This window comes from Cupriavidus phytohabitans, from assembly GCF_017815025.1.
In the GTDB taxonomy this organism is placed as follows: Bacteria; Pseudomonadota; Gammaproteobacteria; order Burkholderiales; family Burkholderiaceae; genus Cupriavidus.
Map to the genome: position 1 here is coordinate 1 of NZ_JAGIQB010000048.1, position 56,218 is coordinate 56,218.

Consider the following 56,218-nt stretch of genomic DNA (forward strand, 5'->3'; position numbering starts at 1 on the left):
CACCGAGGTAGCTCCCCTCTCCCGCTCGCGGGAGAGGGGAGCAAACACGCGCTATTCAGCGGACGCCATCGCCTGGTTTTCCACCGACGCCGACGCCTTGCGCCGCTCCCCCCGCGTAGCAAACAACCGCAGCGCCACATAGAACACCGGAGTCAGGAACAGCCCGAAGAAAGTCACGCCGAGCATGCCCGCGAACACCGCCACGCCCATCGCATGGCGCATTTCCGAGCCGGCACCGCTGGACACCACCAGCGGCACCACGCCCATGATGAAAGCGAACGACGTCATCAGGATCGGGCGCAGGCGCAGGCGGCTGGCTTCGATCGCGGCCTGCACGACGGTGCGGCCGTGATGCTCCAGTTCGCGCGCGAACTCCACGATCAGGATCGCGTTCTTCGCGGATAGCCCCACCAGCACGATGAAACCGATCTGCGTGAAGATGTTGTTGTCGCCTTGCGTCAGCCACACCCCCGTCATCGCCGCCAGCAGGCTCATCGGCACGATCAGGATCACCGCCAGCGGCAGCGTCAGGCTTTCATACTGGGCAGCCAGCACCAGGAACACCAGCAGCACGCACAGCGGGAAGATCCACACCCCCGCATTGCCGGCAAGGATGTCCTGGTAGGTCAGCTCGGTCCATTCGAACTTGATGCCCTTCGGCAGCGTTTCGGCGGCGATGCGCTCGGCGGCGGCCTGCGCCTGGCCCGACGAAAACCCGGCCGCGGGCCCGCCGTTCATGTCGGCAGCCGTGAAGCCGTTGTAGCGCACCACGCTGTCCGGGCCAAAGCCCTGCTTCACCTGCACCAGCGACGACAGCGGCACCATGTCGCCGGCGGCGTTGCGCGTCTTCAGCTGCAGGATGTCCTCGGCATGGGCGCGGAACGGCGCATCCGCCTGCACCTTGACCTGGTAGGTCCGGCCGAACTTGTTGAAGTCGTTGACGTAGGCCGAGCCCAGGTAGGTCTGCAGCGTGTCGAACACTTCCGTCACGGGCACGCCAAGCTGCTTGGCCTTGACGCGGTCCAGCTTGACGTCGAGCTGCGGCACGTTCACCTGGTAGTTGCTGAAGATGCCGGTCAGCTCGGGCGTGGCGCGCGCCTTGCTGGCGAACGCATTGGTCGCCTCGAACAACGCGTCATAGCCCAGCGCCGCACGGTCCTCGATCATCAGCTTGAAGCCGCCGATGGTGCCGAGGCCCTGCACGGGCGGCGGCGGAAACACCGCGATAAAGGCATCCTGGATCGCCGCGTACTTCTTGTTCAGGTCCGCCGCAATATTCGCACCCGACAGTTCGGCGCTCTTGCGCTCCTCGAACGGCTTGAGCGTGGCGAACACGATGCCGGCGCTCGGGCTGTTGGTAAAGCCGTTGATCGACAGGCCCGGGAAGGCCACTGCCGATTCCACGCCCGGATGCTTCAGCGCGATCTCGCTCATCTTGCGGATCACGTCCTCGGTGCGGTCCAGCGTGGCGCCGTCCGGCAACTTGGCGAAGCTGACCAGGTACTGCTTGTCCTGCGCCGGCACAAAACCCTTGGGCACCAGCTGGAACACGCCCCAGGTCAGCGCCAGCATCACCGCGTAGACGCCGAACACCGAACCCTTGCGGCGGATCACACCCTTCACCCCGCGGCCATAGCTTTCCGCGCTGCGGCCGAAGAAATTGTTGAAGCGCTTGAAGAAGCCGCCGAACACGCGGTCCATGCCGCGCGACAGCCAGTCCTTGGGCGCGTCATGGCTCTTCAGCAGCAGGGCCGACAGCGCCGGCGACAGCGTCAGCGAGTTGAACGCGGAGATGATGGTCGAGATCGAGATCGTCAGCGCAAACTGCTTGTAGAACTGCCCGGTCAGGCCGGTCATGAAGGCCAGCGGCACGAACACGGCGATCAGTGTCAGCGCGATGGCGATGATGGGGCCGCTGACCTCGCGCATGGCCTTGTAGGTGGCCTCCTTCGGCGTCAGCCCTTCCTCGATATTGCGCTCGACGTTCTCCACCACCACGATCGCATCGTCAACCACGATACCGATCGCCAGCACCAGCCCGAACAGCGACAGCGCGTTGATCGAGAAGCCGAACGCATGCATCAGCCCGAAGGTACCGACGATCGACACCGGCACCGCCAGCAGCGGAATGATCGATGCGCGCCAGGTCTGCAGGAACAGGATCACCACCAGCACCACCAGCGCGATGGCCTCGAACAGCGTATGCGTCACCGCCTCGATCGAGTGGCGCACGAACTGCGTGGGGTCGTAGGCGATGCTGTAGTCGATGCCGTCCGGGAAGTTCTGCTTCAGCTCTTCCATGGTCTTGCGCACGTCATCCGAGATCTGGATGGCGTTGGAGCCCGGCGCCTGGAAGATGGGGATCGCCACTGCCGGCTTGTTGTCCAGCAGCGAACGCAGCGCGTACTCGGATGCGCCCAGCTCGATGCGGGCAACATCCTTCAGGTAGGTCACGGCGCCGTCCGCCGAGGTGCGCACGACGATATCGCCGAATTCCTCCACCGTACCCAGGCGGCCCTGGGCATTGACCGACAACTGCAGGTCGGCACCCGGCAGCGACGGCGACTGGCCGATCACGCCGGCCGCCACCTGCACGTTCTGCTCGCGGATGGCCTTGATCACGTCGCTGGTGGCGAGCTGGCGCTCGGCCATCTTCTCGGGATTGAGCCATACGCGCATGGCGTAATCGCCCGAGCCGAACAGCTGCACCTGGCCCACGCCCTGGATCCGCGCCAGGCGGTCCTTGACGTTGATCACCGCGTAGTTGCGCAGGTACGTCATGTCATAGCGGTCGTTGGGCGAGACCAGGTGGACCACCATGGTCAGGTCCGGCGAGCTCTTGACCGTGGTGATGCCCAGCCGGCGCACGTCTTCCGGCAGGCGCGGCTCGGCCTGCGACACGCGGTTCTGCACCAGCTGCTGCGCCTTGTCCGGGTCGGTGCCCAGCTTGAAGGTCACGGTCAGAGTGAGCAGGCCGTCGCTGTTGGACTGCGACGACATGTAGAGCATGTCCTCGACGCCGTTGATTTGTTCTTCCAGCGGCGAAGCCACGGTTTCGGCAATCACCTTGGGGTTGGCGCCCGGATACTGCGCGCGCACCACCACCGACGGCGGCACCACTTCCGGGTACTCCGAGATCGGCAACTTGAACATCGAGATGGCGCCAATCAGGAAGATCAGCACCGACAGCACCCCCGCGAAGATGGGGCGGTCGATAAAGAATTTAGAGAGATTCATGTTGGTCTCTGCCTGCATTGGCCTGCGTTGGCGTAGCACGCCCCCTGGCGGCCCGCCGCGGCGGGCGCCATCTACATCTACGGGGAAGTGCTAGCGTTTTTCTGCTGTCGGTGGGCGGATCAGCTCACCGGCTTGCCGTCGTTGCCGTCGTTGCCGTCGCCCTTGCCGCTCGCAGCCTGCTTGCGGTCAGGCGCTGCCTGGCGCGGCTCCAGCTCGCTGCGATAGGCCATGGCCACCGCCTTGGGCTGCACCGTATCGCCCGGCCGCACGCGCTGCAGCCCGTTGACGACGATGTTCTCGCCCGGCTGCAGGCCCTTGCGGATCACGCGCAGCCCTTCGTAGTTCGGCCCCAGCTCCACCTCGCGGTAGACCAGCTTGTTGGCCTTGTCGACCACCAGCACGAACTTCTTGCCCTGGTCGGTGCCCACCGCACGGTCGTTGACCAGCACCGCCGCATGCGGCGCGCCGCCGCCCATCTTGACCTTGGCGTACAGGCCCGGCAGCAGGCGGCCATCGTCGTTGTCGAACACGGCGCGCACGCGGATCGTGCCGCTGCGCGGATCGAGGCGGTTGTCGACCGACTGCACCTTGCCTTCATGCGGATGGCCGTCCTCGTTGGCCAGGCCCAGGTACACCGGCAGCCCGTTCTTGCCACCGCCGGCGCCCGGCGCGGTATAGCGCAGGTAGCTCTGTTCGTCGATCTCGAAGCTGGCGTAGACCGGCGACACCGACACCACCGTGGTCAGCGGCGGCGCCGACGCGCCGGGTGCCACCAGGTTGCCCACGGTGATCTCGGCGCGCGACACGCGGCCGGCCACTGGCGCGGTGATGCGGGTATAGGTCAGGTTCAGGCGCGCGGCTTCGAGCTGCGCCTGCGCGCCACGCACGTTAGCGCTGGTCTCGCGCGCGGCGTGGATGCGCTCGTCGAACTCGCGGCGCGAGATCGCGTTGTCATCCAGCAACCGCTGTGCGCGTTCGCCCTCGCTCTTGGCGTGCGCAGCGCGAACCTGCGCGGCGGCCAGCGCGGCTTCGGCGCGTGCCACTTCCGCGGCATAGGGGCGCGGGTCGATGGTGAAGAGCGGATCGCCCTTCTTCACCAGCGCGCCTTCGCGGAAATGGACCGCATCGATGTTGCCGCCCACGCGAGGACGTATCTCCACGCGCTCGACCGCTTCCAGGCGCCCGGAGAACTCGTCCCACTCGGTGATGGTCTGTCCCACCACGGCGGCGACTTCGATCGGCGGCGCGGGAGGCGGGGTATTGGCATGGGCCTCGCCGCTGTGCCACGGGCGCAGGACCGAACCGGCCACGCCGGCACCGAGCACCACGACGATGGCAAGGGCAATCAGGGTACGTCGCTTATGCTGCTGCATTTCTCAAACTCCTGTTCGGGTTTTCTTCAACCGGAAAAGCAAATGGCCGAACGCCGCCTGCCGGTCCGCGCGGGCGGACCGGAATCGAGTCAGATTGGATAGTCGGACTTAGGGCCGCCCATGCAAACCGGCGGACCTGGCTCTGGCCGATACAGAGCCGGCTGGCGATTGGCTGGAGCGGCTCAGCCGGCGGGCTTGGCTCCAGGCCGGCTGGCGCTTGCATTTGCAAATGCGCCAGCCTGGCGTTCGGTCAGGGGTGAGGTATCGTCGGCCGCAGCCAGACATCGCTGCAGGAACCGCGCACCTTCGTCGACCCATGCCTGACACGCGTCATGGGCCTCTTCCACGCCGTCGCCACAGGCGCCGGGCATGATCATGGCCTGGGCCGGCACACCGGCCCTGCCCAGCCGCTGCGCGAAGGCTTCGCCTTCCGCTCGCAGCGTATCCTGTTCCGCGACCTGGACCAGCGTGGGCGGCAGCCCGGCCAGGCGCGAAGCCATCGCCGGCGCGGCATAGGGATGCACGCTGTCCGCCGGCGTCGGCAGGTAATCACGATAGTTGCAGGCCATGCGCCGCAACGTTTCCATCAGCACCTGCCCGCTGCCGAAGCCCGCGCATGACGCGTGCTGCAGGCACGGGTCGGTCACCGGCCGGATCAGCCACTGGCCACGCGGCTGCGCGGTGCCGCGGTCGCGCAGCATCTGCGCCAGCGCGATCGCCAGGTTGCCGCCGGCTTCCTCGCCCACCAGTGCGAAACGTGTCTTGTCCAGCTTCAGGCGCCGGGCATTGCGCAGCACCCATTGCACCGTGCTGTGCGCGTCTTCGGGCGCGGCCGGAAACGGGTTTTCGGGCGCCAGCGAATAGGCCGGCGTCACCACCACGGCCGGCACTGCCCTGGCCAGGTCCTGCACCAGCTTGCGCGCCCGCTCCAGGCCGCCATCGACAAAGCCGCCGGCATGCAGGTACACCAGCCAGGGCAGCCAGCTGGCGGCCTCGGCGCCCGGCGCGGGATAGCCCGGCGGGTAGCACACGCACACCGCGATCTCGCGGCCGTCGCTCGTTACCGTATGCTCGGCCACGCGCGGCTCGCCCTGGCCGGTGGCGGCGGGAGCGGCATTCTGGCGTTGGCCTGGCTTGTCTGGCATGGCGTCCGGCGCACGGGGAAAAACAATGCGCTTGAGTGTTGCGATGCAACGGATTATGGTGATTGACGAGGATGGGATAAAGCGAGAGATCGCTAATGCACTGTTCCGGGATTGGAATAATCGGGAGCATTGCCACGGATGCATTGGAATGATCGAAACCCCACGCGTGACAGGGTCATCGGAAATGTGATTCACTCCAGCTCCTGGCACGCATGGCGATCCGCAACCCTGTCTTTCATTCGTTGCGGGCGCTGCACGCCCTGACAAACCCACGCCGGACCCGCGCCCCCGCGCACCCCGGCGCCAGCCAGCCGGCAGCACTCCCCCAATCACAACAACAAGCCACGCCGTGCGCGTCACGAGCGCGCGCGGCACGCCGTTCGGATCTATCGTCGGAACCTCATCATGGACCGTCTCGTATCAATGCAGGCATTCACACGGGTCGTGGACGTCGGCAGCTTTGCGCGCGCCGCCGAATCGCTGGACCTGCCCAAGGCCACGCTGACCCGCCTGATCCAGAACCTGGAGACGCACCTCGGCGTCAAGCTGCTGCACCGGACCACACGCCGCATCAGCGTGACCAACGACGGCGCGGCCTATTACGAACGCTGCGTGCGCATCCTGGCGGACGTGGAAGAAGCCGAGCAGTCGCTCACGCGGCAGAACAATTCGCCGCGCGGCACATTGTCGGTCGACACCACCGCGCCGCTTGCCAACCTGGTCCTCGTGCCCGCATTGGATGACTTCCTGCAGGCCTACCCCGACCTGAAGCTCGAACTGACCATCAACGGCAAGCCCATCGACCTGCTGCAGGAAGGCGTCGACGTGGTGTTGCGCGTGGGGATCCCGCTGGACGAATCGATGGTGGCCCGCCGCATCGGCCACGTAAAGCTGGCGTTCTACGCTTCGCCGATCTACCTGAACCGCGCCGGCACGCCGCGCGACCTCGCCGAGCTGGCGCAGCACAAGGCGGTGAACTACCTGTCCAACCGCAACGGGCGCGAAATGCCGTGGCCGATGGCGCGCGGCATGGAGCGCAGCGAGGTGCTGCTGCCCTCCGCGATCTCGACCAACGATGCCGAGGTCTACGTGGGCTGCACGCTGGAGGGCCATGGCATCGCCCGCATCTCGCGCGCGATGGCGGAGCCGTATGTGGCCAGCGGCCGGCTGGTCGAAATCCTGTCGGACTGGCAAACCGACGAGCTGCCGATCTCGGCGATGTATCCGCAGAACCGGCACCTGTCGGCCAAGGTGCGGGTGTTCGTCAACTGGGCGGCGGACCTGTTCTCGCGCCACCCGCATTTTGGTGCGGGACAGCAGCGCCTCGCCGTGGCGGCCTGACCTGCTTTCTGGCGCAAGCTGCAAGCGCCGGGCATCCGAAACGTGCCGAATAGGACAAAACCGGAAGCCGCGAGCGCGTTGCCCGACCTATACTGTTTCATCCGAAATCACGACGAGAAGAGGATTCCGATGAAACCAGTGCTTATCCCCCTGGCCGCCTGCGTTGCCGCGACCGTGGTGCTGGCCGGCTGCGCCGGTTCCGGCAAAAGCGCCTCGGCCTCATCCAGCGCCACGGGCGCCACCGCGGCCGCCGCGGCCTCGGCCGGCACGAGCGGGGCCCGCGCCGCAGCGCAACTACAGCCCAAGAGCGGCACCAATACCGCCGGCACCGTGACCTTCCAGCAGCAGCCCGGCGGGGTACTGATGACCGCCTCGATCACGGGCCTGCCGCCCAATACCGTCCATGGCTTTCACGTCCACGAAAAGGGCGACTGCTCGGCGCCCGACGCGATGAGCGCCGGCGGCCATTTCAACCCGGGCGGCAAGCCGCACGGCCAGATGACCATGCCCGAGCACCATGCCGGCGACATGAACAACATCACCGCCGACGCCAACGGCAACGTGCGCGTCAGCATGCTGCTGCCGTCATTATCGGTCGGCACCGGCGCCAACAGCGTGATCGGGCGCGCAGTGGTGGTGCACAAGGATCCGGACGACTACAAGACGCAGCCGACGGGCAACGCAGGGGGGCGTATTGCTTGTGGGGTAGTGGCAGCATCGTAAGCCGCAAGCGTTTCGAACCCTGTCGGTGTTCTCCCTCTCCTGCTCGCGGGAGAGTGGCGGGGTCGGGCCGGTGTGTCAAAGAAGTTCGCGCGCCGGCATAGCGATTGCCGGAAGCCAGACACCGCGCCGGCATGGCAACATGGCGGACATTGCCGCCACGCGCGGCCCCGCTCGCGGGACGCGCCGACCATCGCCATGCCATTGCCGACAGACGCTGCGTTCGTGCCCCACCACCGCCTGCACGCCAGTTCGCTGCTGCTGTGCTGCGCCACCCTGCTGGGTGGCTGCGCGCTGCCGCCACTGGACCACCGCACCGAATCCACCGCCATCACGCCGGCCGAGGCCGCGGCCACTCCGCTGGGCCGCGCGGTCGCGGCCGCGCTGGCCGGCCATTCCGGGCTCAGCGGCATCCACCCGCTGAACAACGCCTACGCAGCCTTCGCCGCGCGCGTGCACCTGGCACGCACGGCGCAGCGCACGCTCGATGTGCAGTACTACATCTGGCGCAACGACCTGACCGGCACGCTGCTGCTGGAGGCGCTGCACGAGGCCGCCGGCCGCGGCGTGCGCGTGCGGCTGCTGCTCGATGACAACGGGCTGTCCGGCATGGACGAGCTGCTCGCGGCCATGGACGCGCATCCGCAGGTCGAAGTGCGGATATTCAACCCGTTCGTGCTGCGCCAGCCCAAGGCGCTCAATTTCCTGACCGATTTCCGGCGCCTGAACCGGCGCATGCACAACAAGTCGTTCACCGCCGACGGCGTCGCCACGATCATCGGCGGGCGCAATGTCGGCGACGAATATTTCGGTGCCACCGATGGCGTGCTGTTCGCCGACCTGGATGTGATTGCGATCGGCCCCGCCGCCGCCGACGTGGCGCAAGACTTCGACCGCTACTGGGCCAGCGCCTCGGCCTACCCGGTGGACCGGCTGGTGCCGCCGGTCAGCATGGAGCGCCTGCACGAGCTGGCCGGCAGCGCCCGCGCGGTCGAGCAGAACCCGGCCGCCGGCGCCTACCTTGCCGCGCTGCGCGAGGTGCCCGACGTGCAGCATATGCTCGACGGCACGCTGGAATTCGAGTGGGCCGCGACACGCATCGTCAGCGACGATCCGGCCAAGGCCCTCGGCGAGGCTTCGCGCAACACGCTGGTCGCGCACCAGTTGCGCGAGATCCTGGGCGAGCCCCAGCGCGAGCTGGACCTGGTCTCGCCCTACTTCGTCCCGTCCACCGCCGGCACCGCCTACTTCTCGCAGCTGGCCGAAAAAGGCGTTGCCGTGCGCGTGCTGACCAACGCGCTGGAGGCAACTGACGTCGCCGCGGTCCATTCGGGCTATGCCAAGCGCCGCAAGGCGCTGCTGGAGGCAGGCGTGGACCTGTACGAGCTGCGGCGGTCGGCGGCACCGGCCAAGGGCCGCGCCGGGCCGTTCGGCAGTTCCGGCTCCAGCCTCCATGCCAAGACCTTTGGCGTCGATGCCAGCCGCGTGTTCGTGGGCTCGTTCAATTTCGACCCGCGCTCGGCCAACCTCAATACCGAGCTGGGCTTCGTGATCGACAGCCCGGCGCTGGCCGGCCGAATCGAATCGACCTTCGCCACGGTGGTGCCGGAAGCGGCCTACCAGGTCAAGCTCGACGAGCAAGGCAAGCTGTATTGGCTGGAGCGGCGCGGCGACGAGGTGGTGCGCTACGACACCGAACCCAACACCAGCTGGTGGCGCCGGCTCGGCATCTGGTTCCTGTCGATCCTGCCGATCGAGTCGATGCTGTAGCCGCGCCGTTGTTCAGATCTGGTCGATCAGGCTGCGCACGATGTCGGCCAGCCGGCCCGCGCGCTGGCGGCCGTTGGCGTCCAGGTCCATGCCACTGCCGCTGGCGAGCGCCTTGAGGCCGAACAGGGCGTCGCCGACATCGCGCCAGCCCGGGTAATCGGCATGGATCTTCTCCAGCGCGGCGGCGCCTGCCGCGACTTGCGCGGCAGCCGGCACATTGCCGGCCGCCAGGTCTTCCAATGCCGAGGCGGCATCGAGCAGGCCTTTGCGGTTCATGCTGCGGTCTCCCCACTATGTCTTTGTCATGGCCGCCACTGGTGGCGGCCATGACACTGTAGCAGGATGCCGGAGCCAGTGGCCGTGCGCGCGCGCGGGGCGTGGTGTCCTGAACGCATGCGAAGCGCCGCTTCGGCGCAGCCGGGTGCCATCCGCGGCACGCCGGTGCGGGGACTCAGTTACGCCTGCTCAGTGACGTCCAATATCCTCCAGGATCCGCGTCATCAGGTACAGCCGTGGCACGATCGAATCCAGCTCGATGTACTCGTCGCGCGCGTGGTAGCCGAAGCCCGCCAGGCCGAAGCTCTCCACCACAGCCGGCTTGCCCGAGCGCGCGGCATAGCTGGCGTCGGTGGCGCCGCCGGTGCCTTCGGCCAGCGCCAGGGTGCGGCCATCCAGCTCGGTGTAGATCTCCTGCGCGCGCCTGGCCAGCGCGCGGCCGCGGGCGTCGGCCACGAACGGCGGGCGCCCTTCTTCCATCGTCACCGTGGTCTGGGTGTCAGGCACCATCTGGCCCGACTTGACCTTGTCCTGCAAGGCGACTTTCAGCTTCTCGGCAGCGCCGTTGGCAGTGGTGCGCACGTCGCCGTAGGCCACCGCGCTTTCGGGAATCTGGTTGCGCACGGTGCCAGCCTGCGCCTGGGTCCAGTTCAGCTGCGAGCCGGGCACATGCGTGGCGACGTCGCGGGTCTGCTGCAGCTGGTAGACCAGCTCGACCAGAGCATTGCGGCCGCGCTCGGGCGCGGCGCCGGCATGCGCGGCGCGGCCCTTGACCTGCATGGTGGCAGTGGCGGTGCCGGACGCCCCCAGCAGCAGCGACTCGGCCTTGACCACGTCCTTGGCGGCGGTGGGCTCGCACGACAGCACCACGTCATGCTGCGCGGCCAGCGCGGCAATGGTCTCGCCGGAGCCGACCGAACCCACTTCCTCGTCCGGGTTGAACAGCACGGTGATCTGCGCGTAGTCGCGCCAGCCCTTGTTCTTCAGGATCTCCAGCGAATGCAGGATGACCGCGATGCCGCCCTTGTCGTCGGCAATGCCGGGGCCGTAGAGCCGGTTGCCCTCCTCGCGGATCGGCTGCGTCGCCAGCGTGTTTTCCGGGTAGACGGTGTCCATGTGGGCGATCAGCATGATGCGGCGCTTGCCGTTGCCGATCAGCGTGCCCTTGACCATGGTGCCCGGACCCTTGGTGACCGGCACGCGCTCCACCTGGGCACCCAGTGCCTGCAGCCGCTTCTCGGTGTAGCTGGCCATCCGGGCCAGGCCCTGCGCGTTGGCGCTGCCGGATTCGATCGACACCATCTCCTTGAGCGACTGCACCACCGCCGGCTGGGCGGTGCGGGCGGCGGCCAGCAGCGCGGCATCGGGCTGGGCGGCAGCGGCCAGGTGGCCGGCGCCAGCAAGTGCCAGGGCGGCTGCGACTGCAACGTGTCGAACGGAAAACGGCATGGAAGCTCCTCGGATTGGTCTTGTTGGGGCCATGCCGTGACGCAGCGGCAACGCCGGCGTCCACGGCACAACGGCAAGATGCTAGCCCTTGCCAGCGGGCATGGGGAGGATCAATATCGCCAATCATAATGCCGATCCCGCCACGCAGTCCCGGGATCAACCATGCACCAACTCCCCTGAAATGCGCGTCCCCACCGATCCACTGGTTCCCGACACCCCCACCGCGTCCGCAACACCGCTACATGTCCGCCTGCTATGGCTGCCCCATGCGATGCCCGGCACTCTCTTCACCACGCTCGACGTGCTGCGCACCGTCGCCGGCGTGGCGAGCCTGCAGCGGCCCGATGCCGCGCCGACGCTGAGCTGGCAGCTGTGCGGCGCCAACGGGCGCATACTCTCGGCCGACCTGCCGGGCCTGGAAGCGTCCACGCGCCGCATCCGGGCGGCGGGCAGCCGCTCGCTGCTGGTGATCCCGGCTTTGCTGGCCAGCAATGCACACCAGCTCGGCGACATCGTGCGCCGCGATACCGCCGCGCTGCGCATGGTCGAGCGCCATGTGGCTGCGGGCGGGTGGCTTGCCGCCTGCTCGTCGGGGATGATGATGCCGCTGCAGCTCGGCCTGCTGGATGGCGCCCGCACCGGCGCGCCCTGGATGTACCAGAGCTGGATGACGCACCAGTTCCCGCGCGCGGACCTGGGCGCAGACCAGGCCATGAGCGTGCACGGGCAAGTGTTCTCATGCGTGGCACCCGCGCTGCAGGTGGAGTTCATGCTGCGTGTGCTGGGCCACCTGCATGACCCCGACCTGGCGCAGGCCGCCGCGCAGCTGATGCTCTACCAGCTCGAGCGCCAGCGCAGCGTACCGGCGCTGGTCTCGCAGCGCTGGCTCAGCCGCACCGCGGACAGCCCCGTGTACCGGGCTGTGCAGTGGCTGCAGGAACATGTGGCCGAGCCCTACCAGCTGGCCGCGGTAGCGCAGGCCGCGGCGGTCAGCGAGCGGACCCTGCTGCGGCATTTCCGGCAGGTCACCGGCATGACGCCGCTGGACTACCTGCACACGCTGCGCGTGGAGCGCGCGCGCATGCTGCTGGAGGTGACGCTGCACGGCACGCAGGCGATCGCCGAAGCCTGCGGCTACAGCGACGCGGCCGCGTTCCGGCGGCTGTTCCAGCGCATCACGGCGATGTCGATGTCGGACTATCGCGCCCGCTTCGCGCTGCGGGCGCGGCGGCGCTACTGGCGCATGGAGGGTGCGGCGGCCCGGCGCGGCATGCCGGGCTAGGCCGCTGCAAGCTCAGGCGCGCAGCGAGATGTGGTTGACCACGTCCTCCACGCCTTGCACGTACCACGCATCGCGCTCGACCTGCCGGCGCGTGTTCTCGCTGGCGACGCAGCCTTCCAGCGTGACGACGCGGTTTTCGGTATGCACGCTGACCTGGGCCGCGTCGACGAAGGGATCGGTCTCCAGCACCAGCATCAGCGCCTCGGTGATCTCGTCGTCGCGGTCGGCTTCGGCGGGCGCCACCACCAGTTCGTTGACCACGCAGCGGCAGCCGCGCGACCACCAGGCCAGCACGCCGGCCAGGCGCATGTGCGACAGGCTGATCACCTGGCCCCACAGCGTCACCACGCCGTCGTGCGCCTCGACCTCGATCCAGCCGCTGCGTTCGCCAACGGGCTCGCGCACGGTCTCGTGCTGGCCCTTGACGCGCGCGCAGATCCTGCAATTACGGAACTCGATGGCATTGAGCAGGCGCTCGCATACCGCGTCGCGCAGTTCGCCGTCACCGACGGTGACCGCGCCGTTTGTCACGCGCAGGTGGTCGATCACGCTGGTCACGCCGTCCACGCGCCGCAGCGCGGTGGCCGCGCGGGTCTTGTCGACGATATCGGCTACCTCGCCTTCCAGGATCAGCGCGCCGTCCGACAGCCGCAACTGGATGGTGGGATGGAGTACATGCCCCTGATAAGGCACATGCGCCAAGGCTGCGCGCGCCTGCGTCAGCACCGCTTCGCTAGTCTGCATTTTGATCGCCTCGCCCGAATGGTCTGGAGATGAAAAGACGTGCGCCCGGCCTGCGGGCGCGCCTGGCGCGGCGCCGCAGCCTCCATCACCGCCGGGGACCTGGCAACCGCTTCCTCATTATAGGAAGCGGCCAGGGCCGTCCGGGATCAAGCCGAGGCCGCCTCGCGGGCGCGCGCGACCTCCTGGTTGCGCAGGATGAAGCGCTGGACCTTGCCGCTGGGGGTCTTGGGCAGCTCGGCGACGAATTCGATCTCGCGCGGATAGGCGTGGGCGGCCAGGCGCTTGCGCACATGCTGGCGCAGCGCCTCGGCCAGTTGGGGCGTGGCCGCATGCTGCCGGTCGAGCACGACGAAGGCCTTGATCAGCTCGGTGCGCTCCGGGTCCGGCTTGCCGATCACCGCGGCCTCGACCACGGCCGGATGCTCGATCAGCGCGCTTTCCACGTCGAACGGGCCGACGCGGTATCCGGAGGTGGTAATGACATCGTCGGCGCGGCCGATAAAGCTGATGCTGCCGTCGTCATTGAGTTCGGCGGAGTCGCCGGTCAGGTAATAGTGGCCCGCGAATGCGCTGGTGGGCGTGCCGTGGTAGCCGCCGAACCAGCACATCGGCGAGCGCTCCAGGTCCAGCGCCAGCGTGCCAGGCTGCCCGGGGGGCAGTTCGCGCTGCTCGTCGTCGACCACGACCACGCGGTGGCCCGGGCTGGCAAAGCCAGCGGCGCCCATGCGAACGGGGTGCGACAGCGCATGATGGTTGCACAGCACCATGCCCAGTTCGGTCTGGCCATAGTGGTCATGGATGGGCGCTTCCAGCTCGCTGGCGAACCAGCGGATCACTTCGGGGTTGAGCGGCTCTCCCGCGCTGCTGACCGCGCGCAACTGCCCGCGCAACTGCTCCGATACGGCCTGCCCGCCGGCGATCAGCAGCCGGTAGGCGGTGGGCGATCCCGCCAGGTTGGTGATGCCGTACTTGCGAATCACGCGGCAGGTGCTTTCCACGGTGAACGGGCCATCGTAGAAGGTGGTGGCATGCCCCAGCGACAGCGGCCCCGTCACCGCGTAGTAGAGGCCGTAGGCCCAGCCCGGGTCGGCCAGGTTCCAGAACGCGTCTTCGTCGCGCAGGTCGACGGCGTCGCGCATGTAGCCGGCAAACGCGGCAATGGCCTTCAGCGGCACCAGCAGCGGCTTGGCCGGCCCGGTGGTGCCCGACGTAAACATCATCAGGAAGGGATCGTCGCCGCTGCGCATGACCGGCTCGAAGCTGGCCGGCTGGCGCGCCAGCTCGGCCCAGAAGCTGACATCGCCGGAGCTTACGTCCCCCGGCGCCTCACTGGTGCCCGCCACGGTGACGACCGGCGGCGCGCCCTCCACTTCATCGAGCTTGGGACGGTTGACGGTATCCGTGACCACCACTTTCGCGCCCGAGCTGTTGAGCCGGTGCTCGATGGCCTTGGGGCCGAACGCCGTGAACAGCGGCTGGTACACCGCACCGGCGCGCCAGGTACCGAGGATGGTCACGAGCAGCTCGGCCGTGCGCGGCAGCAGCCCCGCAACGCGATCGCCCGGCTGCACGCCCTGCGCCTTCAGGAAGCCGGCAAACCGCGCCGACAGCGCCTGCAGTTCGGCAAACGTCCAGCTGCGCGCGTTGCCGTCGCGGCCTTCCCAGTACAGCGCGATGCGGCCGGGCTCGGCATGGCGGTCGCAGCATTCCACGCAGGCGTTGATCGCATCGAGGCTGCCGTGCAGTTGCCGGGCCACCGCCTCGTGATAGGAAAAGCCGTCGTAGGCCTGGGCGTAGTCGCGCATGGTGTCTCCTGTATGTCCGGCTGCCTGCCGCGGACGCCGCCCGGGCCATGGTGCCTGTTGTCGTCTGTGAGTCTGTGATCGTCGGTGCCGCGTGGCGCGGCTGCCGCAAGAGTGTGCGCCCGTGCCGGGGCGGCGGGCAATAACCGATTCCGCCAGCGCGCCTGACGGTTTTTGCCATGCCCCGGATGCAACGCGCGGTGCGCTTGACGCCATCCGGCCCGGCGCCGACGATATGGAAATCACGGCGGGAGATCACGGCGGAAAGTCGCGGCGACCATCACGCCAGGGAGGCCAGCGCATGTGCACCAACTACGCCCCGGTCCAGCGCCAGATCCTGCGCGACATCTTTGGCGTGGAACCGCCGCCGGGCCTGTTCAAGGCCGAAACCTATCCCGATTACCTGGCGCCGATCGTACGCGCCACCGACGACGGCGTGCGGCATGCCGGCCTGGCGTCATTCGGCATGGTGCCACGGCAGCGCATCCCGCCCGGCACGCGCCGCTATGACACCACCAACGCGCGCAGCGAAACCGTCGGCGAGCGCCCTGCCTTTGCCCGCTACTGGCGCCAGGGGCAGCTGTGCCTGGTCCCGGCCACCGCGTTCTACGAGTACGCCTATCCCGAGGACGCGATGCCGGGCGGCCCGCCTGGCAAGCCGGTGCGCTGGCGCATCTGGCTACCCGGCGAGCCCGCCTTCGGCATCGCAGGCCTGTGGCGCGGCTGGCCCGATGCGGCGCTGTCCTTCACCATGCTGACGGTGAACTCCACACAGCACCCTGTGATGGAGCGCTTCCACAAGCCCGGCGATGAAAAACGTTCAGTGGTAGTCATCCCGCGTGAGCAATGGGACGACTGGCTTGCCTGCCGCGATCCCGAGGTCGCCCGCACCTTCCTGAAACTGTTTCCCGCCGAGGCCGTGCAGGCGGAACCGGCGCCCAGGATCACCGGCGCGCCGATCCCGGACGCCGACTGACCCGTTGCCAAGCCGGTGCAAGCCGGTGCAAGCCGGGCATCAAGCGCCCCGTGCCCTCCCTCAAGAGGGTGTCCGGCGTTACGAATGCTGCGCATACTGCCGCGCACACGGCCACAAGAGCCGACATCCCCGGGTCAAGCCATCATGCAAAACGTCGCCGCGTTGTGCGCGTATTTTTTTGGGTTCCTTATCGCATTGCTGTTGGCCGCGCGCTGGATTCTGCGAAACCATCCGGCGCTGCGCGAGCGGCCACCCGCCGGGCCGCCCAGCGCTACCAAGGACAGTCCGCCAAGCCCTGGCTGACCGGTCTACTGGCGCGAAATGCGGGCTGCCAATTTCACAGAATCACTGCCAAGTTCCTCGAATTTCTATCAACTAGCGGGAACTCATAGCCTTCTCGTTTGCCATATCCCTGTTGCCGCCGCCATAAAAGTGGTCTAAACAGCATATCTCCGGACTATCATGCGTGCCTGCATGGCACGCCCGTGCCGCCCGGCACGGCATAACGACAAGAAAGGACACACACAGGGATGGCTCTGACTTCCAACAGGCTGCCGGCCTGGACCGTTGGCGCGCCGCTCGCTGCCGCGGCCACGTTGGCGCTCGGCTGGCTGATGCCCGGCCAGGGCTGGCTGATCGCGCTGGTGGCCGTCGCGCTGGCCGGCGCAGTATTTGCCGCCGTGCACCACGCCGAGGTGGTTGCACACAAGGTGGGCGAACCGTTCGGCACGCTGGTGCTGGCGATTGCCGTGACCGTGATCGAAGTGGCACTGATCGTCTCCGTGATGTTGTCGTCCGGGCCGGAGAAAGCCGGCCTGGCACGCGATACGGTGTTTGCCGCGGTCATGCTGATCTGCAACGGCATCGTGGGCCTGTGTCTGTTCGTCGGCGGCCTGCATCACCGCGAGCAGGCGTTCCAGGCGCCCGGCGCCAATGCCGCCATGGCGGTACTGGCGGCGCTGCTGGCGCTGACGATGGTGCTGCCCAACTACACCAGCTCGTCGCCGGGGCCGGTGCTGACGCCGGCGCAGCTGGCGTTCTCGGGCGTGATGTCGCTGGTGCTGTACGGCTCGTTCGTGTTCGTGCAGACCATCCGCCACCGCGATTACTTCCTGGCCGAAGGCAGTTCCGACGAGAACGTGCATGCACCGCCGCCGCCCGCGCGCGTGGCGCTCGCCAGCGGGGTGCTGCTGCTGACCTGCCTGGTGCTGGTGGTGGGGCTGGCCAAGCTGCTGTCGCCGTCGGTCGAGGCGGCCGTGCTGAAGGCGGGCGCGCCGGCCGCGGTGGTGGGGATCGTGATTGCCGCCATGGTGCTGCTGCCCGAGGGGCTGGCGGCACTGCGCGCAGCGCGCGCCGACCGCATCCAGACCAGCCTGAACCTGGCCCTCGGCTCGGCGCTGGCCAGCATCGGGCTGACCATCCCGACCGTGGCGGCAGTGTTCATCTGGATCGGCCAGCCGCTGGAGCTGGGGCTGGTTCCGAAGGACATGGTGTTGCTGCTGCTGACGCTGGTCGTGTCGTCGCTGACGCTGGGCATGGGTCGCACCACGATCCTGCAGGGCGTGGTGCACTTGGTGATCCTGGCAGCCTACCTCTTCTTGTCGATCGTGCCATAGCCGGCCCGCCGTCCGGAACCGCAGTGTGTTTCGGGTGGCTGCGGGGCCTTGGCCTGGCGTCTGCGGGGTCTACACTGGAACCTCCCCACCGGGAATCCGCGCATGCCTTGCCGCGCACGCACCGGAGAACGCCAATGCTGGAAGTCGCCGTCACCGCCGCCGACCATGCCGTCGGCCCCGATACCGCCAGGGTCACCGTCGTCGAATACGGCGACTTCGAATGCTCCTACTGCCGCATCGCCTACGGCGCCATGAAGATCCTGCTGGAGCACTATGGCCCGCAGGTGCGCTTTGTCTACCGGCACTACCCGATGGCCAACTGGCACCCGTCCGCCGAGCCGGCGGCCGAGTGCGCCGAGGCCGCGGCGGCGCAGGATCGATTCTGGCAGATGTACCGCATGCTCTACGAGCACCCGGAGGGGCTGAAGCCCGACGCCCTGCGCCATTACGCCGGCATGACGGGCCTGGATCTCGACCGCTACGACAGCGACATGTCCACGCACCGACACCTGCCGCACATCCGCGCCGACCAGCACGGCGGCACGCGCTGCCGGGTGCGGGGCACGCCGTCGTTCTTTGTCAACGGCACGGTGCAGGACGTGACCTTCGGCATGGAGCGGCTGCAGCGCGCCATCGATAGCGCGCTGGCAGCCTAGCCGGCCGCGTCAGAAGCGGTACGTCACGCTGCCGACCACGGTACGGCGCGCGCCGAAGTAGCAATCGCCGCGTGCCAGGCAGGTGGTCAGGAACTGCTTGTCGAACAGGTTGTTGGCGTTCAGCGCGACGCGCAGCGGACCGTGGTCGTAGGCGATCATGGCGTCGTACAGCGTCACCCCGCCGACGCGGTTCTGGTCGGTGCCGTCGTAGCTCGGGCCGACATAGCGCACGCCGCCGCCGGCCACGAAGCCCGGCAGCCCGAACAGCTTGAAGCGGTAGTTGGCCCACAGCGAAGCCATGTTCGAGGGCGTGCTGGCCAGGCGCTTGCCGACCTCGGCGGCGCTGCCTTCGATCACGCGCGCATCCAGGTACGTATAGGTCGCAATCAGGTCCAGGCGGCTGGTCAGCGAAGCCAGTGCCTCGACCTCGATGCCGCGCGTGCGGGCCTCGCCCACCTGCACCTGGTCAGGAATGCCGTTGACCACGCCAGCGGTCTTCCGGTTCTTCTCGCGCATGTCGAATGCCGCCACGGTCAGCGAAGCATTCTTGCCCGGCGGCTGGTACTTGATCCCCGCTTCCCATTGCGAACCGCGCAGCGGCTTGAAGGCCTGGTTGGAGCGGTTGAAGCCGGGCAGGCCCTGGAACGACTCGGTATAGCTGACGTACGGGTTCAGGCCGATGTCCGAGCGGTACATCAGGCCGGCGCGCTTGGTCAGTTCGTTGTCTTCGCGGCTGGCCCCGGGCGTGTTGTCCTGCGCCGCGCGCGACCAGTCATAGCGCAGGCCCAGCATCAGCAGCCACTTGTTCCAAGACAGCTGGTCCTGCAGGTACACGCCGGTCTGGATCTGCTTGCTGGGATTCAGGTCGCGCGTGCCAGGCAGCGTGAAATTACCGTAGACCGGGTTGAACACATCCAGCGGCGCAGCGGTGCCGCCCACGCCCGAGCGACCGGTGATCTCGGCATGCTGGTAGTCCATGCCGGCCAGCAGCGTATGGTCGACCGGGCCCGTGCGGAAGTTGCCTTGTGCCTGCGTGTCGACCACGAAGGCATTCAGCGTCGGCTGGTTCAGGTAGACCGTGCGGCGCATCAGCGTGCTGCTGCCGGGCACCCAGCCGTGCGTCGCGCCGGTGAAGCCGGCGGCGTAGATGCTGCGGTAGTCCACGGTGCTGTGCGAGTAGCGCAGGTTCTGGCGGACGGTCAGCGCATCGTTGACCTTGTGCTGGAACTCGTAGCCGACCGAGGTCTGCTCGGCGTTGTAGCGGTCGTAGCCCGGCTCGCTGATGAACAGGTGATCGGGAATCTGCCCGCCCGGGTTCGGATAGAGCGTGCCGCGCCACGGAAAGAAGCCGACTGACGTCCCGCTTTCGTCGCGCTGGAAATTGGTCAGCAGCGTGAACGAGGTATCGGCATTGGGCCGGTACGTCAGCGACGGCGCGATCAGGTAACGGTTGTCGGGCACGTAGTCCACCTGCGTGTCGCTGTCGCGCGCCAGCGCCACCAGCCGGTACATCCACTTGCCCTCGGCATCGAGCGGCCCGGTCAGGTCGGCCTGCACCTGCTTGCGGTTGTAGTTGCCGAACTGCACGCCGACCTCGCGCGCGGCCTCGGCCTGCGGACGCTTGCTGACCAGGTTCAGGATGCCGCCCACCGCGCCCTGCCCGAACAGCATCGACGACGGGCCGCGCAGCACGTCGATGCGCTCCAGCCCGTAAACGTCGGCGCGCACGTTGTTGTAGAAGCCGACCTGGTTGAGCAGGCCGTCGCGGTACTGCGTGAAGTCCGTGCCGCGGAACTTGCCCCAGTCGCCGCGCGCGTCATTGCCATATGGCCCGGCATAGACGCCGGCGGTATAGCCGATGGCCTGCTGCACCGACTGCGCCCCCTGCGCTTCCATCCGGTCGCGCGTGATCACCGTGATCGACTGCGGCGTCTCCATCACCGGCGTATCGGTCTTGGTCGCGGTGGCGCTGCGTCTGGCAACGAAACCGTGCACCGGCCCCGTTGCGGTTTCCTCTGCGCCAGAGGCACGCACGGTCACGGCCGGCAATTCGGCGGCCGCGCCAGAGGCAGCCGCGGGCGTGGCTGCGGACTGGGCAAACACGCCCCCGGCGTGCAGGCTCAGGGCCAGGGTGGTCAGCGAAAGGCCGCGGGGAGGCGTCAGCCGGGAACGGGCAAGGCGCGGCTTGGCCCGGGAGATCGGATCAAAGGACATCACTTCAGGAACAGTGGAAATTTATGATTACGAATACGAATAATTCGTAATTGCATTTCGATTGTAACCTGAATGTGTCAAAGGCGATACATTTTCCGGGGATACCTTACGGAATGAGCGCAGGGACTGCTTCCATCGTTCGACGGTGTCGGATCGAGCGCGGTGTCGAATCGAGCGCGGTGTCGAATCGAGCGTTTACTCGCCCTGCAACCTGCCCAGCAGCCGTCGCCCAGCCTCGATCACTGCCGGATCGCGGTGCATCTGGTAGCGCACGATCATGCCTTCAATGCACAGCATGGCTTCTTCCGCCACCTGGACTGGCTGGCGCAGTCCGAGTCGCGTGGCAATATCGGCTACGAACGCCGCCAGTTCTGCCTTGTGCGCGGCGGCCTGTGCGGCCGCGCGGGCATCGCCACCGGCCTCGGCGACGACGTTGATGAATGCGCAGCCGCGGAAGTCCGCCGCGAACCAGTCGGCCAGCGCGTCGGCAATCACGTCCAGATGCGGGCGCGCGGCCAGGCGGGCCTCGACGTCGCCGCGGAACCAGGCCATCCATTCCTCATGGCGCCGATCCAGGAAGGCCGAGATCAGGTCGTTCTTGGAGGCGAAATGCCGGTACAGCGACATCTTGGCCACGCCCGACTCCGCAATGATCCGGTCGATGCCGGTGGCGCGATACCCCTCCTGGTAGAACAGGCGGGCGGCGGTGTCGAGGATGCGGTCGCGGGCGGAGGGGTTGGCCATGGTGGCGCGGCGAAAGGCTTGTTGGGAAATCGGCAACGGGCCGGCGGCAAGGAAATGCCGCCGGCCCGCCTGCATCAATACTATGACAGACAGACCTGTCTAGCAATTACGGTCAACGATCATGCCGCAGCCTCGCCGCCGCGTCGCGCAGCGCCGTGCGCAGCCCTTCTTCCACCACCGGGTGGTAGAACGGCATGCCCAGCATCTGCTCGATGGTCAGGCCCTGCTGGTACGACCACGCCAGCAAGTGTGCGATGTTTTCCGCACGCGGCCCGATCCATTCCGCGCCCAGGAACCGACCGCTCGCCTTGTCCGCGTAGACGTGCATCAGCCCGCGGTTCTTCAGCATCACGCGGCTGCGGCCCTGGTCTTCGAAGCTGACTTCGCCGGTGACGAAGCTGCCCTCGGCCAGGTCGGCGTAGCGCTGCCCCACCATCGCGATCTGCGGGTCGGAGAACACCACCGCCAGGGGCGCGCGGCGCGCCAGCCGTTCCACCTGCGGATAGCTGGCGGCGTTCTCGCCGGCGGCCTTGCCCTCGTCCGCGGCTTCGTGCAGCAACGGCAGGATATTGTTGGCGTCGCCGGCAATAAACACCGGCGCGTTGCCGCACTGGAGCGTTTCCGGGTCGAACACCGGCACGCCACGCTGGTCCAGCGCCAGGCCGGTGTTCTCCAGGCCGAGGCCGCGCACGTTCGGCTCGCGGCCGGTGGCGGCCAGTGCGTAGTCGAAGCGCTCGGTCACGCTACGTCCTTCTCGGTCGGCATAGGTCACCACCACCTGCTCGCCGTCGCGGGCCATTTCGGTCACCCTGGCTTCCGGATCAAGGTAGAACTCATCGTTGAATGCCTTGGCGGCATAGGCGCGAATCACCGGATCGGTCAGCGGCCCGAGCGAACCGCTGACGCCGAACACGCGCACCCGCACGCCAAGGCGCGACAGCGCCTGCCCAAGCTCCAGACCGATCACGCCCGGCCCGAACACCACCACGCTGCCCGGCAGGTCTTCCCATGCGAACACATCGTCATTGACGATCAGGCGGTCGCCGAAAGCCTTGATCGGGGCCGGCAGCGCAGGCCTGGAGCCGGTGGCGATGACCACGCGGCCGGCGCGTACGGTCGTGTGGCCATCGACCTCCAGCGTGGTGTTGTCGATAAAGCGGGCGTAGCCGCGAATCCGGTCGGCTTCGGGAATATTCTCGACGCCGCGCACGACAAAGCCGACAAAGCGATCGCGCTCGCTGCGCACGCGGGCCATGACCTCGCGGCCATCGATGCGGACCTGGCCATCCACGTGCACACCGAACGGCGCCGTGTGGCGCAGTTCGTGCGCGGCCTCGGCGGCGGCGATCAGCAGCTTCGAAGGCATGCAGCCGACCCGGGCGCAGGTGGTGCCGTACGGGCCGCCTTCGATGATCACGGCGCGCTTGCCGGCGGCCACCGCTGCGCGGTAGGCGGCAAGGCCGGCGGTGCCTGCACCGATCACGGCGACATCGGTCTGGATGATAGTCATGGCGTAGGATTCCTTGGTGGTCATGGCGTGAATCAGGGGTCAATCAACGGGCTGGATGGCACCGCCTTGCCCTTTGCCAGCAATCAGCGGGCAAAACGGTGCCATCGGGTCCGGCGACTGCCGGTCCGCGCATGCGGAAGCGAAAGGATTTGAGTGGCTTGTTTGGCCACTTACCTCGCGAGGTACTGCTGCAGCGCCTCGGCGCCGCCGACCAGCTTGCCGTTGATGAAGACCTGCGGCGCGGTCATCTCGCCCGACACGGCGCCCAGCACCTTGCCGCGCACCTTGTTGTCCAGCGGCACGTCGATGTAGTCGAAACCGTTGTCGTCCAGCAGTTGCTTGGCCTTGGCGCAGAACGAGCAGCCCACCTTCGAGAACACCACCACCTGGTCAGGCTTGCGCGCGCCCGGGGCGATGTGGTTCAGCATGGTGTCGGCGTCGGAAACCTTGAACGGGTCGCCCGGCTCTTCCGGCTCGATGAACATCTTCTCGACCATGCCGTCGCGCACCAGCATCGAATAGCGCCAGCTGCGCTTGCCGAAGCCCAGGTCGGCCTTGTCCACCAGCATGCCCATGCCTTCGGTGAATTCACCGTTGCCGTCGGGGATCATGGTGATGTTTTCGGACTCCTGGTCCTTGGCCCACTCATTCATCACGAAGGTATCGTTGACCGACACGCACAGGATGTCGTCGACGCCGTGTTTGGCGAACACCGGCGCCAGCTCGTTGTAGCGTGGCAGGTGGGTGGACGAACACGTGGGCGTGAAGGCGCCCGGCAGCGAGAACACGACCACGGTCTTGCCGCCGAACAGCTCGCCGGTGGTGATGGTCTTCCACTCGTTGTCTTCACGGACGCGGAACGAAACGTTGGGAATGCGTTGGCCTTCACGGGATTGCAGCATCGGAATCACTCCTTGATCTGGATTCATTCGGTTGTTTCGGCTGCGTGTTGCAGCGAAGGCCCCATTTTGTCGATCGCGATGTGATTTGTACAATTCATCGTTTCAAATAAGACGATTGTATTTAGCTATGACGCTGACATAGGGGTCTTCTATTGGGGCCTGGGACACACCCCGCGCGGGGCATTCCGCGCCATATTTGTTCGGCAAACCCCGGCAAGTGCCCTATCATGCGGCATCCAACCTTACTTCCTGCTTCGCAATGACCCGATCTTGCCGCCCGCACCACCGGCTGACGCCACGCCGGTGGGCTGCCCTGCTTGCGCTATCGCTGCTGATCGCGCACCCGGGACAGGCGCAAACCCTGAAGAAGCCGGCGCTCGACGCGCTGGTAAGCAGCACCCGCGCCGCCGCGCCGGCCGACCTTCAGGCCTTTATGGCAGCCGCCGCCAGGGCCGAGCCGGCGGTCGCCCCGGCCGTGGCCGCGTGGCAGGCCAAGGCGCCGCTGGCTGGCGACAACCTGGTCAATATCGGACGCCTGCTGGGCGTCTACAACCGCGTCCGCAACGAGGCTGCGGTGATCGACACCATCGGCAAGATGGTGGCGCTGCGCACCGTGCGCGATGAAAAGATCGCCCAGCACGACAACCCCGCCATTGTGGAGTTCGGCAAGCTGGTGGAAGGCATGGCGCGCGACTTCGGGCTGGCCTACCGCAACGTGGACAACCGCGTGTTCGAAGTCACGCTGCCTGGCGGCGGCAAGGACACCTTCGGCATCCTGACGCACGCCGACGTGGTGCCGGCTGTAGCCGAGGAATGGGTGCTGGACGACGGCACCCGCCTCGATCCGTTCCGGCTCACGCGGATTGGCGACACGCTCTACGGGCGAGGCACCATCGACGACAAGGGCTCGATCGCCGCCGTGCTGTATGCGATGAAGACCGTCAAGGAAAGCGGCGTGCCGCTGGAGCGCACCATCCGCCTGATGATCGAGACCACCGAGGAGACCGGCGGCGACGGCATGAAGTATTACCGCCAGCACACCACGCTGCCGGAATACAACATCGTGCTCGACAGCAAGTACCCTGCCGTGGTCGCGGAGAAAGGCGCCGGCACCCTGACGGTCTCGTTCGGCATCAAGTCGGCCGACGGCAAGGCCGAACGCGGCAAGGCTGACAGCAAGGGCCCGGCCATCGTGGCCATGCGCGGTGCCGCCTCGGCCAATGCCATTCCCGAGACCGCCACCGCGCGCATTGCCGGCGGCGATGCCGCCGCCGTGGCCGCGGCACTCGAACAGGCGAAGGCGGACTTCGTGCGTCGCAACGCGCCGCGCGGCAAGTTCTCGATCGATGTGAAGCGCGAGGGCAATGAAGTCGAGGTCAAGGTCACCGGCGCCTCTGCGCACGGCTCGCGCCCGGAAGAAGGCGTCAACCCGCTGCCGCGGCTGGCGCTGTTCCTGCAGGCCAGCGGCGTGCGCTTTGCCGACAACCACTACCTGAGGGCGGTGCGCTACCTGAACGACCTGTACGGGCTGGACTACCTCGGCAACAAGATGGAGGTCGCCTATCGCGACGCCTTCATGGGGCCGCTGACGATGTCGCCCACGCTGGTGCGCGAGCGCGGCGAATACGTCGACGTGGTCACCAACGTGCGCATGCCGCGCGGGCGCACGCCCGATGAGCTGGGCGCCCGCATCACCAAGCGCATCTTCGGCTGGGCCGCGACGCACGGGCCGGTGGAGATCAAGTACGACCAGGGCAACTGGATGGCGCGCGACCCCAAGGGCGCGTGGCTGTCCACGCTGCTCAATATTTTCGGCGACACAACCGGACTGGAAGCCAAGCCGGTCGCGACCGCGGGCAGCACCACCGCCAAGCTGATGCCCAATGCGATCAACTTCGGGCCGGCGATGCCGGGCAAGAAGTACACCGCGCACAACGCGCGCGAGCACAAGGAAGTGGCCGATCTGAACCTCGACATGCAGATGTTCACGGAAATGCTGGTGCGGATCGGCAACCTGGACAAGATGCAGTAAGCGAGCGCAAAGCGGCTGCTTTTCTCCCTTCCCTCGGAGACCCCGGAACTAGGGAAGGAGGCGCTCCGTTACAACCCCAGCTCGCTCAACCCCGGATGCGCGTCCGGGCGCCGCCCCAGCGGCCAGTGGAACTTGCGGTCCGCCTCCCGGATCGGCGCATCGTTGATGCAGGCGAAGCGGCGCCGCATCAGTCCCGACTCATCGAATTCCCAGTTCTCGTTGCCATACGACCGGTACCAGTTGCCGGAATCGTCGTGCCATTCATAGGCAAAGCGCACCGCGATGCGGTTGCCGTCGTGCGCCCACAGCTCCTTGATCAGGCGGTAATCCAGTTCCTTCTGCCACTTGCGCTGCAAGAAGGCGACGATATCGGCGCGGCCGTTCACAAACTCGGCACGGTTGCGCCAGGCACTGTCAACGGTATATGCCAGCGCCACGCGCTCCGGGTTGCGGCTGTTCCAGCCGTCTTCGGCGGCGCGGACCTTGGCGACGGCGGAATCGTTGGTGAACGGCGGCAGTGGCGGGCGGATTTCGGGTTGTGCGGACATCGGGTTTCTCCTGCAAGACGAAGGGTGGTTGGTTTGGCGGCCTGTCGTCCACGAGCGTCGACAACGCCTCGAGAATGATACAGACCTGTCTCATTATTTGTAGACAGATCTGTCTTGTCAAGGCAATTTCTCGTGCAGAATTCCAAAGCAAGACCCGGAGTGCCGCGGCCGCTTGCCAGGCCTAAAGTGGGCACCATGCAAGCAAACACCGGAGAACGGCAGTGACGATCAAGCAGGCACAGCGCCCCCAGGCACGCGCGATGACGGTAGGCGGACCGCGCCGCCCCGTGCCGGCACCTCAGAAAATCGGGCGCCAGCCGCCACCACAAGCGGCCATTGGCGCGCGCGTCGATGGCATTGACTGGGCCACGCTGGAGAGCGAGCTGGATGCTTATGGCTGCGCCGCCATCCGCGGCCTGCTGGCCGAAGCGGAATGCCGGGCGCTCGCCGCGCGCTACGAGCAGGACGGGCTGTACCGTTCGCGCATCGTGATGGCGCGGCACGGCTTTGGCCAGGGCGAGTACAAGTATTTCGCCTATCCCTTGCCCGACCTCGTCGGCGCCTTGCGCACGGCCCTGTACCCGCGCCTCGTACCCGTTGCCAACCGCTGGAACGCCGCGATGGGCATCGACACGCGGTTTCCGGCCGCTCATGCGGACTACCTGGCGCGTTGCCACCAGGCCGGCCAGTCGCGTCCCACGCCGCTGCTGCTGCGCTACGGCCCCGGCGACTACAACTGCCTGCACCAGGACCTGTACGGCGAACATGTGTTTCCGCTGCAGGTGGCGGTGCTGCTGTCCGAGCCCGGACGCGATTTCACCGGCGGCGAGTTCGTAATGACCGAGCAGCGCCCGCGCATGCAGTCGCGTGCCGAAGTGGTGTCGCTGCGCCAGGGCGATGCAGTGGTGTTCGCCGTCAGCCAGCGGCCCGTGCAGGGCAGCCGGGGCAGCTACCGGGTCAACCTGCGCCATGGCGTCAGCCGGCTGCATTCGGGCCAGCGCTACACGCTCGGCATCATCTTTCACGACGCCAGCTGAGGAACGACATGCCTGCATCCATGCCAAGGCCGCGCCGCCATGCTGGCCGCGCCGGAAATGCCGACAACGCCGCCATCATCGAGAATGACCCGCGCTGGGCGCGCGTGCTGGCGCGCGATCCCGCCGCCGACGGCAGCTTCGTCTACGCGGTCAGGACCACCGGCGTCTATTGCCTGCCCAGCAGCCTGTCGCGGCTGCCGCATCCGGCCAATGTCGAGTTCTTCGACAACGCCTCGGCTGCCGAAGCCGCAGGCTACCGGCCAAGCCGCCGCGCCGCGCCGCCCGCGCTGGCCGCGCAGCACGCCGCCATGGTGGCCGACGCATGCCGCCGCATCGAGGCCGCCGACACCTTGCCCGCGCTGCCCGAGCTGGCGCGCGCCGCCGGCGTCAGCCCCTACCACTTCCACCGGCTGTTCAAGGCCGCGACCGGCCTGACACCGCGCGCCTACGCGGCCGCGCACCGCGCCAGCAAGCTGCGCACGCAACTGGGCAGCAGCGACTCGGTAACGGAGGCCATCTACGATGCCGGCTTCGGCTCCAACAGCCGCTTCTACGAGACCGCGGACGCGGTGCTCGGCATGACACCGTCGCGCTACCGCGCCGGCGGCGCCGGCACTGATATCCGCTTCGCCATCGGCCAGTCCGCGCTGGGGGCGATCCTGGTCGCGCAGAGCGACCGCGGCGTCTGTGCCATCCTGCTGGGCGACGATCCGCACGCGCTGCTGCAGGATCTGCAGGACCAGTTCCCGCGCGCCAACCTGATCGGCGGCGACGCCCGGTTCGAGCAACTGGTGGCGCAGGTAGTGGGCTTTGTCGAGGCGCCATCGACCGGTCTGGCGCTGCCGCTGGACGTGCGCGGCACCGCCTTCCAGCAGCGCGTGTGGCAGGCGCTGCAAGAGATCCCGCCGGGCAGCACCGCCAGCTATGCGGAGATCGCGGCCCGCATCGGCGCGCCGCGGGCGGTACGCGCGGTGGCGCAGGCCTGCGCGGCCAACCACCTGGCGGTGGCGATTCCGTGCCATCGCGTGGTGCGCAGCGACGGCGGGCTGTCGGGCTACCGCTGGGGCGTGGCGCGCAAGCGTGATTTGCTCGAGCGCGAAGCGAAAGGCTGAGGCCGGCGCTATCGGGCCGCCTCCAGCCGGACCTTCGCCAGGTAGTCGTGGATCTGCGCCACTACCGCGGCGCCCTCGCCTACCGCGGCCGCGACGCGCTTGGTCGAGCCCGAACGCACATCGCCGATGGCGAAGACACCCGGCACGCTGGTCTGCAGCGGATAGGGCACCGCCGCCGCGCAGCCAAGTTCGCCGCCTCCGGTGCGCACAAAGCCCTTGTCGTCGACCTCGACATGACAGGTGCGCAGCCAGTGCGCGTTGGGGTCCGCGCCGATGAACAGGAACAGGTGGCGCACGTCCATTTCCACCGGCGTAGGGCTTTCGCCCGGCGCGTCGTAGCGCACCCGCGACAGCCAGCCGTTGCCCGACAGCGCGGTGATCTGCGCATGGGTATGCAGCGTGACATTAGGCATCGAACCGATGCGGTCGATCAGATAGCGCGACATGGTCGCGGCCAGCCCGGGTCCGCGCACCAGCATATGCACATGCGCGGCATTCGACGCCAGGTAGACCGCCGCCTGCCCGGCCGAGTTGCCACCGCCGACCAGCATCGCGGGCTCGTTGCGGCACAGCTTGGCCTCCACCGGCGAGGCCCAGTAGTACACGCCGCGCCCTTCGAAGCGCTCCAGCGACTCGATGCCGGGGCGGCGGTATTGCGCGCCGGTGGCGATCACCACGGTATGGGTCGGGATCATGCGTCCGTCTACAAGCTCCAGCCGGATCGGGTCGGTGCCGCAATGCAGGGCCTTCACTTCGAGCGGAATGGCGATGTGCGCGCCGAACTTCAGCGCCTGCACGAAGGCGCGGCCGGCCAGCGCCTGCCCGGAAATGCCGGTAGGAAAGCCCAAATAGTTCTCGATCCGCGCGCTGGCGCCAGCCTGGCCGCCGGGCGAGCGGCAGTCGATCACCGCGACCGACAGCCCTTCAGACGCCGCATACACTGCCGTCGCCAGGCCTGCGGGTCCCGCGCCCACCACGATCACGTCATAGACATGATCAGGGTCGAACTCCGGCAACAACCCCAGGTACGACGCCAGCTGGCCCTCGTCCGGCGCGCGCAGCACGCGGCCGTCGGGGCAAATCACCAGCGGGAAGTCGCTCGCGGGCGCGTGGGCATACTCGAGCAGCAGCGAGCAGTCGCCATCCACGTCCATGTCGATCACGGTATGCGGGTAGCCGTTGCGCCGCAGGAATGCCTGCAGCGCCAGCAGCAGCGGCTCGGTGCCGTGGCCGACCAGCACCGGGCCGCTGCCAAACTCGATCAGGCCGACGCGGCGCAGGATCAGCGCGCGCATGATGCGCTCGCCCAGCTCGGCCTCGGCCACCAGCAGCGCGCGGAGGCGCTCGGGTGTGATCGCGTAGCCGTCGGTGTCGCTCACGGCGACGCCGTCGACCAGTGCCGGCCGGCCGCTGAGCGTGCCCACCTCGGCCAGGAAGTGGCCCGGTCCCTGTTCGGTGATCGTGTGCTCGCGGCCCAGCCCGTCGCGGCGCACGATGCGCACGCAGCCGCTGGTGACGAGGTACATGCCGCGCCCGGCCTGGCCGATCGAGAACAGTTTCTCGCCGGCGCGCCAGCGCTGCGGCGTGCCGAAGCGCTGCACCCGTGCCATGTCTTCGGCGCCAAGCTGCGGGAACATCTGATGCCAGCGCGACTCCAGCGTGGAGTACGGCGCTTCCAGGCCGCCGCCGTCAGGCGTTGCGCCCGCGCTGCCGACATCGCCATTGGTGGCACCCGTTGCCATTGCTTCCGCCTGCGGAATCGCCATGTTGCCCCCTCTGGTCGGTGCGCGCGCGGCCGGCGGCGGCGCGGCCTATCGATAGTAGACGGAGCGGCGCAGAATGCGAGGGACGAACCGGTCGCAAACAGCGGCGCCGGGGGCACTGGCATGGCATAGTTGCGCCTGGCGCTACCTTGCGCTTGAATGGCAGCGCGCTGCCAGGCGGCAGGCGCCTCCCGAGTCCAACCCAGAGTCTTGATGCAACCCGATTCCGTTTCCGACGCCAGCCAGCCTGGCGAACGCCCCGCCCGCCCCGCGCCGCGGCCCCTGTCCGCCGTGGAAGGCCGCGTGCTCGGCGTGCTGGTCGAAAAACAGCACACTGTCCCTGACACCTATCCGCTGTCGCTCAACACCCTGGCCTCCGGCTGCAACCAGAAGACCGCCCGTGCTCCGGTCATGAATGTGACCGAACCCGAGATCCTCGAGGCCATCGACGGGCTCAAGCACCTGAGCCTGGTCTTCGAGGGCAGCAGCAGCCGCGTGCCGCGCTTCGAGCACAACATGCAGCGCGGGCTCGGTGTGCCAAGCCAGTCGGTCGCGCTGCTGGCGATGCTGCTGCTGCGCGGGCCGCAGACTGCGGCGGAACTGCGCCTGAACACGGCGCGCCTGCACGCGTTTGCCGATATTTCGTCGGTGGAGGGGTTCCTGGAAGAACTGGCGGAGCGCGAACCTCCCTTCGTGGTGCGGCTGGCGCGCGCGCCAGGCGCTCGCGAACACCGGTGGATGCACCTGCTGAGTGGCGACGAGGGACTGGAAGCCGCGCAGGAGACGCCATACAGCGGCGGCCAGGGCAGTGCCGAAGCGGCTGCGGGCACTGTCGCCGAACTTGCACAACTGCGCGCGGAACACCAGGCGCTGTCGGAAAAGGTCGCCGGTCTGCAGGCGCTGGTCGAGCATATGGCGAGCCAGCTTGGGATTGCTCCCGACGAATTCCTGGAGTAATGCATCGGGGTCCTTGCTCTGGCCGCCCGGCAAGCTCTGCCGCGGCCGCGGGTACAGCCCAAGGGGTTTCTCCCGTTGCCAGCCTGGTTTGAAGCTGGTAAAAATTACTGGCGGTTAATTGCATTATTTGAGCGCGACACAAAGCGCACGATGTGCCCCGACCGGCGCTCCGGGAGCACCATCCTGCCTGGCAGGCCCGGCGTCGCCTATGCTTTGCTAGGGCCGGGACAAGCGAGCCGACATGCAAGGAGAGACGGCGCGGACGCGCCGGGCCATCACGACAGCCATGGACAAGACAGCCTTCGTATTTGCCGGCGGCGGCAGCCTCGGCGCCATCCAGGTCGGCATGCTGCGCGAGCTGGTGGCATGGGGCGTGACGCCCGACATCGTCATTGGCGCCTCGGCGGGCGCGATCAACGGGGCCTATTTCGCCTGCAATCCCGGCATTGCCGGCGCTGGCCGCCTGGACCAGCTGTGGCGCGGCATCCGCCGCGCCGACATCATGCCGTGGGGCTGGCGCAGCGTACTCGGCATGGTCGGGCGCAGCCGCGGACACCTGGTCGAGTCGTCGGGCCTGCGCGCGCTGCTGGCGCGGCATTTCGGGCCGCGCCGGCTCGAGGGGGCTGACCTGCCCCTCCACGTGGTCGCGACCGACATGAACAGCGGCGACGAGGTGCTGCTCTCGCACGGCAATATCGTCGATGCGGTGCTGGCCAGCGCCGCCATTCCCGGCGTGTTCCCGCCGGTGCAGTTCGAGGGCCGCACGCTGATCGACGGCGGCGTAGCCAACAATACCCCGGTTTCCACCGCGGTCGCCCTCGGCGCCACCCGCGTGATCGTGCTGCCTGCGGGCTTCACTTGCGCCGAGCGCCGGGCGCCGCGCGGTGCGCTGGAGCACGCCTTCAATGCGCTGTCGCTGCTGGTGGCACGCCAGTTGGTGCACGACCTGCAGCACTTTGCCGACCGGGCACATATCAGCGTGGTGCCGCCACTGTGCCCGCTCGATATTTCGCCCTACGACTACACGCGCTGCGGCGAACTGATCGACCGCGCCGCCGCCACCACCGCCCAGTGGCTGCAGGGCAAGGGGCTGGAGAGCCGCCATGTCCCGGGCGCGCTGCACGTGCACTCGCACGACGATGCGACGCCCAGCTGCAGCACCGATTTCCCTGCCGCCGCCCCACACTGACAGCCCGACCTGCGGGCAGGCTCCGGCACGTTGCTACAATGGCCGGCATGCCGTCCCAGACCGAGCGCAGTGCGAGCACCCGCCAGGCCCTGATCGAAGCCGCCGCAGCCTTGCTGATCGAGCAAGGCTATGCGGCTTTCTCGGAAGCACGCGTCAGCGAAATCGCCGGAACCAGCCGAGGCTCGTTGCGCCACCATTTCCCCGATGGCCGCTACGACCTGCTGCCCGCCATGCTGGCCTGGCTGCTGGAGCGCGAGTCCGCCAGGCTGGCGGCACTCGGTCCGCTCACCCCCACGCTGCGGCTGCACCTGATGCTGCATATCCTGGCGAACCGCCCGCAGCGCCACAGCTCGCTGGCGATTCTGGAAGTCTGGATGGCGGCGCGCGGCGACGAACGCCTGGCGCGCGCGGTCCGCGCCCCGCTGGGGACCGTGCCGGCGCTGCTGTTCGGCCAGCCTGCCGATGCACCGCCGCAGCCGGAATGGCTGGCGCTGCGATGCTTCCTGCACGGTGCCACGCTGCAGAGCTTTGCGCCCGACTATGACAGCCATGTGCTGGCCGATGCCGTGCGCTGGCTTCTGGCTCAGATCCCCGCACCGGCCGGACTCGACGCGCTGCTGGCGCGGATGAACCTGGTCCAGCGATAAACGGCGGGGCTTCAGGGCAGCCGCGCCAGCAGCCGGTCGCGCCATGTGGGCGGCAGCGCCAGCCGCCCTTGCCCGTTCCCGGCCGGGGACCCGTAAACCAGCGCCTGACCGTCCCAGCTCATGTGGACCGGACCGACGCTGGTGATGGTGCGATGAGCGAGCAAATGCTGGCGTCCCGCCTCACGCCCTTCGCCATACACGCGCAGCAGCAGCCGGTCATGACGCAGGTAGCAGTACTCCGCTGCATAGCGCGCCGCCGCATCGACCGCCGGCAGGTGCCGGCAGTTGTGGGCACCGGCGCGCTCCCATGCGCCATGCCCGTAGACGATCGCCGTCCAGATGGCGCCGAGTGCGGCCAGCCGGCCAATGGCAACGCGCACCAGGCGCTGCGCTCGTTCGCGGCGCCCTTCGCGCGTGGCCAGCACCTGCAAGATGGCGCGGCCGGAAAAGAACGACAGCAGCAGCAGCGCGATCGCAGCAAGGTGGAAATAGAAGGCCGATTCCGGCAATGCCGCCAATGCATGGTTCATGACCCGTTCCCGGAAAGTACCGACGCCAAGCCTGGAAAAATCTGGCCGGAATGGCCGTGCCCAAATCCACCCATGCCCGTGCCGAATTAATCGGCAGCATTCATTCCCGGACATTCAGGATAACCAGCCACCGTTAATCCAGCATAATCAAGCGGCACGCTTGCGCCAATCCGGTAAATCACCGTGCCTGATAATCGCGCCAATTGGCCAGGCGTTATGTCTTCGCCGCCATTGCCGTCAATAATTCAATCAGCCGCGCGCAGGTCGGCTCGAAGACCGCACGCAGTGCCGCCACCGTACAGGCATCGCCGCTGCGGGCGGCGTCCTCCATGCGTTGTGCGAGCGCGCGCAAGGCGTTGCAGCCGACGTAGTGCGCAGACGATTTCATCCGGTGCGCGATGCTGCCGCACGTTTCCAGGTCGGTGCCGGCGGCGCGCAACTGCGCCAGGTCGGCTTGCGCCGACATTACCAGCGCCTGCAGCAATTCGGCGGCGAAGCGCGCGTCGCCAAGGGTCTGGGCGGCAATGGCAGCGGGGATTGCAGCCGCCTCGTGTGTTGGCAGCGCAACGTAATGGCGCTCGGCCAGCATGGCAAGCATCGCCGCCTCGGTTGTCGGCGCCGGCAATGGGGCCACGAAGGCACCATGGTCCGAGTGTTTGCCCGGCGCAACCGCCACCGCACACAGCGCACCGGCGGCATGCCAGCTTTCCAGCAGCGTTGGCGGCACGGGCGTGCCCGGCCCGGCAATGACCAGTCCGACCTTGCCGGCCGATGCCGGCGCGAACGCCGAACCCGGCGCGGCCACGTGCGGTGCAAACCCCAGCCGCTGCAGCAGAGCCGCCAGGCTGGCAGCCCATGGTCCGTCGTGCAGGGCTGCAAGCAGCAGCGCGCCGGTCATGGCAGCACCTCCCCGGGCAATGTGAAGGAAACCAGGTCTGCCATGCTAGCCGATCGCAATATGGTGGCGCCGCGCAAAATCGATGACATCCACAATCGAGCGCGCCCCGAGTTTTTCCATGATCCGTGTCTTGTGGGTGCTGACGGTCTTATTGGAAATAAACAGGACTTCACCGATCTCCTTGTTGCTCATGCCTTTGGCCAGCATTTGCATGATAATCAGCTCCTTGTCCGACAGGCTGGCCAGGCGCAATGCCTCGTCGCCGAACTCGGATTTGCCGCGTTCGAGTTCGGGCATCACCGTGTAGCCGGCCAGCACCGATTCGGCGCAGCGCACGATTTCCGACAGCTCCTGGGTCTTGCTCACGTAGCCATGCGCGCCCGCCTGCCGCGCCCGCGGGGCAAAGGTATCCTGGTCCTGGCCGGAAATCACCAGGATGCGCACGCCCGGGTGCGCGGCCTTGAGGCGGGGGATCACGTCAAGGCCATTTATCTTCGGTATATCCAGGTCGAGGATCACCACGTCGGGCGCATACTGCCGCACGATTTCAACGGCAGCCTGGCCATTGTCCGCTTCCAGTACATGGGTGACGCCCAGAACCTGGGACAAGTGGGTCTTGAGGACGACTCGCACGGGCGGATGATCGTCGACGATCAGGATAGTGGCCACTGCATTCACTCCATAGCAAACTTTTTTGTGCCCGCGTGAAGGGGCACGCAGTCAGGCGTTGCTGCATTGTGCTCAGCATTTGCTCACAAATACACCTGAAGTTTCCGAGGCGTGCCACGAATCTTCCCATCTTCGTGAACAGGCAAGTAGCTGTCCCACTTGTCCCATGCAGGCACGTGTTTCGGCCGCGAGCAATGCAGCATTAATGGAGCGCGCATGCATCGTGATCGGCAACGCGAATCATAGCGCCGCGGTCGCCCTCGCAAATGTGCGGAGGGCTCGCCCGGCATGCATTCCGTCGGCGAGCGCTGGTCAAACTTGCGCTGCAAGCCCGCCAATTGCAGCGCATTAGGCACTGTCGCCATTCGATTCGGAAATTTCCACACGCATTTTCGGAGGTGTCTGAATCAGGTAGTGCAGCTTGGCTCATAGAGTAAATGCCAGCCGCATTTTCCTGGTCCGCCTTGCCCCGCCTGACTTGCCTTTCCTGTTTGCCGGTCCGCTCGAAATCCGCCCGCACGGCATCCTTCGCCCCATCGCACCACCGCCACGCAAATGCCGTGTTGCATCATTGGGCCGCGATGCTCCTGTTCGCCTTTCCGACCGGCGCCGTGGGGCAGACCATGGCGCCCCTGCGCGCCGCACCGCTCGCCCATGAACAGCTGTACGGCTGGGCCGCGATGCTGTTGTGCGGCCTCAGCGCATGCCTGCTGGCATGGATTGCCGTGCTCCACCGCGAAGTTCGCCGGCGCCGCGCCGCCGAAAGTGCGCTGAAGGACCACGTAGCGATCCAGTCGGCGCTGCTTGACGGCATCCCGCAGCCGGTCTACCTGCGCGATGCCTCGCTGCGGCTCATCACCTGCAACCGCAGCTATGAGGAACTGGTCGGCGCCACGCGCGATCTGCTGCACGGCCAGCCGCTCGATGCGCCGGGCCGTGCGCATCCCATCGTCACCGACATGGCCGAGCTGGCGCGCGACTATCGCAACGTCCTGGACGAGGGCAAGCCGCTGCGCAAGGACCGTTGCCTGACGCTCCGGGGGCGCAGCCATCATGTGCTCAACTGGATTACCCCGCTGCGCGGCGCCGACGGCAAGGTCAAGGGCCTCGCGGGCGGCTGCGTCGATCTGACCGAACGCCACGACATGCTGGCCGAACTGGCGCACGCCAAGGCCGAGGCAGAAGCCGCCAACCGCGCCAAATCCACCTTCCTGGCTTCGGTCAGCCATGAGATCCGCACGCCGATGAACGCCATCACCGGCATGCTGGAGCTGACCCTGGCGCAATGCCAGTTGCCTGACCACGAACGCCTGCAACTGGTGACAGCGCATCAGGCGGCGCTTGGATTGCTGGCACTGATCGACGACATCCTGGACCTGTCAAAGATGGAGGCCGGCAAGTTCAGTATCCACCCGGCGCCGGCATCGCTGCCGGCGCTTGTCAACGACACTCTGCTGATCTTTGGTCCCGTGGCCGAGCAGAAGGGACTGACGCTGACCAGCGAAACCGGCGCCGGCGTCGCGCCGCTGCACCAGGTCGACGGCCTGCGCTTCCGGCAGATCCTGGGCAACCTGGTGTCCAACGCCGTGCGCTTTACCGACCGCGGAACGATTCATATCCAACTGGAAGCCGAGCCGGCCGGGGACGGCAAGCAAGACGTGACGCTGACCGTTGCCGATACTGGCATCGGCATACAACCGACGGCGCAGGCGCGGCTGTTCGAGCCGTTCGCTCAGGTACATGGCCAGTCGCGCGCGCACGCAGGCGGCACCGGGCTCGGCCTGGCGATCTGCAAGCGGCTGGCCAGCGCGATGGGCGGACAGATTGCACTGGCCAGCCAGCCGGGCCAGGGCACGCGCGTGACGGTGTCGCTACCGCTGGCGCTGGCCGACGCCATCGCTGCCGCGCCGGCGCGGCCAGTGCCAATACCAGGGTGCGCGCGCTGCCGTGCCCACATCCTGGTGATCGACGACCATGCGCCCAACCGCCTGCTGCTGCAGCGCCAGCTGGAGTATCTGGGCCACCATGTCGTGACCGCGAAAGACGGCCGTGACGGGCTGGCCAGGCTGGATAGCGCCGTGTTCGATGTCGTCGTCTGCGACTGCGCGATGCCGGTGATGGACGGCCTGGCGTTCGCACGCGCGGTGCGGGCCCGCAATGACGCGGTCCGCGATGTACCAATCGTCGGCTGCACCGCCAGCGCCGTGGCGGAAGATCACGCCGCTGCGCTGGCCGCCGGCATGAATGCGGTGATCGTCAAGCCGGTGGGTCTGCAGGCCCTGGACGAAGCGGTGGCACGCGCCTGCAGCGGTGGCCACCCGCCGCCGCGGCCGGCGATGACGGTCCCTGCGGGGCCATCCGACCCGCCTGCCAGGGAGCCATATACCAACAAGCCCGGCTCATGTCCCGCCTGGTGCGCCGTTTGCCGCGCGTTGAACGTGGCGTGCGACCGGATCGACACCGTTTCGGAGTAACGGGAACCCCGGCGCGCGGTTTCAGGCTTCCACCGGCACCGCGCTGGTGCATTTGATCTCGTCCAGGCAGACACTGGACTTGACCGCGCTGACGCCCGGGATGCGCATCAGCGTATCGAGCAGGAAGTCAGACAACGCCTTCAGGTCCTTGGCAACCACCTTCAGCACGTAGTCGATATCGCCGGTCACGGAAAAGCACTCCTGGATCTGTGCCAGCTCCGCCACCAGCCGCTTGAAGTTGGACAGCTCGCGGATATGTCCGCGCTCCATCGTCACGTGGATGAAGGCAACCACGCCCAGCCCGAGCGCGGCGGCATCCAGCCGCGCTTCGTAGCGCTTGACCAATCCGGCCTCTTCCAGGCGGCGGTGGCGTCGCAGCGTTTGTGCCGGAGACAGCGCAATTGCTTCGGCCAGTTCCAGGTTCGAGGCGCGCGCGCGCTCCTGCAATACCGCCAGCAGGCGGCGATCGGTACGGTCCAGCTCGATCGTTTGCACTTTCGTTTCCTCATTTCATGGATTCAAGCAATCTGATTTCATAAGCTAGGGTTTCCCTGCGTGGCTAACGAAATCCAATTTTGCTGGGCAGAATATACACTGCATCCCAAGCCAGCGACATAAAGCCAGCACCGCAACCGGGTTGGACAGCAATGACTGGCGGCGGCAACTCCCGATCCGGGCAACGCCGCTGCTGCAATAATATTTCCCGACTGACCGGTTCTGAACGCCCCCATGACCACGAACCTGCCTTCCCCGCCTGGCACGCCAGGTGCCAGCACCGATGGCGCGGAGCGCTGAACCGGAATTCCGAACTTCAGTGCGCGCCCGGCCTGCCCGACGGCACTCTGCCGGCGCCGCACCGATCCAATCAATTGACTTCCCTTAGTTTCCCCTTAGTGAGAAAGCCATGGCCGACCTGTTTGACAACCCGATGCAACTGATGGGCTTCGAATTCGTGGAATTCGCTTCGCCCACCCCGAATGTGCTCGAGCCGCTGTTCGAGCAGATGGGCTTCACGCTGGTGGCGAAGCACCGCTCCAAGGACGTTGTGCTGTACCGTCAGGGCGAGGTGAACTTCATCGTCAACCGCGAGCCGCACAGCCACGCCGCCTACTTTGCCGCCGAGCACGGCCCCAGCGCCTGCGGCATGGCGTTCCGCGTCAAGGATTCGCACATGGCCTACGCACGGGCGCTGGAACTGGGTGCGCAACCGGTGGAAATCCCGACCGGCCCGATGGAACTGCGCCTGCCGGCGATCAAGGGCATCGGCGGCGCGCCGCTGTACCTGATCGACCGCTTCGAGGAAGGCAAGTCGATCTATGACATCGACTTCGAGTTCATCGAGGGCGTCGACCGCCACCCGGTCGGCCATGGCCTCAAGCTGATCGACCACCTGACGCACAACGTCTATCGTGGCCGCATGGCTTATTGGGCCAATTTCTACGAAAAGCTATTCAACTTCCGCGAAATCCGCTACTTCGACATCCAGGGCGAGTACACCGGCCTGACTTCCAAGGCCATGACCGCGCCGGATGGTAAAATCCGCATTCCGCTGAACGAGGAATCGTCCAAGGGCGCCGGCCAGATCGAAGAGTTCCTGATGGCCTTCAATGGCGAGGGCATCCAGCACATCGCCTTCCTGACCGACAACCTGATCGAAGTCATCGACAACCTGCAGCTCGCAGGCGTGCCGCTGATGACCGCGCCGAACGACTACTACTATGAAGCGCTGGACACGCGCCTGCCCGGCCATGGCCAGCCCGTCGAGCAACTGAAGTCGCGCGGCATCCTGCTGGACGGCACCACGGAAGGCGGCAAGCCCCGCCTGCTGCTGCAGATCTTCTCCAAGACCGCACTGGGTCCGGTGTTCTTCGAGTTCATCCAGCGCCGCGGCGACGAAGGCTTCGGCGAAGGCAACTTCAAGGCGCTGTTCGAGTCGCTGGAACGCGACCAGATCGAGCGCGGCACGCTCAAGGTCGAGGCCTGACCGGCATCGGCCGTCCCTGACCGGCCGCCTGTAACAGGCACCAGCCGGTTCCGGCAAGCGAACCTCCCACGCGGCAGCCACCCTGCCGCGCGGGCGGTGGCGTCCCCCGGCCCAAGCGTCCGACTCCAAACAGCCAGAGGCGCGGGCCCACATTCCATGAGAATGGGTAGAGGAAACAACTGAATGCATGCAAGCAGCAATGACGGCACGCTCAAGCGTGGCCTGAAGAACCGGCATATCCAACTGATCGCGCTGGGCGGCGCCATCGGCACCGGCCTTTTCCTGGGCATCGCCCAGACCATCAAGATGGCGGGGCCATCGGTCCTGCTGGGCTACGCGATCGCCGGCATCGTGGCGTTCTTCATCATGCGCCAGCTCGGCGAGATGGTGGTGGACGAGCCCGTCGCCGGCTCCTTCAGCTACTTCGCCGACAAGTACTGCGGCCACTTCGCCGGCTTTCTATCCGGCTGGAACTACTGGGTGCTGTACATCCTGGTGAGCATGGCCGAACTGTCGGCCGTCGGCATCTACGTGCAGTACTGGTGGCCGGAAATCCCGACCTGGGTTTCGGCGCTGGTGTTCTTCCTGGTGATCAACGCGATCAACCTGTCGAGCGTGAAGTCCTTCGGCGAGATGGAATTCTGGTTCTCGATCATCAAGGTCGCGGCCATCATCGGCATGATCGGCTTCGGCGGCTACCTGCTGATGTCCGGCAATGCCGGCCCGCAGGCCAGCGTGGCCAACCTGTGGCAGCACGGCGGCTTCTTCCCCAACGGCATGGGCGGCCTGGTGATGGCCATGGCGGTGATCATGTTCTCGTTCGGCGGGCTGGAGCTGGTGGGCATTACCGCGGCGGAAGCGGATTCGCCCGAGAAGACCATTCCCAAGGCCACCAACCAGGTGATCTACCGCATCCTGATCTTCTATGTGGGCGCGCTGGCGGTGCTGCTGTCGCTGTACCCGTGGGAGAACGTGGTCACCGGCGGCAGCCCGTTCGTGCTGATCTTCCATGCGCTGAACAGCAACTGGGTTGCCAACGTGCTGAACGTGGTGGTGCTGACCGCGGCGCTGTCGGTCTACAACAGCGGCGTGTACTGCAACAGCCGCATGCTGTACGGCCTGGCCCAGCAAGGCAATGCGCCCAAGGCGCTGCTGAAGGTCAACAAGCGCGGCATCCCGCTGACGGCGCTGGGCTTCTCGGCGCTGGCCACCGCGGCCTGCGTGGTGATCAACTACTTCATGCCGGGCAAGGCCTTCGAGCTGCTGATGGGCCTGGTGGTGTCGGCCCTGATCATCAACTGGGCCATGATCAGCCTGATCCACCTGAAGTTCCGCGCCGACAAGCGCCGCGCCGGCCAAAGCACGAAGTTCCAGAGCTGGGGCTACCCGCTGACCAACTACCTGTGCCTGGTGTTCCTGGCCGGCATCCTGGTGGTGATGTACCTGACTGAAGGCCTGCGCCTCTCGGTCTACCTGATCCCGGTGTGGCTGGTGGTGCTTGGCGTCAGCTACCTGGTGCGCCAGAAGAAAGCAGCCGCCCCGCTGCAGGACGGCGTCGCCGCCCAGCAGCTGCGCTGACCGGCCAGTGCGGCGCCTGCAGCCTGCGGGCGCCGTCCGGTTAGAATCCTTGCTGCGCGGTGCCCGGCGCCTGCCTGTGCCACGCAGCAGCCCCCTCCGACCTGATTCCATCGCATCCCATGTTCGCACACATCGAAGCCTTCCCCGGCGACCCGATCCTCTCGCTCAACGAGGACTTCCAGAAAGATCCCCGCACCGACAAGGTCAACCTGAGCATCGGCATCTATTTTGACGACGACGGCCGCCTGCCGGTGATGCAGGCCGTCGCCAGGGCCGAGGCCGCGCTGCTGGCGGACATGGGCCCGCGTCCCTACCTGCCGATGTCGGGCCTGGTGGGCTACCGCAGCGCGGTACAGGCGCTGGTGTTCGGCGAAGACTCGCCGGCGCGCGCCGCCGGCCGCCTTGCCACGCTGCAGACGCTGGGCGGCTCCGGCGCGCTGCGCGTGGGCGCGGACTTCCTGAAGCGCTACTACCCGCAGTCGCAGGTGTGGATCAGCGACCCGAGCTGGGAAAACCACCGCGTGGTGTTCGAACGCGCGGGCTTCACCGTCAACACCTACCCGTACTACGACGACGCCACCGGCGGCCTGAAGTTCGACGCGATGATGGACGCGCTGCGCGCTATCCCCGCGCAAAGCATCGTGCTGCTGCACGCCTGCTGCCACAACCCGACCGGCGTGGACCTGAACCAGGACCAGTGGCGCCAGCTGATCGCGCTGATCAAGGCCAACAAGCTGCTGCCCTTCGTCGACATGGCCTACCAGGGCTTCGGCGCCGGCCTGGATGACGATGCCTTTGCGATCCGCGAACTGGTCGCGCAGGACGTGCCTTGCCTGGTGGCGAACTCGTTCTCGAAGAACTTCTCGCTGTATGGCGAGCGCTGCGGCGGCCTGAGCGTGCTCTGCAACACCGCCGGGGAAGCGGCCAACGTGCTGGGCCAGCTGACCGGCGCAGTGCGCGCCAACTACAGCAACCCGCCGACGCACGGCGCGCGCGTGGTGGCCAAGGTGCTGACCACGCCCGAGTTGCGCCAGCTGTGGGAAGAAGAACTGGCCCAGATGTGCGGCCGCATCGCGCGCATGCGTGAAGCGATCCACCACAACCTGCGCGACCATGTCAGCGGCGAGGCGCTGTCGCGCTACCTGACGCAGCGCGGCATGTTCACCTACACCGGACTGAGCGCCGACCAGGCCGAGCGCCTGCGCGAGCAGCATGGTGTTTACCTGCTGCGCTCGGGCCGCATGTGCGTGGCCGGCCTGAACGAGCGCAACGTGGGGATCGTGGCGAAGGCCATCGGCAGCGTGCTGAAGGGCTAAGGCGTTCCGGCCCCGCTGACAATGCCAAGGGCGGCGCCATCGTGCGCCGCCTTTCTTTTTGCTCGCCGACTGCCGCGAGCGTAATTTCTACAAGCCTCCGTGGAGTTCTGACGCACGCGGCGGCACCGCTTCCGTCCCGCTGCCGATACTGGCCTGCCCCGCCGCCGGGCACCGAATTTGCTGTCCTTCTTGCTGCACTGTCAGGCGTGGCACCATCCCCATGGTGCCGCCCCGTCCACAAAAGGCCAGCACAATGTCCGAACACAAGGACCCCTCCCCGCACGCTGCCTCCGCGCCTGCAGGCAGCGCCGCGCGACCCGTCACGCTCAGGATCAACGGCCAATTCCACACCCTGCAACTCGAGCCGCGCACTACGTTGCTCGACGCGCTGCGCGAAGTGATGCACCTGACCGGCACCAAGAAAGGCTGTGACCGGGGCCAGTGCGGCGCCTGCACGGTCCTCAGCGACGGGCGGCGCATCCAGTCCTGCCTGACGCTGGCCGTGATGCAAGAGGGACGTGAACTTACCACCATCGAAGGCCTGTCCGACGGCGACGCGCTGCACCCGGTGCAGGCGGCCTTTGTCGCGCATGACGCACTGCAGTGCGGCTTCTGCACGCCTGGACAGATCTGCTCCGCCGTCGGCATGCAGGCCGAGGCGCGCGCCGGCGAGGCCAGCGCGGCGCAACCGCTGGCGGCGCCCCCGCTGCCGCTTGGCGACGAAGAGATCCGCGAGCGCATGAGCGGCAACCTGTGCCGCTGCGGCGCCTATCCCAAGATCGTCGCCGCGATCCGCGAGGCCGGCGGCAAGCAAGGCACGCGCTAGGCGGCGGCATGCAGCCCTTTTCCTACGCGCGGCCCGACACCGTCGACGAAGCGCTGCAACTCGGCAGCCAGGCGGGCGCGCGCTATGTCAGCGGCGGCACCAACCTGATCGACCTGGTCAAGGCGGGCGTCGAAGCGCCGCGACAGCTGGTCGACGTAAGCCGCCTGCCGCTGGCGCAGGTCGAGACGCTGCCAGACGGCGGCCTGCGCATCGGCGCGATGCTTACCAACACCGACGCGGCCAACCAGCGGCTGGTGCGCGAACGTTATCCGCTGCTGGCGCAGGCGCTGCTGTCCGGCGCCTCGGGGCAGCTGCGCAATATGGCGACCGTCGGCGGCAACCTGCTGCAGCGCACGCGCTGCCACTACTTCTACGACACGGGCTTCCCTGCCTGCAACAAGCGCAAGCCCGGCTCGGGCTGCGGCGCGCTCGACGGCATCAACCGCATGCACGCGATCCTTGGCGCCAGCGAGCACTGCATCGCCGTGCATCCGTCAGACATGTGCGTGGCGCTGGCCGCGCTCGAGGCCGTCATCGTCGTGCGCGCGCCCGGCGGCGAGCGCCGCATCCGGATCGCCGACTTCCATCGCTTGCCGGAAGACAAGCCCGAAATCGACACGACGCTGGCGCCGGGCGAACTGGTCGTGGCCCTGGAGCTGCCCCCCTCGCCGTACGCCGCCCATGCGCACTACCTGAAGGTGCGGGACCGGGCCAGCTTCGCCTTCGCGCTGGTCTCGGTGGCCGCGGCACTCGAGTTTTCCGGCCATACCGTGCGCAGCGCGCGGCTGGCGCTGGGCGGCGTGGCACACAAGCCCTGGCGCGTGCCCGCCGCCGAGCAGGCGCTGACCGGCCGGCCTCTGAGCGCGCACAGCGCTGCCGACGCCGCCCGCCTGCTGCTCGATGGCGCCCGGTCCTATGAGCACAACGCCTTCAAGGTCGGGCTGGCGCAACGCGCCGTGGTGCGCGCGCTGCAGGTGGCGGCCCGCCCGCAAGGCACTTGAAGGAGCATGGCAATGAGCGTTACCGGGGCCCCCATCGACCGCACCGACGGCGTGCTCAAGGTCACCGGCCGCGCACGCTACACAGCCGACCATGTCCTGCCGGGACTGGTCCACGCGGTGATGGTCACCAGCACCATCCCGCACGGCAAGGTGGAATCGATCGACAGCGCCGCGTGCGAGCAGTTGCCGGGCGTCCGGCTGGTCATGACACCCTTCAACGCGCCGAAGCTGCCCAAGGGCGGCAAGACCGGGGCCGATACGCCGACCGCCGGCCACGTGATGTCGCTGCTGCAGGACACCACGGTGCACTACAACAACCAGCCCATCGCCGTGGTCGTGGCCGATACGCTGGAGCAGGCGCGCGATGCGGCGGCGCGGCTGGTGGTCCGCTATCGCGAGCAGCCGGCCGTGTTGGACTTTGCGCAGGCGCGCGTGCACGCCGGCAAGCCGCAGGGAGAAGACGCCGGCCAGGCCGACAGCCATCGCGGCAATGTCGACGCCGCGCTACATGCAGCGAGCACGACCATCGACGAGGTCTACACCACGCCGATGGAGCACCACAACCCGATGGAACCGCATGCCACCATCGCCGCCTGGGACGGCGACGGCCTCACGCTGTACGACTCCACCCAGTACGTCACCGGCGTGCGCAAGGCCGTAGCGGCCACGCTCGGCATCCCGGCCGGCAAGGTACGGGTGCGCTGCCCCTTCGTCGGCGGAGGCTTCGGCTGCAAGGGTTCGATGTGGTCGCACGTGGTGCTGGCGGCCATGGCCGCGCGCGCAGCCGGCAGGCCGGTCAAACTGGTGGTCGAACGCGTGCAGATGTTTGGCCCGGTGGGGGCGCGGCCAGTCACCGAGCAGCACGTGGTCGCCGCCAGCGGTGGCGATGGCCGCCTGAAGGCGCTGCGCCACGACGTGGTCAGCAATACGTCGATGATCGAGGAATGGCTTGAGACCTGTGCCGTGCTGACGCGCTCGCTGTATGCCTGCCCCAACCAGCAGACCAGTCACCGGCTGGCGCGGCAGCATATCGGCACCACCACCTTCATGCGTGCGCCGGGCGAAGCGCCTGGAAGCTTTGCACTGGAGTGCGCGCTGGATGAACTGGCCGCACGGCTCGGCATCGATCCGGTCGAGTTGCGCCTGCGCAACCACGCGGATGCCGATCCGCACAAGCAGAAGCCCTTCTCCAGCAAATCGCTGCGCGAATGCTATCGCGTGGCGGCAGAGCGCTTTGACTGGTCGCGCCGCGATCCGAAACCGCGCTCGATGCAGGCCGACGGCAAGCTGGTCGGGCTGGGCATGGCCACCGCCACCTATCCCGCCAACCGCTCGGGCGCGAGCGCCATGGCGCGGATCCTGCCGGATGGTACGGCGCTGGTGCGCAGTGGTTCGCAAGACCTGGGTACCGGCACCTATACCGTGATGACACAGGTGGCCGCCGACGCGCTCGGCCTGCCGCCGGAGCGCGTGCGCTTCGAACTGGGCGATACGGATTTTCCGGAGGCGCCGGTTTCGGGCGGTTCGCAATCGGTGGCCAGTGTCGCGCCGGCGGTGCAGCAGGCCGCCACCGCAGTGCGCGGCAAGCTGGTGGCGCAGGTCGTGGCCGACCCCGCCTCGCCGCTGTCCGGCGCGCGCCCGGATGACGTGGAAGTCGTGGACGGCTGGCTGCGGATGCGCAGCGATCCGTCGCGCCGCGAGCAGGTCGGCGCGGTCATCACGCGCGCCGGCGGCCAGGTCATCGAAGCCCACGCCAGCGCCGAGCCAGGCGATGAGCGCAAGCAATACTCGATGCATGCCTTCGGCGCGGTCTTCGCCGAGGTACATGTCGATCCCGACCTGGGCGAGATCCGCGTGCAGCGCGTGGTCGGCTGCTACGACGTGGGCCGCGTGCTGAACCGCAAGACCGCGCATAGCCAGCTGGTGGGCGGCATCGTCTGGGGCATCGGCATGGCGCTGCATGAGAAGAGCGAGCTGGACCTCGCCACCGGCCGCGTGGCCAACGCCAACCTCGCCGAATACCATGTGCCGGTCAGCGCCGACGTGGGCGAGATCGAGGTCGACATGCTGGACGGGTACGACCCGCATATCAATGCGCTGGGCACCAAGGGCATCGGCGAAATCGGCATCGTGGGGGTTGCCGCAGCCATTGCCAATGCCGTGTACCACGCGACCGGACGGCGCGTGCGCGACCTGCCGCTGACGGCCGACAAGCTGCTGGGCTGACGCCCGGTGGGTAAGCTTGTGGTTGCGCAAGCGCCCATCCGATGGAAAGATGTCGCCCACGGGCCCCGTGCCCGCAACCTGTCCGCCCGCCCAGCGGGCCTGGAGGCTGCCGTGACCGTATCCGCCCCGAAGCGTCCGTCCCCGTGCCTCGCCATCCTGATGGCGGCTTCCGCCGCCGCGCTCTGCCCCGCCGCGGCCAGCGCCCAGACCCCGGCGCCGCTGGCCGAATGGCAGTTCTCGGCCGGTATCCCGCTGCAGAAGCTGTTCCAGGACGACATCCCGGACTGGCAGGTCCGCCTGGGCGCCGCGGCAATGTTGCGGCCGCGCTATGACGGGTCGTCGGAATACATCGTCGTGGGTGGTCCCAGCATCGATATCCGCTACCGCGATCTCGCTTTCGCTTCGATCGGCGAAGGGCTCGGCGTCAATGTGCTGCGCGGCAAGAACTGGCGCGCCGGCATTGCGCTGACGTACAACCTTGGCCGGCGCGGGCAAAATGATTCGCCGCACCTGGACGGCATGGGCAATATCAACCCCGCGCCGGAAGGCAAGCTGTTCGCGGAATACGCCGTATCTAAGGAATTCCCGCTGGTGCTGCGCATCGATGCACGGCGCAGCCTGGGCGGCAGCGATGGCTGGGTCGGCGACATCGGTGCCTATATGCCGATGCCGGGCAGCTCGGAGAGGTTCTTCTGGTTTGCAGGGCCGACCGTCACGCTGGCCGATTCGCGCTACATGAACGCCTGGTACGGCGTCAGCCAGTCGCAGGCCCGGGCCAACCGGCCCGCGTTCCACGCGCGCGGCGGGATCAGGTCGTATGGGTTCGGCGTCAGTGCGGTGTGGTACTTCACCAGGCATTGGTTTGCCACGTCTGACGTGGCCATCTCGCAGCTCACGGGGGATGCGGCGGATAGCCCGATCACGCGGAAGGCGACTAATGGGGTTTTTGATTTTTCTATTAATTATGAGTTTTGAGGGTGCGGGTTGGGGGTGATGGGTTAGGTTTTTGGAGTGCCTGCGGCTGGGCTGCGCGCCGGCAGTATCAACGGTCAGGGGCACTGGCACAGAACGCGTCGCTGCGCTCGCTTGGCCTCTGAGGGTACTAAAATAGCGGAAGAGTTCGGCACCGATTGCGCACATCGAGTCATCTGTCCTCGAACCCAGTGTGGGGGGTCGCCAAATATCGCCGGGCACGTCCGCCTTGAGCGTTGCAACCATCTGGAATAGCGACATGGTCACAGTCAAACATGAAGATCTTAGTGAGTCCCTGGACTTCGTCAGCTTTGGGGAGCCGCTGGAGCACAACGCCGCCTATGTCTCGCTCGATACGGGCAAGATCTATTGGACATCGGACTTCATCGACGCTGCAGATGAGGAACTTCCTGCCGACCTGGAGACTTCTGACCGCTACCTTGCGGTTCCGGATAAAAACGAACTCGGTCTTGGCAGAAATCTCGTCCTGCGCTTTATCGATCAAGAACTGCCTGCGTGTTATGAGCAAATCGAAGGATTCTTTCGGCGCAAAGGCGCTTATGCGCGCTTCAAGGACTTGCTCGAGCGCCAAGGCAAGCTGGAACGCTGGTATGCGTTTGAAGCGGAGTCTCTCAAAAGCGCGCTGAGGCAATGGTGTGCCGAAAACGAGCTGGAGATGATTGAGTAGTGGTGGCTCTCATCGAGACCCAAACGGCTCGGTAAAAGCAGGCGGTTTCTGCTATTGCGCCTGCGACAGCCGCTCCTGTATCGCCTTTGCAAGCTCCATCAGGGGCTGGGCCAGCGCGGCCTCAACCTCACCCGCATCCTGCTGCGTGGATACGCTGACGTTCAACACATGGACGCCATAGGCGTCAAAGCGCATTGGCGTGGCCATGGCCACGACCTGCGGTTGCCATGAGGCAACGCAGTAGCCCTTCTCATGCACGGAAGAGACCGCGGCTTCGATTTCCCGCCGTAGTTGGGTCCAGCCGCGGCGCCGGTGCTTCTCGGCCATGGACGCCATCATCGCGTTGAAAGCCTGTGGTGCCAGCGTTGCGAGATGCGCGCGGCCAAGGGAGGTCAGCGCCATGGGGATGCGCTGACCACTTACCACCGTACGCAAGGACTGGCGCCGGTTGTAGCGGAACGACTCGAGGTAGACCATCTCGTCCGTGTCAGCGACCGCCAGTCCGACATTGATCTTGTGCCGCATGGCAAGCGCTACCATCAACGGTGTCGCGGCCTGCAGAACCCGCGAGCTGTCGCGCATGGCATGCGCCATGCTGAGGACCGGCACACCGAGCCGGTAGGCGCGGAACTGCGGGATGTACTCGAGCATGCCGGTCTCGATCAACGACTGTGTCAGGCGGCTGACCGTCGATCGGGACAAGCCGGTGCGCTCGGCAATTTCACTGTTGCCGAGCACGGATGAGCCGGCGCGGAAGGCGCGCAGGATAGCGATGCCACGTTCGAGCGAGCGATTGGGCGTCGCCTTGCCCTGGCCTGGCTTGATGCGTTCGGTGTTGACGATGCTGTTTGGCATGACAGGAAATCATACCGCAGGCCTTGTCAGATCTTGTCGTTGCCGGCCAGCACCGCAACACCATCGGCGGCCACCACGCCTTGCCTCTGGGGCAGGACGAACAGCGGATTGATCTCAGCCTCCACCAGCCGCTCGCCAAGCGTGGCGACCATGCGCGAGAAGGCGACGATCGCGTCGGCCAGCGCCTCCACATCGGCCTTCGGCCGGCCACGGAAGCCCTGCAGCAGCGGGACCGTCTTCAAGCGACCGATCATCGCCAGCGCTGCCTCACGGGTCAGCCCGCGCCCGCCGGGCAGCAGCCGCAACGTGGTATCGCCGAACAGTTCCGCGGTCACGCCGCCCATGCCGAGCAGGATCGCGGTGCCGAGCGCGTCGCGGTGCATGCCAAGGATCACCTCGACACCGCCCTCGAGCATTTCCTGCACCAGGAAGCGGTGGGGCGCGATCCCCGTGGCCGACTGCACATCGCTTGCCATCTTTGCCAGCCGGCTTGCCACCTCCGCAGGCGGGACATTGACGGCCACGCCGCCGACATCGCTCTTGTGGGTGATCTCGGCCGACAGGATCTTCAGCACGACATTGCCGCGGAAAGTTTGTGCCGCCGCCGTGGCCTCGTCGCCACCGGCGACCACCACCTCCTTTGCGACCGGGACACCGAAACTGGCGAACAGGGTCTTGGCCGCGGCTTCGTCGATCGAGCCGGTGCCAAAGGCGGCGAGGTCCGGCAACGGCAGCGTGGGGCTACCGGCCATCGGCGTGGTGTCGCAAAGCGGCGGCATCCTCGGCGCCTTGCTGTCACGTGCCGCGGCGCGCGGCATCGGCCTGTCCAAGCTGGTTTCGACCAGCAATGAAGCCGACCTGGCTTTGTTGGAGACAGCTTAGGCCTTGCCGGGCGATTCCACAGCCCCACAATTCCACTGTATGGAATTCAATCGGGAAAGGAAATGCATGGAGTTCGTCGTCGGACAAGTGGCGCTGATTGGGGAACGTGTCACGTCACCGAGCGGGAATGGAGAGGGCCGCGCTCCGGAACTGATTTTTATAGCGGCAATGCCGGCAATGCCGGCAATGGGGAAAGCCGGTAATCAATGGAAATCCCGACTCCCCACCATCAACCTCCCCAGCATCGGACTCAAATCCACCAGCTCCCTGGCCACCAGGTGCTGTATGTCCCCCTGCCGCTGCCAGGTACCCACCACGCCCAGCAAGGCCGCGCCCAGCACCTCCTTGCGCTGGCGCTCGACCAGGTCTGGCCACAGGATCAGGTTGATGCTGCCGGTCTCATCCTCGATGGTCGCGAAGATGGTGCCGCTGGCCGTAGCGGGCCGCTGGCGTACGGTGACGATGCCGCAAGCGCGCACGTGCCGGCCGTTGCCGCAGCGCGCGAGCTGGCTGGCGGTGGCAAAGCGCATGGCCGCCAGCCGTGGCCGCAGCAAGGCCAGCGGGTGCGACTTGAGCGACAGCCCCAGGCTGGCATAGTCTGCCGCGACGTCTTCTCCGAGCCGCGGCGCGGGTAGTGCCAGCGCGTCCTCGGCGGGCGGGGCTTCATACAGCAGATCGCGGTGCGCCGCGTGCTCAGCCGCCGCACGTGCCTGCCACCGCGCCTGCCGACGATGACCAGCAAGCGGCGCCAGCGCGTCTGCAGCGGCCAGCGCGTCGATATCATGCCGATCCAGCGCGGCACGCAGCGCCAGGTCTTCCACGCTGTCGAACGCACGCTTTGCACGCGCATCCTCGATCCGCAGCGCGGCCTCCTTGCGCATGCCCTTGACCCGGTTCAGGCCGAGACGCACGCACGGCGGCGCATCGGCCACCACCGGCTCCAGCGTGCTTTCCAATCGGCTCAGCGTGACATCCACCGGCAATACCACCACATCATGCCGCTGCGCATCCTGCACCAGTTGCGACGGCGAATAGAACCCCATTGGCTGGCTGTTCAGCAGCGCGCACAGGAAGGCCGCGGGATGGTGGCACTTGAGCCACGAACTCACGTACACCAGCTTGGCAAAACTGGCCGCATGGCTCTCCGGGAAGCCGTATTCGCCAAACCCCTCGATCTGCTTGCAGATCGCCAGCGCGAACGATTCCGGGTAGCCATTGCCGGTCAGCGCGCGCACCAGCGCGTCCTGGTGCTGACGCAAGTCGCCGCGCCGCCGCCACGCGGCCATCGAGCGCCGCAGCTGGTCGGCCTGCCCCGGCGAGAAACCGGCGGCGTCGATGGCCAGCTGCATCACCTGCTCCTGGAAGATCGGCACGCCCAGCGTGCGGCCCAGCACCTTCTCGATCACGCTATTGAAATAGACCGGCGGCTTGCCGGTGCGGCGGAATGCTTCGCGACGCTTCAGGTAGGGATGGACCATGCCGCCCTGGATCGGGCCGGGGCGCACGATCGCCACTTCCACCACAAGGTCGTAGTATTCGCGCGGCTGCAGCCGCGGCAACATCGACTGCTGCGCGCGCGATTCGATCTGGAACACACCGATGGTGTCGGCCTTGCAGATCATGCTGTAGGTCTCTTTATCCTCCTTCGGGATGTCTTCCATGCGCGCCGGCAGGCCCGCGCGCGCGGGATCCTCGCTGGAGTTGGGGATCATCTCCAGCGCGCGCCGGATCGCCGACAGCATGCCGAGCGCCAGCACATCGACCTTGAGCAGGCCAAGCGATTCCAGATCATCCTTGTCCCACTGGATCACGCTGCGGTCCACCATGGCCGCGTTCTCGATCGGCACCAGCCGCGACAGCTTGTGGCGCGCGATCACGAAGCCACCCACGTGCTGCGACAAGTGGCGCGGAAAGCCGCGCAGCTGCGCGGTCAGACTAGCCCACTGCTGCACCGCCGGCGAGTCGGGATCGAGACCGTAGCGCGTGATCTTCTCCACGAAGCCGGGGCCGTCCCACCAGGCCTGTCCCTTGACCACCTGCTCGACCACGCTCGCGTCGATGCCCAGCGCGCGGCCCACGTCGCGCAGCGCGCTGCGCGATCGGTAGGTGATCAGCGACGCCGCCAGCGCGGCACGGTGGCGGCCGTACTTCTGGTAGATGTACTGGATCACCTCCTCCCGCCGCTGGTGCTCGAAGTCGACGTCGATATCGGGCGGCTCATCGCGCTCGCGCGACAGGAAGCGGCCGAACAGCAGGTTGGCCTGCTCGGGGCTGACCTCGGTCACATACAGGCAGAAGCACACCAGCGAGTTGGCGGCCGAGCCGCGGCCCTGGCACAGGATGCCGTTGGCGCGCGCAAAGCGCACGATGTCGTGCACGGTGAGGAAGAATGGTTCGTACTGCTTTTCCTCGATCAGTTGCAGCTCTTCCTCCAGCTGCTTTTCCCATTCCGGCTTCAGGCCATTCGGAAAACGTTCGGCCTTGCCGCGCTCCACTTCGTCGCGCAGGTAAGAGATCGGCGTAAAGCCCGGTGGCACCAGTTCCTCGGGATATTCATAACGCAGCATGCCCAGCGAGAAATCGCACTGCGCGGCAATCTTCAGCGTCTGCGCCAGCGCATCGCGCGGGTACAGGCGCGACAGCACCTGGCGCATGCGCAGGTGCTGCTCGGCATTGGGCGCCAGCGCCATGCCGCATTCGGCCAGCGGCTGGCCGAGCCGGATCGCGGTCATCACGTCGGACAGCGGCTTGCGCGAGCGCACGTGCATGGTGACCGCGCCGGCGGCGGCCAGCGGCACGCCGGTCTGCGCCGACACGGCTTCCAGGCGCGCGCGGTGCAGCCCGTCGGCATGGCCCTGCAGCAACTCCAGTGCGATCCACGCGCGCTCGCCGAAGACGTCGCGGCACCACTGCGCCTGTTCGCGCAGCAGCTCGGGATCGGCGCAATAGTCGGGCAGCAGCAGCGCCAGGCAGCCCGGCATGCCGCGCAGGTGGGCTTCGTCGCCGGTTGGCGCGGCGATGTCTTCGGGATGCAGCCGGTAGCTGCCCTTCTTCGCGCGGCGGCGGCCCAGCGTGATCAGTTCGGACAGGTTGCCAAAGCCGTCGCGGTGCCGGGCGATCAGCACCAGCCGCAGCGGCGGGCGATCGGAGCCATCGGAGCCATCGGCCGGCGGCAGGCTGAAGCGGCTGCCGATCAGCAGCGCGAAGCCGTCGGCGGCGGCGGCCAGCGCCTGCAGCCGCTGGTGGCGGCTGGCGTGCGCGGCAGGGTCGTCCTCGTTGGGTTCGGCATCGACCTCTGGATCGAGCAGCGGCTCGTCGATGTCTGCCTCCGCGCCGCGCGCCGCGCTGCGTGCCACCGCGTCATGCAGGCGCTTGCGCAGCGTCTGGATCGCATCGTGGGCGCGCGCGGTGCCGGCCACCGAGCATTCATCGGTCAGCGCCAGCCCGCGGTAGCCCAGGCCGAAGGCGCGTTCGATCAGCTCGCCCGGGTGCGAGGCGCCGGTGAGGAAGGTGAAGTTGGAGATGCAGTGCAGCTCCACGTAGTCGGGCAGCGCCGGCAGCAGGCCGGGCAGCGAAGGGATCGCCGGCGTCATGCGAACAGTCCGTGCAGGAACCAGCGGTACTCGCTGCCCTCGTCCGCGCCGTGGCCGGGGCGTTCGCGATAGATCCAGCAGCGCAGGCCGTCGGCGCGCTCGGCGATGAAATAATCGCGCGTGGCCAGCGCGCCGTCCCACCAGCCGGCCTCGATGCGCTCGGGCCGGCTCAGCAACGCCAGCGGCCCGCCGTGGCTGGGGCGGTGCTGCTGCACCGGCAGCGGCAACGGTTGCACCAGCAGCCACAGCGGACGCTCCGGCAGCGGGCCCGGCATGGCGGCGGCCTTGCCGCCGGGATAGGGTTCGTCGACCGGCACCCAGCGGTTGGCGCGCTCGGGCCGGTGGTCGGCCAGCGGGCGCGGCTGCAGCACGTTGTCGCGGCCCAGCCGCGCCATCAGCGTATCGAGCAGGCGGCCCAGGTCTTCCGGCGTGCCGCCGGGTTCGGGGAACAGCGCGTCGCTCTGCGGCACGCAGGCCTGCATCGCGTCCACGCGCAGCGCCAGGCCGGTGACCGGGGCGTGGAAGTTGAGCTTGTCGAGTTTCTCGCGCAGCAGTCGCGACAAATGCGCGGGATCGCGGCTGGGCTGGGCCAGGCCGAGCGCGACCGGAGTTCCTTCGGTATCGACGCCGCGCCGGTAGCGCTCATGCTCCAGCACCAGCACGCAGCGCGTGACGCCGGCCTGCAGCAGCGCCAGCCAGCCGGTCAGCGCCAGCAGCAGGCGCTGCGCGCCGGCCAGCACGCCTTCGGCGGATTCGATGCGCCCGGGCAGGTCCATGCGCTGCGCGAACGTGGGCGGCGCCGCGTACCAGGCAAAGCGCGCCGGGGCCTCGCCATAGGCCTGGTCCAGCCGCGCCAGCAGCGCGGGGCCCAGCCGCCGGGTCAGGCCGGCGCGCGGCAGGCGCCGCACCTCGCCCAGCGTGCGGCAGCCGATGCCGTCGAGCCAGGCCGGGTCGGCCAGCGTGTGCAGCGCCTCGACCGGCAGGCGGTCGAGCAGCCGATGCAGCCGCGCCATGCCCACCGCCCGGCGCGCGGGCCGCACCACGCCGCGGCGGCTGCGCCGCAGCGGCTGGCGCGCCAGCCAGGCGGCGCCGTGCGCGGTCGGGCCGCTGCCCACCTGCGCAATGGTGCCGAGCTGGCGCACGCAGGCGCGCACGGCGCGGCACAGCGCGCGGTGGCCGCCAAAGAGGCGCAGGCTGGCGGTGACGTCGAGCATCACGGTGGCCGATTCCGGCTCCTCGTCGAACGTCACGGCCGGCGTGAAGCGCAGCAGCGCCAGCGCCACCGTTTCCATCAGCGCCTCTTCCGCAACCGGGTCGCGTTCCAGCTGCACGATGTCCGCCGACAGCGCCTGCACGCCGCCGCGGCGCATGCCGTAGCGCACGCCCAGCTGCATCGCGGGACCGTTGGCCAGCACCACCTGCTCCTGCGCCATCACCGCCACCGGCAGCGCATGGTGCAGCGTGCCGGTGGCGGAGGATGGGCTGCAGGCAGCTGGCTCAGGCCAGGTGGGCTGCAGTGCGTCCAGGGGCAGGCGCGGCAGGTGCACCGCGATCCAGTACGGCATCGGGAGAAGACTGAGAAGACGAAGACACAACGGAACGCGCAGCGGCCGGGGCGCCGGCGGGCACGGGCCAGGCGGCCGTGCGCGTGGCCGCTTCCATCCCGCCCAGGCGCAACAGCAACGGGGTATCGCGCACCGGGCCGCGCCGCTTGTGGAAGGTGATCGACAGCACATTGCCGGGTTGCGGCGCCAGTAGCAGGCGCAGCACCGCCGGCGACGACTCGCGCAGCGCCGCGGCCGGGCGCAGCGCCCACACCACCGCGTCGCCGGCCTGGGCCAGCACCTGCAGCCGGCGCAGCGCCTCGGGCCGGGCCGTGGGCAGCCACACCAGCACGCCGCCGAAGGCCTGGCTGCGCAGTATCTGTTCGGCCGCCCACAGCATGTCGGCCTGCCCGGTGACCTGGGAGCCCTTGGCCGCGCCCGCGGGCGGGCGCAGCCAGTACAGCTGGCGCGCCGGCAGCCCGGCCGCGGCCAGGCCCATCGCATTGGGCAGGCAAGGCGGCGCCACCAGCGCGATGCGGCGCCCCGCCCCGGCCAGCACGCGCAGTGCCGGCAGCAGCAGGCGCAGTTCGCCCGCGCCGCCCTGCGTGGTCAGCAGTTCGGTCAGTCCGCCCGCCGGCCAGCCGCCGCCGGGCAGTTCGGCCGAGAGCGCGTCATATCCGGTCGGGCACACCGCGGCGCTGCCGGCACGGCCAAGCTGGCCGGCGCGCCACAGGCCGGGATGGCGCTGCTCGAGCGCCGACAGCGCCTGCTGCCGCGTAGCGGGGGCTGCGGGGGCTGCTGGGGTTGCTGTGGCTGCGGGGCCGGCCGGCCTCGGCGCAGGGAAAAGAAGACCCTCCGCCGCCGGCGGGGCTGCGTACGATTGCGCAGGCATGTGAAGTCAAAGTCCCCCACGGAAAGTGAGGACATCGGAGATTTACGATAACTGTATATTTATACAGTATCCCGCGCAAGCGCAAGGGGTAGGCGTGCGAAGGACGCCCAATGCAGGGGAACCGGAATTAGTCAGTATGACTCCCCTAGGGTGGGGCAAAAGGCTGGCCTCCCGCGAGGAATCAAACGCGGGTTAGCATGACTGCCAGAGCCGCACGGTGTGGACAGTGCCACACCCAGGCGATTTCC

Annotated in this window: 43 protein-coding genes and 2 pseudogenes; 23 read left to right on the forward strand and 22 right to left on the reverse strand. The window is 67.6% G+C overall.

Features of this window, described 5'->3' with window-relative positions:
• Window positions 1-51: 51 nt before the first annotated feature.
• The 3 genes from J8I34_RS26565 to J8I34_RS26575 form a co-directional block, all read right to left on the reverse strand.
• Window positions 52-3,237, reverse strand: a complete 3,186-nt coding sequence (locus J8I34_RS26565) for an efflux RND transporter permease subunit (protein WP_209807365.1) — start codon at window positions 3,235-3,237, stop codon at window positions 52-54.
• 119 nt (window positions 3,238-3,356) lie between these two features.
• A complete protein-coding gene (locus J8I34_RS26570; protein WP_209807366.1) occupies window positions 3,357-4,610 on the reverse strand; it encodes an efflux RND transporter periplasmic adaptor subunit in 1,254 nt (417 codons plus the stop codon).
• Window positions 4,611-4,792: 182 nt separating this feature from the next.
• The gene (locus tag J8I34_RS26575; protein ID WP_209807367.1) at window positions 4,793-5,755 is read right to left on the reverse strand and encodes an alpha/beta hydrolase; all 963 of its coding nucleotides are present in this window, start codon (window positions 5,753-5,755) and stop codon (window positions 4,793-4,795) included.
• Window positions 5,756-6,160: 405 nt separating this feature from the next.
• Here J8I34_RS26575 and J8I34_RS26580 point away from each other — a divergent pair, with 405 nt between their 5' ends.
• From J8I34_RS26580 to J8I34_RS26590, 3 genes are all read left to right on the forward strand, one after another.
• The gene (locus tag J8I34_RS26580; RefSeq protein WP_029049351.1) at window positions 6,161-7,096 is read left to right on the forward strand and encodes a LysR family transcriptional regulator; all 936 of its coding nucleotides are present in this window, start codon (window positions 6,161-6,163) and stop codon (window positions 7,094-7,096) included.
• Between the two features lie 129 nt (window positions 7,097-7,225).
• Window positions 7,226-7,819 (forward strand): superoxide dismutase family protein, encoded by a 594-nt coding sequence (locus J8I34_RS26585; protein ID WP_209807368.1) that lies wholly within the window; start codon window positions 7,226-7,228, stop codon window positions 7,817-7,819.
• 195 nt (window positions 7,820-8,014) lie between these two features.
• Window positions 8,015-9,586, forward strand: coding sequence for a phospholipase D family protein (locus tag J8I34_RS26590; protein ID WP_029049349.1), 1,572 nt, complete (start codon window positions 8,015-8,017; stop codon window positions 9,584-9,586).
• Between the two features lie 12 nt (window positions 9,587-9,598).
• Here the strand turns inward: J8I34_RS26590 and J8I34_RS26595 are convergent, their stop codons facing one another.
• Together J8I34_RS26595 and J8I34_RS26600 are read right to left on the reverse strand one after the other, a co-directional pair.
• Window positions 9,599-9,862, reverse strand: coding sequence for a hypothetical protein (locus tag J8I34_RS26595; protein WP_029049348.1), 264 nt, complete (start codon window positions 9,860-9,862; stop codon window positions 9,599-9,601).
• A 189-nt stretch (window positions 9,863-10,051) separates the two neighbouring features.
• The gene (locus J8I34_RS26600; RefSeq protein ID WP_209807369.1) at window positions 10,052-11,311 is read right to left on the reverse strand and encodes a M20/M25/M40 family metallo-hydrolase; all 1,260 of its coding nucleotides are present in this window, start codon (window positions 11,309-11,311) and stop codon (window positions 10,052-10,054) included.
• Window positions 11,312-11,492: 181 nt separating this feature from the next.
• On the opposite strand from J8I34_RS26600, the gene J8I34_RS26605 reads away from it, so the two are divergent.
• Window positions 11,493-12,593: a GlxA family transcriptional regulator gene (locus J8I34_RS26605; protein WP_209807370.1), complete on the forward strand. Its 1,101-nt coding sequence runs from the start codon at window positions 11,493-11,495 to the stop codon at window positions 12,591-12,593.
• Between the two features lie 12 nt (window positions 12,594-12,605).
• Here J8I34_RS26605 and J8I34_RS26610 read toward each other — a convergent pair whose 3' ends face one another.
• Together J8I34_RS26610 and J8I34_RS26615 are read right to left on the reverse strand one after the other, a co-directional pair.
• On the reverse strand, window positions 12,606-13,337 hold the full coding sequence (locus J8I34_RS26610; protein ID WP_029049345.1) for a BON domain-containing protein: 732 nt from the start codon (window positions 13,335-13,337) through the stop codon (window positions 12,606-12,608).
• 146 nt (window positions 13,338-13,483) lie between these two features.
• Window positions 13,484-15,142 carry an AMP-binding protein gene (locus J8I34_RS26615; protein ID WP_209807371.1) on the reverse strand — a complete coding sequence of 553 codons (1,659 nt, stop codon included), beginning with the start codon at window positions 15,140-15,142 and terminating at the stop codon, window positions 13,484-13,486.
• A gap of 298 nt (window positions 15,143-15,440) precedes the next feature.
• On the opposite strand from J8I34_RS26615, the gene J8I34_RS26620 reads away from it, so the two are divergent.
• The 3 genes from J8I34_RS26620 (at window position 15,441) to J8I34_RS26630 (ending at window position 18,387) form a co-directional block, all read left to right on the forward strand.
• Window positions 15,441-16,115: an SOS response-associated peptidase gene (locus J8I34_RS26620; protein WP_209807372.1), complete on the forward strand. Its 675-nt coding sequence runs from the start codon at window positions 15,441-15,443 to the stop codon at window positions 16,113-16,115.
• A 530-nt stretch (window positions 16,116-16,645) separates the two neighbouring features.
• The gene (locus J8I34_RS26625) at window positions 16,646-17,731 is read left to right on the forward strand and encodes a calcium:cation antiporter (protein ID WP_209776314.1); all 1,086 of its coding nucleotides are present in this window, start codon (window positions 16,646-16,648) and stop codon (window positions 17,729-17,731) included.
• A gap of 134 nt (window positions 17,732-17,865) precedes the next feature.
• The gene (locus J8I34_RS26630; RefSeq protein ID WP_029049341.1) at window positions 17,866-18,387 is read left to right on the forward strand and encodes a DsbA family protein; all 522 of its coding nucleotides are present in this window, start codon (window positions 17,866-17,868) and stop codon (window positions 18,385-18,387) included.
• A gap of 9 nt (window positions 18,388-18,396) precedes the next feature.
• Here the strand turns inward: J8I34_RS26630 and J8I34_RS26635 are convergent, their stop codons facing one another.
• The 4 genes from J8I34_RS26635 to J8I34_RS26650 form a co-directional block, all read right to left on the reverse strand.
• On the reverse strand, window positions 18,397-20,601 hold the full coding sequence (locus tag J8I34_RS26635) for a TonB-dependent siderophore receptor (protein WP_209776312.1): 2,205 nt from the start codon (window positions 20,599-20,601) through the stop codon (window positions 18,397-18,399).
• Window positions 20,602-20,796: 195 nt separating this feature from the next.
• Window positions 20,797-21,345, reverse strand: a complete 549-nt coding sequence (locus J8I34_RS26640; protein ID WP_029049339.1) for a TetR/AcrR family transcriptional regulator — start codon at window positions 21,343-21,345, stop codon at window positions 20,797-20,799.
• Window positions 21,346-21,457: 112 nt separating this feature from the next.
• The gene (locus tag J8I34_RS26645) at window positions 21,458-22,855 is read right to left on the reverse strand and encodes a dihydrolipoyl dehydrogenase (protein ID WP_209807373.1); all 1,398 of its coding nucleotides are present in this window, start codon (window positions 22,853-22,855) and stop codon (window positions 21,458-21,460) included.
• A gap of 170 nt (window positions 22,856-23,025) precedes the next feature.
• Window positions 23,026-23,757 (reverse strand): glutathione peroxidase, encoded by a 732-nt coding sequence (locus J8I34_RS26650; protein WP_209776307.1) that lies wholly within the window; start codon window positions 23,755-23,757, stop codon window positions 23,026-23,028.
• Between the two features lie 259 nt (window positions 23,758-24,016).
• Between J8I34_RS26650 and J8I34_RS26655 the strand changes: the two genes are divergently transcribed.
• Window positions 24,017-25,789 (forward strand): dipeptidase, encoded by a 1,773-nt coding sequence (locus J8I34_RS26655; protein WP_051320633.1) that lies wholly within the window; start codon window positions 24,017-24,019, stop codon window positions 25,787-25,789.
• A gap of 68 nt (window positions 25,790-25,857) precedes the next feature.
• Here the strand turns inward: J8I34_RS26655 and J8I34_RS26660 are convergent, their stop codons facing one another.
• On the reverse strand, window positions 25,858-26,337 hold the full coding sequence (locus J8I34_RS26660; RefSeq protein ID WP_209807374.1) for a nuclear transport factor 2 family protein: 480 nt from the start codon (window positions 26,335-26,337) through the stop codon (window positions 25,858-25,860).
• A 260-nt stretch (window positions 26,338-26,597) separates the two neighbouring features.
• Here J8I34_RS26660 and J8I34_RS26665 point away from each other — a divergent pair, with 260 nt between their 5' ends.
• Together J8I34_RS26665 and ada are read left to right on the forward strand one after the other, a co-directional pair.
• Window positions 26,598-27,374, forward strand: coding sequence for a 2OG-Fe(II) oxygenase (locus tag J8I34_RS26665; protein WP_209807389.1), 777 nt, complete (start codon window positions 26,598-26,600; stop codon window positions 27,372-27,374).
• 20 nt (window positions 27,375-27,394) lie between these two features.
• Window positions 27,395-28,486: a bifunctional DNA-binding transcriptional regulator/O6-methylguanine-DNA methyltransferase Ada gene (ada, locus tag J8I34_RS26670; protein WP_051320632.1), complete on the forward strand. Its 1,092-nt coding sequence runs from the start codon at window positions 27,395-27,397 to the stop codon at window positions 28,484-28,486.
• 8 nt (window positions 28,487-28,494) lie between these two features.
• Here ada and J8I34_RS26675 read toward each other — a convergent pair whose 3' ends face one another.
• Window positions 28,495-30,252, reverse strand: coding sequence for an FAD-dependent oxidoreductase (locus J8I34_RS26675; RefSeq protein ID WP_209807375.1), 1,758 nt, complete (start codon window positions 30,250-30,252; stop codon window positions 28,495-28,497).
• 210 nt (window positions 30,253-30,462) lie between these two features.
• Here J8I34_RS26675 and J8I34_RS26680 point away from each other — a divergent pair, with 210 nt between their 5' ends.
• The 3 genes from J8I34_RS26680 to J8I34_RS26690 all read left to right on the forward strand — a co-directional run bounded on the left by J8I34_RS26680 (window position 30,463) and on the right by J8I34_RS26690 (window position 33,042).
• A complete protein-coding gene (locus J8I34_RS26680) occupies window positions 30,463-31,206 on the forward strand; it encodes a YceH family protein (RefSeq protein WP_209807376.1) in 744 nt (247 codons plus the stop codon).
• A 286-nt stretch (window positions 31,207-31,492) separates the two neighbouring features.
• Complete coding sequence (locus J8I34_RS26685) at window positions 31,493-32,395, forward strand: patatin-like phospholipase family protein (protein WP_209776300.1); 903 nt, start codon at window positions 31,493-31,495, stop codon at window positions 32,393-32,395.
• 47 nt (window positions 32,396-32,442) lie between these two features.
• Entirely contained in the window at window positions 32,443-33,042 is a 600-nt protein-coding gene (locus tag J8I34_RS26690) for a TetR/AcrR family transcriptional regulator (RefSeq protein WP_209807377.1), read from the forward strand.
• Window positions 33,043-33,053: 11 nt separating this feature from the next.
• On the opposite strand, the gene J8I34_RS26695 is transcribed toward J8I34_RS26690, so the two are convergent.
• The 3 genes from J8I34_RS26695 to J8I34_RS26705 all read right to left on the reverse strand — a co-directional run bounded on the left by J8I34_RS26695 (window position 33,054) and on the right by J8I34_RS26705 (window position 35,139).
• Window positions 33,054-33,572 (reverse strand): hypothetical protein, encoded by a 519-nt coding sequence (locus J8I34_RS26695; RefSeq protein ID WP_209807378.1) that lies wholly within the window; start codon window positions 33,570-33,572, stop codon window positions 33,054-33,056.
• 214 nt (window positions 33,573-33,786) lie between these two features.
• Complete coding sequence (locus J8I34_RS26700) at window positions 33,787-34,470, reverse strand: Hpt domain-containing protein (RefSeq protein WP_029049327.1); 684 nt, start codon at window positions 34,468-34,470, stop codon at window positions 33,787-33,789.
• A 45-nt stretch (window positions 34,471-34,515) separates the two neighbouring features.
• Entirely contained in the window at window positions 34,516-35,139 is a 624-nt protein-coding gene (locus J8I34_RS26705) for a response regulator transcription factor (RefSeq protein ID WP_029049692.1), read from the reverse strand.
• Window positions 35,140-35,699: 560 nt separating this feature from the next.
• Here J8I34_RS26705 and J8I34_RS26710 point away from each other — a divergent pair.
• On the forward strand, window positions 35,700-37,613 hold the full coding sequence (locus J8I34_RS26710; protein WP_371748144.1) for a PAS domain-containing sensor histidine kinase: 1,914 nt from the start codon (window positions 35,700-35,702) through the stop codon (window positions 37,611-37,613).
• Window positions 37,614-37,634: 21 nt separating this feature from the next.
• Here the strand turns inward: J8I34_RS26710 and J8I34_RS26715 are convergent, their stop codons facing one another.
• A complete protein-coding gene (locus J8I34_RS26715; protein WP_063240375.1) occupies window positions 37,635-38,108 on the reverse strand; it encodes an Lrp/AsnC family transcriptional regulator in 474 nt (157 codons plus the stop codon).
• A gap of 409 nt (window positions 38,109-38,517) precedes the next feature.
• Between J8I34_RS26715 and hppD the strand changes: the two genes are divergently transcribed.
• The 8 genes from hppD (at window position 38,518) to J8I34_RS26755 (ending at window position 48,204) form a co-directional block, all read left to right on the forward strand.
• Entirely contained in the window at window positions 38,518-39,597 is a 1,080-nt protein-coding gene (hppD, locus tag J8I34_RS26720) for a 4-hydroxyphenylpyruvate dioxygenase (protein WP_209807379.1), read from the forward strand.
• Between the two features lie 183 nt (window positions 39,598-39,780).
• Window positions 39,781-41,175: an amino acid permease gene (locus tag J8I34_RS26725; RefSeq protein ID WP_209807380.1), complete on the forward strand. Its 1,395-nt coding sequence runs from the start codon at window positions 39,781-39,783 to the stop codon at window positions 41,173-41,175.
• A gap of 119 nt (window positions 41,176-41,294) precedes the next feature.
• The gene (locus J8I34_RS26730; RefSeq protein ID WP_209807381.1) at window positions 41,295-42,491 is read left to right on the forward strand and encodes an amino acid aminotransferase; all 1,197 of its coding nucleotides are present in this window, start codon (window positions 41,295-41,297) and stop codon (window positions 42,489-42,491) included.
• 253 nt (window positions 42,492-42,744) lie between these two features.
• A complete protein-coding gene (locus J8I34_RS26735) occupies window positions 42,745-43,317 on the forward strand; it encodes a (2Fe-2S)-binding protein (RefSeq protein WP_209807382.1) in 573 nt (190 codons plus the stop codon).
• An 8-nt stretch (window positions 43,318-43,325) separates the two neighbouring features.
• Complete coding sequence (locus J8I34_RS26740; RefSeq protein ID WP_029049686.1) at window positions 43,326-44,318, forward strand: FAD binding domain-containing protein; 993 nt, start codon at window positions 43,326-43,328, stop codon at window positions 44,316-44,318.
• A 12-nt stretch (window positions 44,319-44,330) separates the two neighbouring features.
• Complete coding sequence (locus tag J8I34_RS26745) at window positions 44,331-46,544, forward strand: xanthine dehydrogenase family protein molybdopterin-binding subunit (protein ID WP_209807383.1); 2,214 nt, start codon at window positions 44,331-44,333, stop codon at window positions 46,542-46,544.
• 159 nt (window positions 46,545-46,703) lie between these two features.
• Window positions 46,704-47,519: a MipA/OmpV family protein gene (locus J8I34_RS26750; protein WP_209776329.1), complete on the forward strand. Its 816-nt coding sequence runs from the start codon at window positions 46,704-46,706 to the stop codon at window positions 47,517-47,519.
• Window positions 47,520-47,775: 256 nt separating this feature from the next.
• Entirely contained in the window at window positions 47,776-48,204 is a 429-nt protein-coding gene (locus J8I34_RS26755) for a UPF0158 family protein (RefSeq protein ID WP_209807384.1), read from the forward strand.
• A gap of 51 nt (window positions 48,205-48,255) precedes the next feature.
• Here the strand turns inward: J8I34_RS26755 and J8I34_RS26760 are convergent, their stop codons facing one another.
• Together J8I34_RS26760 and J8I34_RS26765 are read right to left on the reverse strand one after the other, a co-directional pair.
• Window positions 48,256-49,059: an IclR family transcriptional regulator gene (locus J8I34_RS26760; protein WP_209807385.1), complete on the reverse strand. Its 804-nt coding sequence runs from the start codon at window positions 49,057-49,059 to the stop codon at window positions 48,256-48,258.
• A 26-nt stretch (window positions 49,060-49,085) separates the two neighbouring features.
• Window positions 49,086-49,805 (reverse strand): annotated as a pseudogene (locus J8I34_RS26765) (acetate--CoA ligase family protein); the annotation flags it as partial.
• 4 nt (window positions 49,806-49,809) lie between these two features.
• Between J8I34_RS26765 and J8I34_RS26770 the strand changes: the two are divergent.
• Window positions 49,810-49,932, forward strand: a pseudogene (locus tag J8I34_RS26770) (hypothetical protein); the annotation flags it as partial.
• 212 nt (window positions 49,933-50,144) lie between these two features.
• On the opposite strand, the gene J8I34_RS26775 reads toward J8I34_RS26770, so the two are convergent.
• Genes J8I34_RS26775 through imuA form a run of 3 tightly spaced genes read right to left on the reverse strand, consistent with a single transcriptional unit; the run spans window position 50,145 to window position 55,970 of the window.
• The gene (locus J8I34_RS26775) at window positions 50,145-53,534 is read right to left on the reverse strand and encodes an error-prone DNA polymerase (RefSeq protein WP_209807386.1); all 3,390 of its coding nucleotides are present in this window, start codon (window positions 53,532-53,534) and stop codon (window positions 50,145-50,147) included.
• Complete coding sequence (locus tag J8I34_RS26780) at window positions 53,531-55,099, reverse strand: Y-family DNA polymerase (RefSeq protein WP_209807387.1); 1,569 nt, start codon at window positions 55,097-55,099, stop codon at window positions 53,531-53,533. Before J8I34_RS26780 ends, J8I34_RS26775 begins: the two co-directional genes overlap by 4 nt.
• Window positions 55,032-55,970 carry a translesion DNA synthesis-associated protein ImuA gene (gene imuA / locus J8I34_RS26785; protein WP_209807388.1) on the reverse strand — a complete coding sequence of 313 codons (939 nt, stop codon included), beginning with the start codon at window positions 55,968-55,970 and terminating at the stop codon, window positions 55,032-55,034. The genes J8I34_RS26780 and imuA overlap by 68 nt, the downstream gene beginning before the upstream one ends.
• Between the last annotated feature and the right edge of the window lie 248 nt (window positions 55,971-56,218).

Coding starts and splice junctions, on each gene's coding strand:
- J8I34_RS26565 (WP_209807365.1), bottom strand. CDS start 3,237: ATGAATCTCTCTAAATTCTTTATCGACCGCCCCATCTTCGCGGGGGTG.
- J8I34_RS26570 (WP_209807366.1), bottom strand. CDS start 4,610: ATGCAGCAGCATAAGCGACGTACCCTGATTGCCCTTGCCATCGTCGTG.
- J8I34_RS26575 (WP_209807367.1), bottom strand. CDS start 5,755: ATGCCAGACAAGCCAGGCCAACGCCAGAATGCCGCTCCCGCCGCCACC.
- J8I34_RS26580 (WP_029049351.1), top strand. CDS start 6,161: ATGGACCGTCTCGTATCAATGCAGGCATTCACACGGGTCGTGGACGTC.
- J8I34_RS26585 (WP_209807368.1), top strand. CDS start 7,226: ATGAAACCAGTGCTTATCCCCCTGGCCGCCTGCGTTGCCGCGACCGTG.
- J8I34_RS26590 (WP_029049349.1), top strand. CDS start 8,015: ATGCCATTGCCGACAGACGCTGCGTTCGTGCCCCACCACCGCCTGCAC.
- J8I34_RS26595 (WP_029049348.1), bottom strand. CDS start 9,862: ATGAACCGCAAAGGCCTGCTCGATGCCGCCTCGGCATTGGAAGACCTG.
- J8I34_RS26600 (WP_209807369.1), bottom strand. CDS start 11,311: ATGCCGTTTTCCGTTCGACACGTTGCAGTCGCAGCCGCCCTGGCACTT.
- J8I34_RS26605 (WP_209807370.1), top strand. CDS start 11,493: ATGCGCGTCCCCACCGATCCACTGGTTCCCGACACCCCCACCGCGTCC.
- J8I34_RS26610 (WP_029049345.1), bottom strand. CDS start 13,337: ATGCAGACTAGCGAAGCGGTGCTGACGCAGGCGCGCGCAGCCTTGGCG.
- J8I34_RS26615 (WP_209807371.1), bottom strand. CDS start 15,142: ATGCGCGACTACGCCCAGGCCTACGACGGCTTTTCCTATCACGAGGCG.
- J8I34_RS26620 (WP_209807372.1), top strand. CDS start 15,441: ATGTGCACCAACTACGCCCCGGTCCAGCGCCAGATCCTGCGCGACATC.
- J8I34_RS26625 (WP_209776314.1), top strand. CDS start 16,646: ATGGCTCTGACTTCCAACAGGCTGCCGGCCTGGACCGTTGGCGCGCCG.
- J8I34_RS26630 (WP_029049341.1), top strand. CDS start 17,866: ATGCTGGAAGTCGCCGTCACCGCCGCCGACCATGCCGTCGGCCCCGAT.
- J8I34_RS26635 (WP_209776312.1), bottom strand. CDS start 20,601: ATGTCCTTTGATCCGATCTCCCGGGCCAAGCCGCGCCTTGCCCGTTCC.
- J8I34_RS26640 (WP_029049339.1), bottom strand. CDS start 21,345: ATGGCCAACCCCTCCGCCCGCGACCGCATCCTCGACACCGCCGCCCGC.
- J8I34_RS26645 (WP_209807373.1), bottom strand. CDS start 22,855: ATGACTATCATCCAGACCGATGTCGCCGTGATCGGTGCAGGCACCGCC.
- J8I34_RS26650 (WP_209776307.1), bottom strand. CDS start 23,757: ATGCTGCAATCCCGTGAAGGCCAACGCATTCCCAACGTTTCGTTCCGC.
- J8I34_RS26655 (WP_051320633.1), top strand. CDS start 24,017: ATGACCCGATCTTGCCGCCCGCACCACCGGCTGACGCCACGCCGGTGG.
- J8I34_RS26660 (WP_209807374.1), bottom strand. CDS start 26,337: ATGTCCGCACAACCCGAAATCCGCCCGCCACTGCCGCCGTTCACCAAC.
- J8I34_RS26665 (WP_209807389.1), top strand. CDS start 26,598: ATGACGGTAGGCGGACCGCGCCGCCCCGTGCCGGCACCTCAGAAAATC.
- ada (WP_051320632.1), top strand. CDS start 27,395: ATGCCAAGGCCGCGCCGCCATGCTGGCCGCGCCGGAAATGCCGACAAC.
- J8I34_RS26675 (WP_209807375.1), bottom strand. CDS start 30,252: ATGGCGATTCCGCAGGCGGAAGCAATGGCAACGGGTGCCACCAATGGC.
- J8I34_RS26680 (WP_209807376.1), top strand. CDS start 30,463: ATGCAACCCGATTCCGTTTCCGACGCCAGCCAGCCTGGCGAACGCCCC.
- J8I34_RS26685 (WP_209776300.1), top strand. CDS start 31,493: ATGGACAAGACAGCCTTCGTATTTGCCGGCGGCGGCAGCCTCGGCGCC.
- J8I34_RS26690 (WP_209807377.1), top strand. CDS start 32,443: ATGCCGTCCCAGACCGAGCGCAGTGCGAGCACCCGCCAGGCCCTGATC.
- J8I34_RS26695 (WP_209807378.1), bottom strand. CDS start 33,572: ATGAACCATGCATTGGCGGCATTGCCGGAATCGGCCTTCTATTTCCAC.
- J8I34_RS26700 (WP_029049327.1), bottom strand. CDS start 34,470: ATGACCGGCGCGCTGCTGCTTGCAGCCCTGCACGACGGACCATGGGCT.
- hppD (WP_209807379.1), top strand. CDS start 38,518: ATGGCCGACCTGTTTGACAACCCGATGCAACTGATGGGCTTCGAATTC.
- J8I34_RS26725 (WP_209807380.1), top strand. CDS start 39,781: ATGCATGCAAGCAGCAATGACGGCACGCTCAAGCGTGGCCTGAAGAAC.
- J8I34_RS26730 (WP_209807381.1), top strand. CDS start 41,295: ATGTTCGCACACATCGAAGCCTTCCCCGGCGACCCGATCCTCTCGCTC.
- J8I34_RS26735 (WP_209807382.1), top strand. CDS start 42,745: ATGTCCGAACACAAGGACCCCTCCCCGCACGCTGCCTCCGCGCCTGCA.
- J8I34_RS26740 (WP_029049686.1), top strand. CDS start 43,326: ATGCAGCCCTTTTCCTACGCGCGGCCCGACACCGTCGACGAAGCGCTG.
- J8I34_RS26745 (WP_209807383.1), top strand. CDS start 44,331: ATGAGCGTTACCGGGGCCCCCATCGACCGCACCGACGGCGTGCTCAAG.
- J8I34_RS26750 (WP_209776329.1), top strand. CDS start 46,704: ATGGCGGCTTCCGCCGCCGCGCTCTGCCCCGCCGCGGCCAGCGCCCAG.
- J8I34_RS26755 (WP_209807384.1), top strand. CDS start 47,776: ATGGTCACAGTCAAACATGAAGATCTTAGTGAGTCCCTGGACTTCGTC.
- J8I34_RS26760 (WP_209807385.1), bottom strand. CDS start 49,059: ATGCCAAACAGCATCGTCAACACCGAACGCATCAAGCCAGGCCAGGGC.
- J8I34_RS26775 (WP_209807386.1), bottom strand. CDS start 53,534: ATGACGCCGGCGATCCCTTCGCTGCCCGGCCTGCTGCCGGCGCTGCCC.
- J8I34_RS26780 (WP_209807387.1), bottom strand. CDS start 55,099: ATGCCGTACTGGATCGCGGTGCACCTGCCGCGCCTGCCCCTGGACGCA.
- imuA (WP_209807388.1), bottom strand. CDS start 55,970: ATGCCTGCGCAATCGTACGCAGCCCCGCCGGCGGCGGAGGGTCTTCTT.